The organism is Sporosarcina obsidiansis, assembly GCF_009651005.1.
In the GTDB taxonomy this organism is placed as follows: domain Bacteria; phylum Bacillota; class Bacilli; order Bacillales_A; family Planococcaceae; genus Sporosarcina; species Sporosarcina obsidiansis.
Genome location: NZ_WHVW01000022.1, coordinates 1 through 52,163, shown reverse-complemented (window position 1 = coordinate 52,163; position 52,163 = coordinate 1). Strand labels below are relative to the sequence as shown.

The 52,163-nt window shown below is 41.7% G+C and carries 55 protein-coding genes and 1 pseudogene; 11 read left to right on the top strand and 45 right to left on the bottom strand.

The window, feature by feature from the left end; translation table 11 throughout:
- Positions 1 to 107 precede the first annotated feature (107 nt).
- The 11 genes from GD002_RS15020 to GD002_RS14970 all read right to left on the bottom strand — a co-directional run bounded on the left by GD002_RS15020 (position 108) and on the right by GD002_RS14970 (position 13,747).
- Positions 108 to 1,400, bottom strand: a complete 1,293-nt coding sequence (locus GD002_RS15020; RefSeq protein ID WP_153733178.1) for an MFS transporter — start codon at positions 1,398 to 1,400, stop codon at positions 108 to 110.
- 80 nt (positions 1,401 to 1,480) lie between these two features.
- Positions 1,481 to 2,920 carry an aldehyde dehydrogenase family protein gene (locus GD002_RS15015; protein WP_153733177.1) on the bottom strand — a complete coding sequence of 480 codons (1,440 nt, stop codon included), beginning with the start codon at positions 2,918 to 2,920 and terminating at the stop codon, positions 1,481 to 1,483.
- 21 nt (positions 2,921 to 2,941) lie between these two features.
- Positions 2,942 to 3,703: an SDR family NAD(P)-dependent oxidoreductase gene (locus tag GD002_RS15010; protein ID WP_153733176.1), complete on the bottom strand. Its 762-nt coding sequence runs from the start codon at positions 3,701 to 3,703 to the stop codon at positions 2,942 to 2,944.
- A 300-nt stretch (positions 3,704 to 4,003) separates the two neighbouring features.
- Positions 4,004 to 4,555: a PadR family transcriptional regulator gene (locus GD002_RS15005; protein ID WP_153733175.1), complete on the bottom strand. Its 552-nt coding sequence runs from the start codon at positions 4,553 to 4,555 to the stop codon at positions 4,004 to 4,006.
- A 517-nt stretch (positions 4,556 to 5,072) separates the two neighbouring features.
- Positions 5,073 to 6,269 (bottom strand): acetyl-CoA C-acetyltransferase, encoded by a 1,197-nt coding sequence (locus GD002_RS15000; protein ID WP_153733174.1) that lies wholly within the window; start codon positions 6,267 to 6,269, stop codon positions 5,073 to 5,075.
- A 680-nt stretch (positions 6,270 to 6,949) separates the two neighbouring features.
- Positions 6,950 to 7,555 carry a PepSY domain-containing protein gene (locus GD002_RS14995; RefSeq protein WP_153733173.1) on the bottom strand — a complete coding sequence of 202 codons (606 nt, stop codon included), beginning with the start codon at positions 7,553 to 7,555 and terminating at the stop codon, positions 6,950 to 6,952.
- Between the two features lie 117 nt (positions 7,556 to 7,672).
- On the bottom strand, positions 7,673 to 8,374 hold the full coding sequence (locus GD002_RS14990; protein WP_194841630.1) for a PepSY domain-containing protein: 702 nt from the start codon (positions 8,372 to 8,374) through the stop codon (positions 7,673 to 7,675).
- A 55-nt stretch (positions 8,375 to 8,429) separates the two neighbouring features.
- Entirely contained in the window at positions 8,430 to 9,764 is a 1,335-nt protein-coding gene (locus tag GD002_RS14985) for a HAMP domain-containing sensor histidine kinase (RefSeq protein ID WP_153733171.1), read from the bottom strand.
- The gene (locus GD002_RS14980; RefSeq protein WP_153733170.1) at positions 9,754 to 10,455 is read right to left on the bottom strand and encodes a response regulator transcription factor; all 702 of its coding nucleotides are present in this window, start codon (positions 10,453 to 10,455) and stop codon (positions 9,754 to 9,756) included. The genes GD002_RS14985 and GD002_RS14980 overlap by 11 nt, the downstream gene beginning before the upstream one ends.
- A 146-nt stretch (positions 10,456 to 10,601) precedes the next feature.
- Positions 10,602 to 11,507, bottom strand: coding sequence for a chemotaxis protein (locus tag GD002_RS14975; protein ID WP_153733169.1), 906 nt, complete (start codon positions 11,505 to 11,507; stop codon positions 10,602 to 10,604).
- 170 nt (positions 11,508 to 11,677) lie between these two features.
- A complete protein-coding gene (locus GD002_RS14970) occupies positions 11,678 to 13,747 on the bottom strand; it encodes a putative bifunctional diguanylate cyclase/phosphodiesterase (RefSeq protein ID WP_153733168.1) in 2,070 nt (689 codons plus the stop codon).
- 249 nt (positions 13,748 to 13,996) lie between these two features.
- Here GD002_RS14970 and GD002_RS14965 point away from each other — a divergent pair, with 249 nt between their 5' ends.
- Together GD002_RS14965 and GD002_RS14960 are read left to right on the top strand one after the other, a co-directional pair.
- Positions 13,997 to 14,164, top strand: coding sequence for a hypothetical protein (locus tag GD002_RS14965; protein ID WP_153733167.1), 168 nt, complete (start codon positions 13,997 to 13,999; stop codon positions 14,162 to 14,164).
- A 76-nt stretch (positions 14,165 to 14,240) separates the two neighbouring features.
- Positions 14,241 to 14,711 (top strand): hypothetical protein, encoded by a 471-nt coding sequence (locus GD002_RS14960; RefSeq protein ID WP_153733166.1) that lies wholly within the window; start codon positions 14,241 to 14,243, stop codon positions 14,709 to 14,711.
- 1,000 nt (positions 14,712 to 15,711) lie between these two features.
- On the opposite strand, the gene GD002_RS14955 is transcribed toward GD002_RS14960, so the two are convergent.
- The 7 genes from GD002_RS14955 to GD002_RS14925 form a co-directional block, all read right to left on the bottom strand.
- Positions 15,712 to 16,911, bottom strand: coding sequence for an acyl-CoA dehydrogenase family protein (locus GD002_RS14955; RefSeq protein ID WP_153733165.1), 1,200 nt, complete (start codon positions 16,909 to 16,911; stop codon positions 15,712 to 15,714).
- 77 nt (positions 16,912 to 16,988) lie between these two features.
- A complete protein-coding gene (locus GD002_RS14950; protein ID WP_153733164.1) occupies positions 16,989 to 17,222 on the bottom strand; it encodes a hypothetical protein in 234 nt (77 codons plus the stop codon).
- 17 nt (positions 17,223 to 17,239) lie between these two features.
- A complete protein-coding gene (locus GD002_RS14945; RefSeq protein WP_228548396.1) occupies positions 17,240 to 18,793 on the bottom strand; it encodes an AMP-binding protein in 1,554 nt (517 codons plus the stop codon).
- Positions 18,794 to 18,939: 146 nt separating this feature from the next.
- Positions 18,940 to 20,124 (bottom strand): CaiB/BaiF CoA transferase family protein, encoded by a 1,185-nt coding sequence (locus tag GD002_RS14940; RefSeq protein WP_153733163.1) that lies wholly within the window; start codon positions 20,122 to 20,124, stop codon positions 18,940 to 18,942.
- Positions 20,125 to 20,157: 33 nt separating this feature from the next.
- Positions 20,158 to 20,448 carry an acyl-CoA dehydrogenase family protein gene (locus tag GD002_RS14935; RefSeq protein WP_194841629.1) on the bottom strand — a complete coding sequence of 97 codons (291 nt, stop codon included), beginning with the start codon at positions 20,446 to 20,448 and terminating at the stop codon, positions 20,158 to 20,160.
- Complete coding sequence (locus GD002_RS14930) at positions 20,399 to 20,572, bottom strand: acyl-CoA dehydrogenase middle domain-containing protein (RefSeq protein ID WP_330583389.1); 174 nt, start codon at positions 20,570 to 20,572, stop codon at positions 20,399 to 20,401. Before GD002_RS14930 ends, GD002_RS14935 begins: the two co-directional genes overlap by 50 nt.
- Before the next feature lie 31 nt (positions 20,573 to 20,603).
- Complete coding sequence (locus tag GD002_RS14925; protein ID WP_456242924.1) at positions 20,604 to 20,921, bottom strand: acyl-CoA dehydrogenase family protein; 318 nt, start codon at positions 20,919 to 20,921, stop codon at positions 20,604 to 20,606.
- 570 nt (positions 20,922 to 21,491) lie between these two features.
- Here GD002_RS14925 and GD002_RS18140 point away from each other — a divergent pair.
- Positions 21,492 to 21,635, top strand: a complete 144-nt coding sequence (locus tag GD002_RS18140) for a DNA methyltransferase (protein ID WP_228548395.1) — start codon at positions 21,492 to 21,494, stop codon at positions 21,633 to 21,635.
- Here the strand turns inward: GD002_RS18140 and GD002_RS14915 are convergent.
- The 8 genes from GD002_RS14915 to GD002_RS14880 form a co-directional block, all read right to left on the bottom strand.
- Entirely contained in the window at positions 21,632 to 21,814 is a 183-nt protein-coding gene (locus GD002_RS14915) for a hypothetical protein (RefSeq protein ID WP_153733159.1), read from the bottom strand. The two genes, GD002_RS18140 and GD002_RS14915, sit on opposite strands and share 4 nt — an antisense overlap.
- A 422-nt stretch (positions 21,815 to 22,236) precedes the next feature.
- Positions 22,237 to 23,481: a serine hydrolase domain-containing protein gene (locus GD002_RS14910; RefSeq protein ID WP_153733158.1), complete on the bottom strand. Its 1,245-nt coding sequence runs from the start codon at positions 23,479 to 23,481 to the stop codon at positions 22,237 to 22,239.
- Between the two features lie 21 nt (positions 23,482 to 23,502).
- The gene (locus GD002_RS14905) at positions 23,503 to 24,744 is read right to left on the bottom strand and encodes an MFS transporter (protein ID WP_194841628.1); all 1,242 of its coding nucleotides are present in this window, start codon (positions 24,742 to 24,744) and stop codon (positions 23,503 to 23,505) included.
- Between the two features lie 241 nt (positions 24,745 to 24,985).
- Positions 24,986 to 25,252, bottom strand: a complete 267-nt coding sequence (locus GD002_RS14900; RefSeq protein WP_153733156.1) for an acyl-CoA dehydrogenase family protein — start codon at positions 25,250 to 25,252, stop codon at positions 24,986 to 24,988.
- A gap of 499 nt (positions 25,253 to 25,751) precedes the next feature.
- Positions 25,752 to 26,660, bottom strand: coding sequence for a LysR family transcriptional regulator (locus tag GD002_RS14895; protein ID WP_153733155.1), 909 nt, complete (start codon positions 26,658 to 26,660; stop codon positions 25,752 to 25,754).
- 1,156 nt (positions 26,661 to 27,816) lie between these two features.
- Positions 27,817 to 28,251: a hypothetical protein gene (locus GD002_RS14890; RefSeq protein WP_153733154.1), complete on the bottom strand. Its 435-nt coding sequence runs from the start codon at positions 28,249 to 28,251 to the stop codon at positions 27,817 to 27,819.
- Positions 28,251 to 29,528 (bottom strand): replicative DNA helicase, encoded by a 1,278-nt coding sequence (locus GD002_RS14885; protein ID WP_153733153.1) that lies wholly within the window; start codon positions 29,526 to 29,528, stop codon positions 28,251 to 28,253. Before GD002_RS14885 ends, GD002_RS14890 begins: the two co-directional genes overlap by 1 nt.
- The gene (locus tag GD002_RS14880; protein ID WP_153733152.1) at positions 29,529 to 30,299 is read right to left on the bottom strand and encodes a conserved phage C-terminal domain-containing protein; all 771 of its coding nucleotides are present in this window, start codon (positions 30,297 to 30,299) and stop codon (positions 29,529 to 29,531) included.
- Positions 30,300 to 30,471: 172 nt separating this feature from the next.
- Between GD002_RS14880 and GD002_RS14875 the strand changes: the two genes are divergently transcribed.
- Entirely contained in the window at positions 30,472 to 30,822 is a 351-nt protein-coding gene (locus GD002_RS14875) for a helix-turn-helix transcriptional regulator (RefSeq protein ID WP_194841627.1), read from the top strand.
- 67 nt (positions 30,823 to 30,889) lie between these two features.
- On the opposite strand, the gene GD002_RS14870 is transcribed toward GD002_RS14875, so the two are convergent.
- From GD002_RS14870 to GD002_RS18225, 3 genes are all read right to left on the bottom strand, one after another.
- Positions 30,890 to 31,126, bottom strand: coding sequence for a hypothetical protein (locus GD002_RS14870; protein WP_153733150.1), 237 nt, complete (start codon positions 31,124 to 31,126; stop codon positions 30,890 to 30,892).
- Entirely contained in the window at positions 31,123 to 31,338 is a 216-nt protein-coding gene (locus tag GD002_RS18230; RefSeq protein ID WP_408020100.1) for a topoisomerase DNA-binding C4 zinc finger domain-containing protein, read from the bottom strand. The genes GD002_RS14870 and GD002_RS18230 overlap by 4 nt, the downstream gene beginning before the upstream one ends.
- 200 nt (positions 31,339 to 31,538) lie before the next feature.
- The gene (locus tag GD002_RS18225) at positions 31,539 to 31,850 is read right to left on the bottom strand and encodes a nuclease-related domain-containing protein (RefSeq protein WP_194841626.1); all 312 of its coding nucleotides are present in this window, start codon (positions 31,848 to 31,850) and stop codon (positions 31,539 to 31,541) included.
- Positions 31,851 to 32,467: 617 nt separating this feature from the next.
- Here GD002_RS18225 and GD002_RS14855 point away from each other — a divergent pair.
- From GD002_RS14855 to GD002_RS14840, 4 genes are read left to right on the top strand one after another with little or no spacing between them, the layout of a single operon-like run.
- Entirely contained in the window at positions 32,468 to 33,478 is a 1,011-nt protein-coding gene (locus GD002_RS14855; protein WP_153733148.1) for a TRAP transporter substrate-binding protein, read from the top strand.
- 14 nt (positions 33,479 to 33,492) lie between these two features.
- A complete protein-coding gene (locus GD002_RS14850; RefSeq protein WP_153733147.1) occupies positions 33,493 to 33,990 on the top strand; it encodes a TRAP transporter small permease in 498 nt (165 codons plus the stop codon).
- 33 nt (positions 33,991 to 34,023) lie between these two features.
- Complete coding sequence (locus GD002_RS14845) at positions 34,024 to 35,304, top strand: TRAP transporter large permease (protein WP_153733146.1); 1,281 nt, start codon at positions 34,024 to 34,026, stop codon at positions 35,302 to 35,304.
- A gap of 35 nt (positions 35,305 to 35,339) precedes the next feature.
- Positions 35,340 to 35,720: a RidA family protein gene (locus GD002_RS14840; RefSeq protein WP_153733145.1), complete on the top strand. Its 381-nt coding sequence runs from the start codon at positions 35,340 to 35,342 to the stop codon at positions 35,718 to 35,720.
- 107 nt (positions 35,721 to 35,827) lie between these two features.
- Here the strand turns inward: GD002_RS14840 and GD002_RS14835 are convergent, their stop codons facing one another.
- The 5 genes from GD002_RS14835 to GD002_RS14815 all read right to left on the bottom strand — a co-directional run bounded on the left by GD002_RS14835 (position 35,828) and on the right by GD002_RS14815 (position 39,990).
- Positions 35,828 to 36,469, bottom strand: a complete 642-nt coding sequence (locus GD002_RS14835) for a GntR family transcriptional regulator (protein WP_153733144.1) — start codon at positions 36,467 to 36,469, stop codon at positions 35,828 to 35,830.
- Between the two features lie 185 nt (positions 36,470 to 36,654).
- Positions 36,655 to 37,629: a catechol 2,3-dioxygenase gene (locus GD002_RS14830; protein ID WP_153733143.1), complete on the bottom strand. Its 975-nt coding sequence runs from the start codon at positions 37,627 to 37,629 to the stop codon at positions 36,655 to 36,657.
- A 17-nt stretch (positions 37,630 to 37,646) separates the two neighbouring features.
- Positions 37,647 to 38,540, bottom strand: a complete 894-nt coding sequence (locus GD002_RS14825) for an NAD(P)-dependent oxidoreductase (RefSeq protein ID WP_153733142.1) — start codon at positions 38,538 to 38,540, stop codon at positions 37,647 to 37,649.
- 26 nt (positions 38,541 to 38,566) lie between these two features.
- On the bottom strand, positions 38,567 to 39,265 hold the full coding sequence (locus tag GD002_RS14820) for a 4-carboxy-4-hydroxy-2-oxoadipate aldolase/oxaloacetate decarboxylase (protein ID WP_153733141.1): 699 nt from the start codon (positions 39,263 to 39,265) through the stop codon (positions 38,567 to 38,569).
- Positions 39,265 to 39,990 carry a PIG-L deacetylase family protein gene (locus GD002_RS14815; RefSeq protein ID WP_153733140.1) on the bottom strand — a complete coding sequence of 242 codons (726 nt, stop codon included), beginning with the start codon at positions 39,988 to 39,990 and terminating at the stop codon, positions 39,265 to 39,267. The genes GD002_RS14820 and GD002_RS14815 overlap by 1 nt, the downstream gene beginning before the upstream one ends.
- A 276-nt stretch (positions 39,991 to 40,266) precedes the next feature.
- On the opposite strand from GD002_RS14815, the gene GD002_RS14810 reads away from it, so the two are divergent.
- The gene (locus GD002_RS14810) at positions 40,267 to 42,300 is read left to right on the top strand and encodes a subtype B tannase (protein WP_153733139.1); all 2,034 of its coding nucleotides are present in this window, start codon (positions 40,267 to 40,269) and stop codon (positions 42,298 to 42,300) included.
- 18 nt (positions 42,301 to 42,318) lie between these two features.
- On the opposite strand, the gene GD002_RS18220 is transcribed toward GD002_RS14810, so the two are convergent.
- The 11 genes from GD002_RS18220 to GD002_RS14760 all read right to left on the bottom strand — a co-directional run bounded on the left by GD002_RS18220 (position 42,319) and on the right by GD002_RS14760 (position 50,359).
- Positions 42,319 to 42,621: a transposase gene (locus tag GD002_RS18220; protein ID WP_408020099.1), complete on the bottom strand. Its 303-nt coding sequence runs from the start codon at positions 42,619 to 42,621 to the stop codon at positions 42,319 to 42,321.
- A gap of 88 nt (positions 42,622 to 42,709) precedes the next feature.
- Complete coding sequence (locus tag GD002_RS14800) at positions 42,710 to 42,907, bottom strand: hypothetical protein (protein WP_153733137.1); 198 nt, start codon at positions 42,905 to 42,907, stop codon at positions 42,710 to 42,712.
- Positions 42,908 to 42,962: 55 nt separating this feature from the next.
- The gene (locus GD002_RS14795) at positions 42,963 to 43,145 is read right to left on the bottom strand and encodes a hypothetical protein (RefSeq protein ID WP_153733136.1); all 183 of its coding nucleotides are present in this window, start codon (positions 43,143 to 43,145) and stop codon (positions 42,963 to 42,965) included.
- A 15-nt stretch (positions 43,146 to 43,160) separates the two neighbouring features.
- Positions 43,161 to 43,325: a transposase gene (locus GD002_RS18215; RefSeq protein WP_408020098.1), complete on the bottom strand. Its 165-nt coding sequence runs from the start codon at positions 43,323 to 43,325 to the stop codon at positions 43,161 to 43,163.
- 293 nt (positions 43,326 to 43,618) lie between these two features.
- Positions 43,619 to 44,236 (bottom strand): malonate decarboxylase holo-ACP synthase, encoded by a 618-nt coding sequence (locus GD002_RS14790; RefSeq protein ID WP_153733135.1) that lies wholly within the window; start codon positions 44,234 to 44,236, stop codon positions 43,619 to 43,621.
- Positions 44,227 to 45,912: a biotin-independent malonate decarboxylase subunit beta gene (gene mdcD, locus GD002_RS14785; RefSeq protein WP_153733134.1), complete on the bottom strand. Its 1,686-nt coding sequence runs from the start codon at positions 45,910 to 45,912 to the stop codon at positions 44,227 to 44,229. The genes GD002_RS14790 and mdcD overlap by 10 nt, the downstream gene beginning before the upstream one ends.
- Positions 45,905 to 46,201 carry a malonate decarboxylase subunit delta gene (locus GD002_RS14780; RefSeq protein ID WP_153733133.1) on the bottom strand — a complete coding sequence of 99 codons (297 nt, stop codon included), beginning with the start codon at positions 46,199 to 46,201 and terminating at the stop codon, positions 45,905 to 45,907. Before GD002_RS14780 ends, mdcD begins: the two co-directional genes overlap by 8 nt.
- Before the next feature lie 36 nt (positions 46,202 to 46,237).
- Positions 46,238 to 47,125: a triphosphoribosyl-dephospho-CoA synthase gene (locus GD002_RS14775; RefSeq protein ID WP_330583388.1), complete on the bottom strand. Its 888-nt coding sequence runs from the start codon at positions 47,123 to 47,125 to the stop codon at positions 46,238 to 46,240.
- On the bottom strand, positions 47,085 to 48,737 hold the full coding sequence (gene mdcA, locus GD002_RS14770; protein ID WP_153733132.1) for a malonate decarboxylase subunit alpha: 1,653 nt from the start codon (positions 48,735 to 48,737) through the stop codon (positions 47,085 to 47,087). Before mdcA ends, GD002_RS14775 begins: the two co-directional genes overlap by 41 nt.
- A 13-nt stretch (positions 48,738 to 48,750) precedes the next feature.
- On the bottom strand, positions 48,751 to 49,683 hold the full coding sequence (locus GD002_RS14765) for a malonate decarboxylase subunit epsilon (protein ID WP_153733131.1): 933 nt from the start codon (positions 49,681 to 49,683) through the stop codon (positions 48,751 to 48,753).
- A gap of 25 nt (positions 49,684 to 49,708) precedes the next feature.
- The gene (locus GD002_RS14760; RefSeq protein ID WP_153733179.1) at positions 49,709 to 50,359 is read right to left on the bottom strand and encodes a GntR family transcriptional regulator; all 651 of its coding nucleotides are present in this window, start codon (positions 50,357 to 50,359) and stop codon (positions 49,709 to 49,711) included.
- A gap of 235 nt (positions 50,360 to 50,594) precedes the next feature.
- On the opposite strand from GD002_RS14760, the gene GD002_RS14755 reads away from it, so the two are divergent.
- On the top strand, positions 50,595 to 51,974 hold the full coding sequence (locus GD002_RS14755; protein ID WP_153733130.1) for a M20/M25/M40 family metallo-hydrolase: 1,380 nt from the start codon (positions 50,595 to 50,597) through the stop codon (positions 51,972 to 51,974).
- Positions 51,971 to 52,163 (top strand): annotated as a pseudogene (locus tag GD002_RS14750) (hypothetical protein); the annotation flags it as partial. The gene GD002_RS14755 and the pseudogene GD002_RS14750, both read left to right, overlap by 4 nt.

Genomic DNA, 52,163 nt, shown 5'->3' with positions numbered 1-52,163 from the left:
TCAGCTGTGAATCTTGCCATAGAAAAACTGCACCTCCAATTGTTAGTTGTGTCTAACAATTGGGGTGCAGTTCATTTGCACTGATTCTTCCTGTCAGCTCTTTCACATTACATATTATCTGCAATAGGGGTTTCAGGAGTCACTTTTTCTTGATCACCTATTGTCTCTTTATATTTAGTCACTTGAACTTTTTTCGCACTGAAATAGAGGAATGCGGCAGATAGTACAAACAATCCTACCGAAACAAATACACCATAGTTAAATCCTGCTCTAATATCATTTCCAGCAATATCGACAAGAAAACCTGTCAACAGTGGAGCGATGATGCCTGCTAAGCTACCAAAACCTGTTTTAAATCCTAGGATGGAACCTACTTGACTAGGTTGAACCATAGAACTAACTACACTCGAAGTGAATGGTGCAATACAGTTGTTCATAGTAATTCCAAGTCCTAAAAATAGAATGGCTAAGATTGGCGATGTCACAAACGTGGTAGCCGTAAATGAAATTGCAGCGATCACCATTGCTCCGACAGCAACCGTAATATACGATTTAAATGTACTTTTAGTCTTTGCAAATAAATTATCAGCAAACTTTCCAACAATGATAGAAATAATAGCAGCGGAAATACCTATAGTTGCAAATGCAATCCCCATTCGATCCGGAGTTAAACCGACAATTTTAGTTAAGTATGTCGGTCCCCATACAACAACCCACGAAATGATCCACATTACCGAGAAAAATGAGATTAAAATTGAGATGAAATATGGAGTGACCATGATCTTCAGTAACTCGCCAAACGATACTTTCGGTTGTTCTTCTGAAGTTGCCACGTTGCTTTCCAATTTGACTTTTGGCTCTTCTTTAAAAAACACGAAAATAATTAGCCATGCCAAACTTCCGACTCCTAATGCCGCGAATGTATGTTGCCATCCAAGACTTGATAGCATTTTAACAAGAATCGGCGCAGTCAGATACGCACCAAATGTAGCCCCCGACAATAAAATCGCATTTGCTGTACCTCTAGCACCCGCAATAAACCATTTAGCAATATGCGCCATACATAAGGCTAATGTTCCACCTTCAAAGAAACCTAATAAAACACGAATAACAATCAATCCCGTCAAACTATTGACAAAGTAAGCTGATAGTAAAGATACTGTCCAACCTCCAGCTATAAAAATAATTAACCGCTTTGTGCCAAATTTCAAGGAAAGACTAGCAATTAAAATACTACCTACTGCATAAAACCAGTAGAAGCTGCTCCCAGCAATGCCAAACTGTTCAAAACTCAAGTTTAAATCACTAATTACATGATCAGCCGCTAACCCAAGGACAGACTTATCCGCGAAATTGAGAACATAAAGAATAAAAAGCATACCAAGAACTAACCATTTCATAAAAACACTCCCTTTAATTGATTATTCTGAAAAATAAAGTGGTATTAATGTATTGTTACTAAAAGGAAGGAGATATCAGGTTATACCTGATACCACCATGGACTTTCTTCGTTCGTATTTTTTTTAATAATTAATTGATGCCGTATAAATCTACGTAAACCGGTCTGGCCGAACCGCGACTCGCCTAATCCCGAACAGTTAAATGCGGAGTATTCAGGTGCTTCTGTAATGACAAATGGAAGAACTCCAGCATCATTTATACTGACGCCTCCCGCATGCAATTGTTGAGCTACCTCATATGCTTCATGTTCATCTCCTGAAAACACAGAGGAACTTAATCCATACAATGTATCATTTGCTAATCTCACGGCTTCCTCAATTGACTTAAAAGACATAACTGGCATTACAGGACCAAATGTTTCATCTCTCATAATCGACATTGAGTGGTTAACATTCGTAATAACAGTAGGACGCATCCATAAGCTATTGCCACGTTCTTCAATCTCCCCACCACATTGTACAGATGCATTTTTTTCAATTGCGTCATGTAATTGATCTTTAATGATACTTGCTTGTTTATCAAAAATTATTGGTCCAAGATGACCTTCTCCCAACTTATAGGCAAGTTCAATTTTATTTGCTTTTTCCACCAATCGCTTTACAAACACATCGTGTATTTTTTCATCCACATAAATCCGTTCTGTCGAAAAGCATTGATGTCCTACACCGCAAATAGATCCAAAAAGTATTCCATTTACCGCGCTGTCAATATCTGCAGACGCCAAGACAATTGCAGGATCTTTCCCACCCAGTTCTAGGAATGCAGGAATCAAGTTTTGTCCTGCTTGTGCAGCTACTTTACGTCCCGTTTTTTCACTTCCTGTGAATACAATTAAGTCTACTTCGTCAATCAACTGAGCCCCTACATCTCCAGCACCTGTTACATAACGCAAAACTGACGCCAGTTCAGGAACAGCATCAATCGATTTCTGAATCGGTTCTATAAATCGCGGCGTGACTTCACTTGGTTTCACAATAACCGCACAGCCCGCTAATAATGCTGGAATCATGTCCATGGCCGACAGCGACATAGGAAAATTCCAAGGGCTGATTACGCCTACCAACTCATACGGCACATTTTCTTGTGTCATTTCCAAAATGGGTGTATATTCCGACGGCTTGGCCGCTTGCGGAGCTATGACGTCTTCGGCAATAGTAGCCCATCGACCAATCCATTTACTGATATTGTCAAACTCACGATTCGATTCATTCAAGCGACCCGTATCTGAAATAAGCGCTTCCATAATCTCATCTTTATAATTTTGTAAAGACTTCTCCCATTTACGAAGCACTTCAATACGTCCTTGTAACCCTAGCTTTCTCCACTTTACTTGCCCTTCGCGAAGGCGGTTACAATGCATTTCCAACTCGTCAACCGGTGTCGGTGTAAAGCTATAGTCTATTTCTCCCGTTCGTGGATTTCGAACTTTGATTAATTGATTCTCTTGCACTTCTAACATTTTCTCTCACCTCGCTAGTAATTATGAAACGCGTCGTCCACCGCTTACCTCAATGATTTCACCATTAATATAATTTGCATGATTCGATGCTAAGAACATAACAGCACCCGCAATATCCTCAGGTTGACCAGCCTTTTTCATGGGGATACGGCTAATAATCCAGTCGTAGCTGTCCAAAGGTGCGTCTGATTTATGGAATGGCGTATCAATCAGCCCTGGAGCAACTGCATTCACCTGAATATCGTATTGGATCAGCTGTTTTGCCAATGCACGTGTAATGGCACTGACTCCTCCCTTAGCTGCCGTGTAAGCCAAATCTTTCATCGTACCACCTGTACGTTCTACCGCGCTTGTAATATTAATGACTCGTGTATTTTCTCCACTTGCTTTTAGTAAAGGAAGAGCAAACTTGGTCACCAGATAGACAGATTTTAAATTGACATCTATGACTTTATCCCAGACATCCTCTTCAAGCTCTTCAATTGTACTTGTTGTAATTGAAGCCCCTACATTATTAACCAAGACATCTAATTTACCGTATTTTTCTTCAATTTGTTTGGTAATGTTTTGAACATCCTCCTTGCTGGATACATCTCCATCTACTAAAAGTGCATTTGAACCAAGTGCTTTTAGTTGTGCAAGTATTTTTTCTCCATTTTCTATATCGTTAAAGCCATGGACAATTACATCTGCACCTCTTTCGGCAAACCCGAGTGCAGTCATTTTCCCGATACCAGTCGTACTTCCCGTAATCCAAACTACTTTTTTATCAAATGTATACATAAATCAACTTCCTCCTCTGGTATAATTCTTTATGGTTTCTCACCTTAAAAACATTTCATATTGTCAAATAAAACTGCCGATAAGTAAACGTTTTCAATCATCCGCTCACTTTATTGATAATTGTGTATTTTATTTGACAATTCTCAGTATATTTTCATTAGTCTATTATGTCAATACTTATCTATAAAAAAATTTATATATACTAATATTTTCACATTGCTTGGCGACCTTAAAATGCCTTATTTTTTTAAAAAAAATAAAAAGTATTATCCAAAACTCCTTGGATAATACCTTTTATTGTTATTTATTTACCGACAATCCCGAAAACAAAGTAACTATTTCTTCACACCAATCAAGCTCAAATTGCAAGATTTGAATCTTTCTTTTTAATAATAGGTACCTACTGAAATGAGGTTGGCTCATATCCATATGGTTAATGTTAGGATCATTCTTTAACTCTGTTACTTCCTTTTGAAAATGATGTAGTTTTTTTAAGTAACTATTTTTTCTGCTATGTAATAGATGAATAGCGATTTCCGGATTTGCTAACCATATCGAATAGAATTTTATAATAAATTCATCACGGATCACCGGTTCAGCTGGAGCTTCTTCTATCCATTCTTTTAACATGTCAGTACCTTTTTCAGTAATATAATACGTTTTTTTATTCGGTTTTCCCACTTGTTCGACCAACTCAAATTCTACTATTTCTAACTTTTCTAATTTAGATAGAATAGGATAAATTTGACTCAAATTAGCAGCCCAAAGCAATTCAAGTTGTTTCCCCAGTTCATAACCGGACATCGGTTTTCTCGATAAAATACCCAAAATAGCATAAGCTAGTGAATTCACTTTGACACCCCCCTTGAAATTCAACTAATAAATTATTCAAAAAAATCTTTCTTCCTTAGATCAAAGATTAAACGAGATGGAGTTATCAAAAAAATCCAGTTAAGAAATATTTAACCTGCATACTCTTTCGCCCTAAACAAGCGGTTGTAATATTAATTTCAGGATTGATCATAATGTTTAAACAACAACTTAAATAGGATTCTTCTACTGGCTACTTTATAGTAAAATACCTTATATTTCAATCATCAGATTAAATGATTATGCAACAGATACTTTATACTAATATCCCACTAAAGACACATAGCTTAAAAATACAAAATGTTTATAGTAAAATCGCCCGTTGGTTGGAAAAATTTCAAGTTCATTTCTATTCTACTTATAAATTTATATAATACAACCCTCATTTTCACCAGCCAGACCTTCAACAATACAAAAAGAATCCATTTCTGTTTTTTAACAGAAAGGATTCTTTTTGTATTTTCATCTTACTAATCGCAGTGATAATTGCTTAGCAGAATCACTTCAACTTTTTATTTTCAACCAAACTTGCTACACCTTGTCCTCCACCTATACAGAGAGCAGCAATTCCAATTTTCTGATTTCGGCGGATAAGTTCATAAATTAAGGTTACCAAGATTCTCGTTCCGCTTGCACCAATAGGGTGACCGAGCGCAATCGCGCCTCCATTTACATTTACTCGTTCAAGATTCAACGAGAGTTCTTTAATAACAGATAGCGACTGGGCAGCAAAGGCTTCGTTTAATTCCAATAAATCCACCTCATCCAGTGTAAGCTCTGTTTTACTTAGCAGCTTTCGAATAGCTGGAACAGGTCCGATACCCATAATCGACGGTTCAACTCCAACTGATGCATTCGCCTTAATCGAGACAAGAGGTTGTACACTAAGTTCTTTTGCCTTTTGCCCACTCATGAGAACTACAGCAGCCGCCCCATCATTTATACCTGAAGAATTTCCTGCCGTCACTGTTCCTTTTTTATCAAATGCAGGCATTAAACGACCCAGAGCTTCTTTTGTTGTTCCAAAACGTGGAAATTCATCTTGCTCAAAAACAATTGGGTCTCCTTTTCGGGATGGCAATGAAATCGGAACTATCTCTTCTTGAAACGCCCCTTCCAAAATCGCTCTCTCTGCTCGTTGTTGACTATTCGAAGCAAATTCGTCTTGCGATTCTCTCGTAATCCCATCTTTAGTTGCTAGGTTTTCTGCCGTAACTCCCATATGGTAGTCATTCAGCGCACACCATAACCCATCTGAAATTAAACTGTCCACGAGCGGCTGATTGCCCATCTTTAATCCTTCACGAGCACCTTTCAACAAGTATGGAGCTTGGCTCATATTTTCCATTCCGCCTGCTACAACTACTTCAGATTCACCTGAAAGAATCGACTGCATAGCAAGGTGAACTGCTTTCAATCCCGACCCACAGACCTGATTGATAGTTGTTGATGGTACATTTTCTGGAAGACCCGCCAAAATGGCTGCTTGACGAGCAGGGTTCTGCCCGCTTCCTGCTTGTAAAACATTTCCCATTATCACTTCATCTACATTTCTAAAATCTATTGAACTTCTTTGCAGGGCTTCTTTAATGACAACAGATCCTAGCTGTGTTGCCGAAATCTCTTTTAAGCTTCCATTAAACTTGCCTATAGGAGTACGGACTGCACTTACAATTACTATCTCTTTTTCACTCAAATAATTCCTCTCCTCAGTTAGACAGAACTCGATGAATTTCCAGCGTAATTTAGTCTTCATTTTATATCAATAGTTACTTGATACGTGGCCCTATATTGGTATAGAGTTTGAACTACAATTATTGAAGAAACACGTTTTTCCTCCTCTCCAGAATTTATATGTTATATATACAAAGAAAAGGCCAACCTCTCCGATACAATCGACCAGTCTTCCACACTATATCTAACGGAAATAATATGTGAAGAATAAATTCATCATGACAACTATTCTATTAGAAATTAAAAGTAAGTTGTTCGCTTTGAATAATATAGTTCATACTTTTTTATGATTGCACATTATTCTTCATCATATAAAAGCTATCACTTTTCACGAAGTAAGTAACAAAAAATATATATGAATATATGTTTAATTAAAACTATTTATATATAAATATTTACCTATTAATTATACTAACATTTCACTTTTTTGTTGTCAATATTTTTTCATAATTCTCTCTACTAATTATTCACAGGAGTGTGATGTGTCATTATATATTTCATACTGTGTGACAATACTTTAGCGTTGTTCATCAACCTACGAAAAAGCCTCCTTGAAGTCATTTCCCGACCTCAAGGACAGCTTTATGTGTTTTATGTGTATGCTTTTAAAAATAGAACCGTTGACAAGTAGTTTGTGTGTAGTCAGTCTTTTTCAAATGAAACGATGTTGCCCGTTGTCGCTTCCATCATGATTTCATATTCAAATTGTTCATCTTCCATTTCAATTTCATAGAAAACGATACCGTCTTCCTTTTCTTTCTCAATGTCCACATCCGTCACTGTACCAACTGCGTGTTGTTTAGCAATCTCGACGGCCTCTTTCTTCGTAAGCAATGACTGGTTCGGCTTTCCTTCCGATGGGGAAACGACGGTTAGCGTATGATTGGATATGGCAGTTGGCTCTGTTTGTTTGACAGAACTCACCGTCTGCTGTTCTGAATTTTGTAGATCCACTTCTACCGCTTCTTGCTTCATCGTTAGTACATCTCCTGTCGTTGCATCCAACTCCAAGTCCGTCTCGATGGTCTGCTCTTGTAGTTCGATGTCGTAGACTACCCGTCCGTGCTCATGCTCTAGTTCCACGTCCGTTATCGTACCCGGTGCGTGTCGCTGTGCAATAGTGCTGATTTCCTCTTGGCTCAATATATTCTCCGGCAGTTGCTTACCTGTTGTATCGCTCTTCGCAGCCGCTACACCGCCAATCGTCAATACGCCTGCCAACGCTGGAATCACCATCCATTTATTCATCGAGCTTTCCTCCTTTCTTCTCTATCCTCACTGTACCCAGCCATTCTGAGAAAAAAAGGAGAAGTTCATTAGAATTTGATGAGAATTCGTAGCAAACGACTTAGCACCCTATGCCAATCAATCCCAACTCTCCGATATTACCTTTCCAGAAATCGCATGAATTTGATACACAACCTCATCTAAATCTGCATCCGTATCTAATTCGAGTTCAACCAAATAATATCCACCTTGTGTCGTCTCCACAAAATCGATATCATCCACTTCCACCGGTACTTTCGCATTGAGTCGGTTAAGCGCGATATTAGCAGCTTGCCGTTCTGTCAGTATGATGGACTTTTTTTGTGTGGGTGCCGGCTTCTCGACTGGCTTTTGTGCTGTTGCAGGTGGTGAAGTAGGCTTCTCAGTAGGGATCGTTTCCTGCTTGTCCTGCGGTTTTGGCACGGGGTCAGACTCCACACGTGCCGGTTTATTCTCGACAACCGGAGTTTCGCTGGCCTTCTCCTCTTCATCCTCAGTAGGAATCACCGCTACTTCAGGTTGCGCCTCCTTCAACAAAGTAAGTGCTCTAACCTTCCCCGTCTTATGATCCACAGTAGCACGATACAATGCTCCGTTGCGAAGAATTTCCGCCTCGTATCCTGCACCAACTTCTGTTATCTGCTCGACACTTCCCTGATACATTGTCTCAAGTCTCGTCTTCACTACTTCTTTAGGTACCGTATCCTCCTGCATAAGCTGTTTAATATACCAGTTACTCCCTGCCACAATCACGATCGTCAATAAAATCGGGAGTACCCATGGCCTCTTCCACCATTTCATGGCCATTCACCTCTTTTTAACAGTGTACTCATCTATCATTACATTTCCCTGAGAATCATAAAGGCAGTATAATACGCATAGTCGTACCTTCCCCTCGCACACTATCCACATGCAGTTCTGCCTGAATACCCTCCGCTAAATCTTTCGCGATGGCCAAACCGAGACCCGTACCGCCTGTTTTCCTCGCACGGTCTTCTTGCACTCGATAAAATCGATCGAATAAATGCGGCAAATGTTCACCATCGATTCCCTCGCCATCGTCTTGGACTTCTAGCACAACGGATTGTTGCTGTTTCATCATTCGAACCACGATTTCTCCGTCACTATATTTTCGAGCATTATCCAACAAAATGAATAGTAATTGCTTCAGGCGCTTTTCATCCGTTGTAATTAGCACGGGCTTCGTCTCTGCAAATAAAATGGTTCTTCCTGAAGCCACTCGAAGCGGCTCGACTGCTTCATTAATCAGTTTCGTTACATCCGTCTCTGCAAAGGTGAACGCTAATGGATCTTTACTTTTTGCCATCTGCAGCATTTGCTCAATTAATTCCTTCATTCGGCTCGTTTCTTTCAGAATAGCTGTAACGGCTTCATCTGCCACTTGACGATTTTCGTAGCCTTGTCGCTTCAAAAGACGTGCATAACTTTCCATAATCGTCAGTGGCGTTTTCAACTCATGCGAAGCATTCGAAACGAATTGCTCCTGCTTGTAATAATTTTGCTCTAACTGTTCCATCATCTCATTGAACGTCTGGCTCATTTCGGCCAGCTCATCCTTTCCTTCAGATGCCGCCAATTTCTCATATTTCCCAGAACGTTGGCTTGCGGCCATGGTGGCGATCAGCTTCTGAATCGGCTGCGTCAATACTTTTCCAAGCGTTATACTGGATAACGTGATCGGAATCATCGCAAGCAACGTCACACCAAGCAAAATGAATTTCAGTAAATGTAAACTTCGGGTTGAATCACGTAATAACTGCGCAATTTCAACATACACGACTTGATCATCTAACCAAATCACAGGCACTCGTGTTGTCATCACAGCGGAACCGTCCATATAACTGATCGTATAGTCGTCATCATCAAAAGTCAGCTTGAAGTCCTTCAGTTCGTTAGTAGACTGAGTCTTCTTAATGGGCTTGCCATCCTGATCCACAATCCGTAACACACTATCCGGATTAAGGTACGTCCTTAGCACATCGCCCACTTCCTCTTCATCCTCCAGACGACTCAAACCTTCCGTTAACTCCTTCGATCGATGGATCAATTGATTATACTCCGTTGTATAGGCCAGTTGCTTAAAGATCACATAAATCCCACTGTTACTGAGCCCCAAAATGAACAACATCAGTACTGTCGAAAATAAATGGATTTTCGTCTTAAGCTTCATGCACCGGCTCCTTCAGCACATAGCCGACCCCTCGAACCGTGTGGATCAACGGCACTTCTCCAACGTCAATCTTCTTACGGACATAACGAATATACACATCCACCACATTCGTATCCCCGAAATAATCATAGCCCCACACGGCATCTAGTAACTGCTCCCGCGTCAGCACTTGATTTGGATGCTTCAATAAATGATGTAGCAAATCAAATTCCCGCGGCGTTAAATCAATCGAATGCTCCGCGCGATATACTTCCCTTGATAATTGATGTAATGACAAATCAGCATACGTCAATAATTCGGGGTCCTCCTGCTCCGTCTTCTCGTGTCCCGCAATTCGAAGCGCTGTGCGAATTCGTGCGAGTAATTCTTCTATTTCAAACGGCTTGGTAATATAATCATTGGCCCCTAAATCCAAACCTTTTACTTTATCTTCGACATCATTTTTGGCGGTCAATAAAAGGACCGGTGTATACGCATCATGCGAACGAATCCTACGCAATACATCGAGCCCATTCAAACCTGGTAACATCAAGTCAAGAAGCACCAAATCCCATTCTTGTTCCCGAAACAAGATCAAGCCATCCGTTCCTGTATGTGCAATGCCCGTTTCATATTTTTCAAATTCCAATTCTAGTTGCAATACGCGCGCAATGCTCTCTTCATCTTCTACAATTAATATCCGCTCTGCCATGAAAATTCACCTGTCTATGTTAGTTTTACCTATCATTTTAGCAGATTGACAGAGTTGAACGTCTCACTACCACCAACTCTGCGTAGAAAACGGTACTTTCTACGCAGAAAAGAAGACTCCCATTACAAAATGGAAGTCTTCGAGTCTTATAATATATATTTATCTATTTTCAGCACAAGTTCAGCAATTTCTGGCTTACTCACTTGATCGTCTGCACCCACACTTAGGCCTTTATGCTTTAGATCGTCCGTAATAAGTGAGGAGAAAATAATGATTGGCAATCCTTTGAGTTTCGGATTCTCGCGGATTCGTTTCGTAAAATGGTGACCGTCCATCTGCGGCATTTCAATATCCGTGATGACGAGTTGGACTTCCTGTTTTACATCGATCCCTTGTTCCGCGACACTTTCCAAATAATCATACGCGTCTTTACCGTTCTCATAAAAATCCAAATTCGCATAGCCTGCTTCCTGCAATGTGTCATTCAGCAACTTACGCAATAAAGGAGAATCTTCTGCAATCAATAAACGCTTATCGGACCGCTCACGCTTGCCTAGTTTTTTCACCTGGTCCACATTAATTCCAGCTTCTGGATTAATATCAAGGACGATTTTCTCAAAGTCTAGTAATAATAACATCTCGCCATCTAGTTTGATAACTCCAATGACCTGTGAGTTTTCGGCTGCATAAATGCCTGAAGGTTTCTCAATCTGATTCCATGAAATCCGATGAATCTGCGTCACATTATGCACGTGGAAAACAACTGTCTGTTTATTGAACGAAGCGACAATATACTTTTCATCCTGTGGATTGCTTGAAGGCGCCATTCCTAAAATCTTTTCCATACTGACGACTGGCAATACCTCGCCACGCAATTGGACAATACCCTCCACCGCAAAGTGCGCATGTGGAATCGGTGTGATCGGTAGCGGCATAATTATCTCTTTTACTTTGATGACGTTGATGCCGTACCGATTGCCTCCCATTTCAAATCCGACAATCTCTAGCTCATTCGTTCCGCTTTCTAATAAAATCCCTGAATCGTTCGCCAACTTGCTCCACCCTCTCAGACGATTTGGTCTATCTATCTATCAAAAATTCATAGTATCAAAAATAATTTGGTGCCATGGAACTACTATACCATACAGATAACAAATCAATCTATGACAATACAAAGAAATATATCCGACGGTATACCTGAATGATAGATAGTATTTGCTATTTAGTATTCCCTTGTTCCTTGCGGATGCAGATGGCTAACTTGTGATAATTCCTGATGAACTTTTGATTCGTTCAGCCACTTTACTAATTGATCAACACCCATAGGTTTAGCAAAGTAATAACCTTGGAAGATCAAGTCTGGTTGAAGATTCAGCAAGAAGTCCACTTGCTCTTCACTCTCCACACCTTCAATGACAATTTGCAACTCCATGGATCGGCCTATTGATAGGATCGCATTGAGTACAGCACATTCCTTTGGCGACGCAGGCACAATATCGGTGAACGACTTGTCGATCTTCAACGTCGTGATGGGCAATTGTTGCAAATAAGAGAGCGAAGAGACGCCTGTCCCGAAATCATCCAGTGCTACAGCAAACCCATATCGCTTGAATCTCTTCAACGCAGCCGTAGCCAATGTAATGGATTTTGCCGTACTCGTTTCGGTAATCTCCAACTCAATTCGACTCGGATCAATACCAAATAAATTAGTCTCTTTCCATAATACATCTAATAAATGTGGCTCCGTCACATATTCGCCAGGAATATTGATCGCTACTTGCGGAATACGGATGCCCTGGTTATCCCAGTGTCTGATTTGTCGACAAACCTCATGGACAATCCAATCCGTCACTTCCCCCATCCGACCGTCCTGTTCCAATACCGGAACGAAAACAGCTGGTGAAATCGGACCGAGTTCAGGATGATCCCAGCGTAACAATGCTTCTACTCCAATGAACTCTTTCGTGCTCCCCTTCACTTTCGGTTGATACGCGAGATATAGGTTTTCTTCTTCCATCGCTTTGGAAATGTCCCGTAATACTTCCTGTTCATAAGACATGCCATGGATAGCCGGATCAAACGTAAATAATCCCCACTCTCGCTTGACAGCCGCTTGCTCGACGACCATTAATGCTTCTTTATACAATTGTTTCTTCGTTTTCCGCTGATCAGCTTTAGCAATTGCGCATGTGTAACGCATATCCTGTCTTTTCACAGGCAGTAACTGATCGATTTCTTTCTGCATGATCACCAAGTTTTTATACAAGTCTGCCGAACGCCCTGTTTGATTGACACAGAATAAGTAACGGTTTCCGCTCACCCGATACAATTGAGCAAACTTCGGCTTCCATTTGGAAAAGAGTTCACCGATTTGTTGTAAGATCTTATCACCCGCTTCATAACCATACAGCTGATTCACACGTTGGAGATCAGGAAAGTTCCAGATCGCTACATCTCCGGCCGCCACTTCATCCGTCAGTCCCTTTTCCCAATTCCGCCGATTCGGCAATTTCGTCAATACATCAAAATACTTCAACCAATAATCCACATATCCGTCAATATACGTTGTTAGCAACATGCCGATCAATAATAAACCAACGCCAGCACCGATGACGGAGTTTAGAAAGTTCATATGACTGACAGCTTGATCTACGAGTGGTTGGCCAATTTCTATATAATAATGTGTTCCAAACAAGCTCAGATAGTGCATCGTTGCTGGAGCAAACGTCAATAATAAAGTAGCTAGCCATTTGCGTCCGTATAAACGGTTGGGCGTACTGAAAATCCTTAGAGCAATATAGGCGCATAAGCCGCCAATGATATTTGCGACAAGTAGAAGTTGCCAATCGTACCGAATCAATGCATTCATTTCCATAGATTCCATTCCGATTATGTGCATGGCCGTAACACCTTCTGCAATAAGCACCGCGGCAATTGAATGCCGCCAGCAAGACTTCATCGGCCCTTGAATGAGATGAAAAGCGAGCAGCGCAGCAAGAATAGCTGGTATCATAGATAGGAAACTAAACGTATAATTAACGTGCATTTCAAGCGGAATCAAAAGAGAATTCATCGATACAAAATGCGTTGCCCAAACGCCAAAGCCAAAAGCTAATGATGCTAAGACTAGCCAGACTTCCCGTTTAAAGAAACTTGGGTTCTGCATCCGGTCATAGAGTGCAAGAGTGGTATAGGAAGCAAAAGCGATGATTAGTAGAGATAATAAGACAATGCCTATTGAATATGTACCGATTACTTCAGTGTACTGTTGGTGATCTGGTGACGAAAACATACCGATCCACCTCCTCAACCCATGACAAAAGGGAATATTATACTTTATAGTAATTCTAAATGCTTATATCTATTAAATGATAAAAAGAGTTTATTAGTATTCATTATTTACTATTTTTATATATGAGTCAATGGTTTCTAGGTGATTTTGCTTGTCGGTAGAAGATTTTTTAATAGTTTTATAGTGTATTTCGACTCCATTAAGATATGGTAAAATGTGGGGAAACAGAGATGCTAGGAGGAAGATAGAATGACGATCTATAACAAATTGGTGCGTGATTTCATACCACTTATTATCGAGCAGGATGCTAAGACTTGCGAAACACGTATATTAGATGCAGCTTCCTATATAAAAGAAGTGAATAACAAGATGCATGAGGAGTTAGGCCGCCGTTCAACGTATTTAGAATATCACTAGAAAGCAAACGAAGACGCTTCTTCCATACTACAGAAATTTAAACCGTATCTTAATTCTTCTACAACATGCGGGGGAATTGGGCACATTAGAACTAGAAGTGCTCAATCAGCATAAGGACTGGCTCATTGAGGTGAATCGCACAGCGATTACGAAAAGTTATAAGATGGTTGTTTTACAGTATATGCTGTCGAGAGGCTCTGCTAATTGGCATAAGCCTGTCACGCCAGTCGAAGTCGCACCGTATTTTCATGGGTATTTGATGGAGAAGGCTTATCGGAGAGATGTGGATTTGGCAGATAAACGCGGGAAGACTTTACATATATATAATGAAGCGAAAACTGCGAATTTGATTGCTGATATGCCGATGACGAAGTGGAGCGGGTCTTCTAAGGGAAGATTTTTGTTCGAAGATGGGGTGTTTGTTCCGCAGTTAGATGTGGCGAATGAACATAAGGAGGTTTTGTTTAAGTGGGTGAAGGAGATTTGTGAGTATCGGTTGCAGTGGTATTTTGGGAGGAAGATAGTTAAAAAGACAACTGACAAATAATTTTGCATCAAAGCTTAACGGGTAATGAATTCTCAATTAACTCTATTGTTTCGCCCCTTTTATAAAAGGTCGTCGGCTGATAAAATACGCCGGATATTTTCCTTTATATATATTTGAAAACGGCGAGAGACGAATCTACCAACTCGAAGTGTTATTATATCAAGATTTGCGGGGCAATTGTTTTTTCGACTATGTTTTGACTACGTTTGATGAAAAATATAGTGAGAGGCACTCTTTTTCAAATACTTCTATTCAAAAAATGATCGTCTACGAAAAGAAAGTATTTTTACCTAACGAGTTAACAAATAAAGACCATCTCGGTATTCTTTAAAGAAGCTTCTTCCTCCAATTACTCTGATGTTATTCTACATATGTATCTAGTGCAGGCAGACACCGAGGGAATCTCCCCCCTTTAAATGAGCTGGAAAAATTTCAATTCAGTGATGCACGAGACGCAAGGAGTTTTGCCCAACAGTAGCCACAGATGTCGGCTCTTGATTATGTATTACTCATAAATGGTGTCAGCGAGAGTCGCAGCTTTCACATTAAAAAGCCTTCCATACTAAATCGATAGAAAGGCCAGAACACATTTTCCTGAAAAATGTACTGGTCTTTCTTTTTCTCTATTATCTTAATTTCCAATATATACAAAAAGTTGCTTTTATTCCATAATTTTTAAGATCCTACTGTTTCACCGTCGTCTCAAATTCTTTTTAAAACATAGAAAGCTGCACCGGCATGGGAAGAGTTTGATTGTTAATCCTTCTAATCATTTTCCAATTTCAGAAAAAATAAGAAGCCGACCCCTTATCATACAGGTAGTCGGCTAATTTGTCTCTGAAATGTGTCTGAACGTACAATTTTCCCAGAATGATACGGTGACCCATGCTCGATCATATGCAGCAACAACTCAACCGCACGCCTTCCAGCGGGCGCGGCCAATTGCTTATCAAAGAAGAATTGTTCATCGTCATGTCGGGTTGGTTGAAGTCAGAGGTGGTCAGGGTGCCTTAGTCTTAAGCAGGCTCTTGGCAATGGTGTTTCGCTGAATTTCCGATGAGCCATTGGCGATGCGGAATACGCGCGAGGAACGGTACAGCCATTCGATAAAATGTCCGCGCACCGTGCCTTCGCCGCCATGTATTTGTAAGGCTCTGTCGGCCACACGCCAGGCAGTTTCCGAGGTCATCAGCTTGCACATGCAGGCTTCGGCGCGAATATCGCCGCCGGCATCGCGCCGGGCGGCAGTGGCGTACATCATCGCGCGCACCGCGTAGATCTCGCTCGCCATATCGGCCAGCATGTGCTGGATCGCCTGGAATCCTCCGATCGGGGCACCGAACTGTTTGCGAGTGCGGCAGCGTTCGCTCGCCATGTCCAGTGCCAGCAGCGACAAGCCCATCGCACTCGGACAGTGCAGCAGCCGGTTGAGCGTGATGCGCGACAAGCCGAGTTTCAGCCCTTCTCCCTCGGCGCCGATGAGGTTTTCCACTGGCACCTGCACGTTGTCGAATTCCAGATCCGCGGTGCCGTGGCCGCCGAGCAACGTTTCATAATGGTCGAAGATCTTCGCACCGGGCGCATGCAGATCAACGAAGAACGCCGAGATGCCTTTCGCGCCGGCACCGGGATCGGTGACCGCAACTACGATGGCGTAATCAGCATATGGGGCCCCGGAGATGAAGCGCTTGGAGCCGCTTAGGACGTAATGGTCGCCGCGTCGTTCGGCGCGCGTTTTCACGCCGGCGGCGTCCGATCCGGCGCTCTCCTCGGTGAGGGCAAAGCAGATTCCCTTATCGCCGTTCACCACCGGGTCGAGGAAAGTCTGTTTCTGATATGCCGAAACGTGACCGAGCAGGTACCCGACGCGCGGCGGCCCGTTCCATTCGCCGAGAACGTGCGGGCTCAACGCCGCGCCGGTGCGGCTTACAGCTTCCTTGATCGCGCACAGTTCGACGGTCGTCAAGCCCGGCCCGCCGTGCTCCGGAGGGAGCATCAGGTGAAAAAATCCGCGTTCGCGTGCGGCCTTCCATACCTGGCGCAGCACAGGCAGATCGGTCGCCCCGTCGCGCGTGATGCCCTCGCGCTTTTCCAGTGGAATCACCGTGCCAGCGATGAACTCCTCCAGCTCTCTGATGATTCGGTGTGCTCGTTCGCTCACAGCGGCGAGTAATGGGTCAGTGGTGTGGGTGTAGTACATGTTATCTCCTCCATCGATTAAGTGTGTAACGCTAGGCCTGCAGAATTTCACAGACAACGGTGTTGCGCTGAATTTCGCTAGTTCCTGACAGGATGCACATGCTGGGACAACAGCGAACCGGTTTCGGCAATCTCTGCCTTCAGTAGCTCGAGCTCATGCGAGCGTTTCCAGATTGGGTTTAGCAAGTCGCGTGGCCACGTATCCTCCGGCCCGAGACCCGTTTCCTTTTCGAGAGGAATCAACTCTTCATGAATGTATTTCAATGCGAGGTCGCGGATAGCCGTGTAGAAATCGCTTGTCATGTTTTTCATTGCGTTCCTCTCCAGTTTCAATTCACCATGCGCTGCTGTCCAACCCAGTACGACTGGCGAACCTCCTTGCGCGCCAGCTTGCCGTTGGCATTCTTGGGCAGCACAGCGACGAAATCGACGCTGCGCGGAGCCTTGTAGTTGGCAAGCAGTGTGCGGCAGTGCGCGATCAGCTCTTGCTCGTTCAACGTATGGCCATCGCGTGTGACGACTACCGCCTTGACCGCCTCACCCCAGCGCTCGTCCGGCACGCCGATCACGCAGGCTTCATATACCGCCGGATGCCGGTACAGCGCCGCCTCGACCTCGGTCGGATAGACGTTGAATCCGCCCGATACCACCATGTCCTTCTTGCGGTCGACGATGTAGATGAAGCCCTGTTCATCGACTCGGGCCAGGTCGCCCGTATGTAGCCAGCCTTCGACCAGCACCTCATCCGTCAGCTCAGGCTCTCCCCAATAGCCGACGAAAACATCGTCTCCGCTGATGATGATCTCGCCAACCTCGTCGCCGTTCACATCCTCGCCGCGCTCGTTGACGACCCGAACCTGGGATTCGGCATAAGCCCGCCCGCAAGAGGCCAGGCGGTGCGGTGCGTCGCGTAGCGCTTCGGCATGATCCTGCACGGTCAAGAGCGTGACGCCCGAGGTGGATTCGCTCGCCCCATAACCCTGCGTCAGAATCGGCCCGATGCGCTGCCACGCCTCCTCGATACGGGCGGGAGCCATCGGCGCGGCGCCGTAAAAGATCATTCGCAGACTCGACAGGTCGCGCGTGGCCAGTGTCGGTTCCTGCAGCAGCATGTGAATCATGGTTGGAACCATGAATGCGTGCGTGATCCGGTGTTGCTCGACCGCAGCCAGGAATTCAGCCGAATCGAACTTCTCCAAAATGTACAGCGTCGCACCGGCAAACAGATAAGGCTGCATGAACATGCCGCTCGCGTGCGTGATGGGGCCGACTAGACAAAGCCGGTCGCCCGGACGCGGTGCGACTTCGTTGTTGAACAGCATCTTGCGGATGCAAGCCATCCGGTTGCGGAACGTTTGCATCGCCGCCTTGATCTTCCCGGTCGAGCCGGAAGAGAAGTGCAAGGCGGCTAGATCGGACTCGCTGACCTGGACCTGCGGCGCATCGGAATCGGCGGCAGCGAGCAGGGATTCATAGTCGAGCATGTCGTCGCCCTGGCCGTTCATGCTGATGAAATGGCGCACCGACCCGAACCCTGCAGTCTCGCGGTTGTAATGGGTAAAGCCGGGGCCGACGATCATCACCACCGGCTTGGCATTCGAAATCACGTCGCTCACTTCGGCGGCTGTGAAGCGCGCATTCAGCGCCGCCTTGACTAGGCCGGCTTTCAGCAATGCGGTCTCTAGTTCCACCAACTGCGTGCAGTTGCGCGCCTGCACCGCGACCCGGTCGCCCTTGCGCAGGCCTAGCCCCAGCAAGGCGTTAGCAAGCCGGTTGCTGCGCTCGTTGAGCTGGGCAAACGTCAGACTGCGTGGGCCGCAGACCACCGCCAGCCGATCGGGCCAGTAGCGGGCACCTCGATAAATATGCATACAAATATCCAATTTTCGTTCCTCCTCAAATGTGATAAAAGTTTCTAGCAGGCAGATGCGTGCTAGACGATCACGTACAGTCCGCGACATCCGGCTAGGCGGCTATTCACGGGAATGACTGAAATGTAGTCTGTTGCATATACACTCTATCCTTCCTTTTAAGATTGGTTACCTACGGCCTTAATTTGTCGTAGTTTTTCGATATCTAAAGGCTGGTAATGAAGACCCTGCAATATTTCTTCCGTATTTTGCCCTAATGCTGGGGCCAAGGTATGGTTTTCATGCAATGGGGTAGAGAAGAGAACTGGGAATCTCACATGCCGTTCCTTCTCGCCTGTTTCCGGATTATTCCATTCTTGAAAAATCTGACGTGCCATCAAATGTGGATCTTCCATGACTTCAACCGCGTTATTAACAGGAGCCCATGGGATATCCTGAGAGGAAAAAACTTCTTCCCAATAGCTATTTGGTTTGGAAAGAATAATACCCTTTATCAAATGATGAAGTTCCACCTTTTTGCGTATTCTTTCTGCCGGTTTTTTCCATTGTTCTAAGCCGAGGACTGGAAATTCTTCCTGCAGACAATTAAGAAAGTTAATCCAAAATTTATCTTCATTCAAACCGAGAGACAGCCATTTTCCTTCTTTTGTTTCAAACATATCATTACCGGGCATAACTATCAGAGACTCCTTTGATGAAAGCGCTTTCCCATCTTTCACTAGTACAGGCATAACTAATCCCACCCAAGTAGCTAAAATGTCTGTCATGGCCACGTCAACATACTGCCCTTCCTTCGTATATTGTGTCTCCATTAAAGCAGCAAGAATAGAGAAAGCGGCCACCAGCCCACCAGCCAAATCAGCTACTCTGGAGGCAGGGCGTGTAGTTGGCAAATCCATATGGGATGGAATACCGACCATGCCAGACAAAGCTAAAAAGTTTAAATCATGGCCAGCCCGATCCTTATAAGGACCTGTTTGCCCAAATCCTGACAGGGAACAATAAACGATCTGCGGATTGATTTCTTTTACCTGTTCATATCCAAAACCCAAACGGTCAATGACGCCAGGACGAAAACCTTCAATAAAAACATCCGCCTCCGCCACCAAGCGGCGCAGAATCTCTCTGCCTGCTTCCTGCTTCAAATCAAGGGCAATTGACTTTTTATTTCGATTTACCATGTTGAAGATCGGTCGTGAATTTACTCTTGTGTCATCTCCACGCCTGGTATCTTCAACTTTAATGATTTCCATTCCCAAATCGCCCAGCAGCATAGTACAATATGGTCCAGGTAGCAATAGGGATAAGTCAATGACCTTTAACTGTTTAAAGTAGTTAAACATAATGAATCCTTCCTCCTCTTTTCAGCAAAGTAATTATAGTGCTTTTTCTTTAAACAATTCCTTGGCAATGGTATTCTTTTGGATTTCTGAGGTACCGCTAAGAATTCGGAACATACGCGAACTTCTGTACATTTTTTCCACGGGATGCCCTTTTTCCAACCCCTGCGAACCGAAAATTTGGATGGCCTTGTCCGCTACACGATTAGTTACCTCTGCAGCAAACAATTTAGCCATAGAAGCGCCTGCACGATCTTCTTCTCTCCGGTCAATTTTTTCAATCACATCGTAGACCATGCATCTCGCGGCATAGATTTCCGTAGCCATTTCTGCCCGCATATGCTGGATCGCTTAATGCTGTAATTCTCTCATTTCCTTCCACCGTCAACTCCTTGGCAATCACAATGGCATAAGGGGCCGCACTGATAAAATGCTTCTTTCCGTTTAGCACATAATCAGCTCCATCTCTAACCGCCGTCGTTTCAATAGCAAATGCATCGGAGCCGGCATGTGGTTCGGGTAAGCGCAAAACAAAAGCTAGCCTCTCCGGTAACTACCGGAATAACGTATTTTTCTTTTTGCTCCTGTGTAAAGCTCCCCGGCATTTGCCCTATCCGTAGCGGGCCGCCTATTTCTCCAATCATCTGGCCCCATAAAACAGCTCCAGAGCGAACCAATTCTTCTTTTAATATGCATAGTCCTTTTAAGCTAAGAGCCTGCGCACCAAGTTCTTTAGGCAGGGTAATTCCATAAAAGCCAAGTTCCCTTGATCGCTTTCTTACCCATTTAATCGCTTCCATTGAAACATCGTCCTCGGCATTTAACTGATGCTCCTGTTCGTAAGGGAACAACTCATTTTAGATAAAAATCCCGTAATATAAGGCGAAGTACCTTTAAATCCTCTTTTAACGTCAAAAGCAAAGATTTCCCCTCCTTCTTCTTTATTTAGATCAAATTCACAAATGATCTAAATATTAAATTAATTGTAACCATAAATATTATTGAAGTAAATTAAACGTTCATTATAATAACTTAAGTAAAATTGATATCTAATTTATAGATGATCTTGATTCAAATCCTTCTGGAGTTGAATATTCTCCCCCACCAGGACGATGTTGGAAAAACATTGAAACGAAATATAAGTAACTGAGAGAAGAAGGAAGAATGTGGTTTGGTAAAAATGGTGATGCAATGCTGAGAAGAAAAATTTATTTAGCAGAATCACTAGGAAGAGCAGCTTGAACATGGTGGCCTAATAAGGAAGTTGGTCATAATCAGGAAGCTAAGAAGGAAGCTATCGCTCTTTTTGGAGAGAATCAGCCTTTTTCAACACCGAAACCAGAAAGATTATTGCATCGTATTATTTCTTTGTGTACTGTATTTTTTTAGATTTCTTTGCTGGTAGCGGAACGACCACAGAAGTAGCTCATAAAATGAACCGTCGATATATAGGTATTGAGCAGATAACTTACGAAGTTGATTATATGCCTGAAAGGTTAAATCAACAATTTTAGGAAACTTTATTGAAGATACCACCTCTTTGAATGGTAGCATTTTCAATCAAATTGCCCAAAGCAATCATTTCAACAACGTCTCCGAATTGTTCTAAGGTTACATCATAATCTTTAAATGAAGGATCATTTCCTTTATCAAATTCCTTCAAGATGCTATAAAACAATTTTATTTTATTCAACTTTCCCACCTCCTTTTACCTCTTTTTCACCATACTATACAACGGAAAGAGATTCTTATTACAAGGGTGACTTCCATCAATGACTCTCTCGCTTTTACATGATATCTATCAAAGGAACCGAAGAGAGTATTCTGTGTTTGGAGATTACACTTCCAAGATTAGTAATTTATTTCAGTTTCAAGGAATTTTCAAGGTTGGTATCGACAAAGTTGTGGATAAATCGGTCTTTCTCCATGTGATTTTCTTTCGATTTACGGAACCATTTTTTTATAAGCCGTTTCTCATCTGGCTCCAGTTGCCATAAGGCCTCAGCTTCTTCCCTACACCCATGCTGGGCACACAAAAAAAGCAGGAATATTCCTGCTTCCTGTAGGGAACTAAATGTAAATAGAGGATTTTTAAGCTGATATTGCCATAGAACGTTAGTTGAAATGATCGGCAATATCACTAAAAGCCTTATCAAACAGTTTGAATGAATCGTTATATTTTTGACGATCGGAATAGCTTGAAAACTGTACAATCACCATTTCCGCTTCAGGAGCAATATGGATACGCTGACCAAATATTCCGTGAGCTTCAAATGCCCCATATTTGTTTCCATGATTTACCCACCATTGATTATGATAGGAATATCTCGGCTTATACTTTACAGATTCGCTGGCTGTATATAGTTTTAAATTGCCTCCCTTTCGTATCTCACTTATTACCTCTTTGGGGACAATCTGCTGTTTGTTGTAGAAACCATCATTACGTAGCATTTCAGCAAAGCGGGCCGTGTCACGAAGAGTAGCATACAAACCACCTGAAGCTTGTTCCGTAAAAACCTTATCTATCGTGAAATAAGCATCCTCCTCACTCCCTAACTTTGACCAAATTTGTTCACTTAGCAATTCTGCAAGAGTTTTCCCACTAATTCGCCGAAGAATCCACCCTAATGTTTCTGTTGGCCCATTACTGTAAAGAAATTTAGTGCCATGATCGACTGCTTTGCTCGTACAAGAGAGAAACTCATAGATTGTCTTTGGACCAATATAGTTGTTCTCTGCCATCTGGGCGCCAACAGCAATTAACAATATCTGCAGTTGATTATCAATATAACTAGCTTGAGGAAATAGCTGAGGGTATTGACAAACTACTTGCATATCCAAAAGCTGTTGGATCGTTGCGTCTGCAAAAGCACTGCCAGAGAGCTCCGGAATATATTTTTCAACTGTGTCATCTAATTGGATATTTCCATTATGCAGCTGCATTGCTGTTAGAATGCCTACAAATGACTTGGTCACAGAAGCTAAACCATGCGGATAATATGATTGTATCCCAGCAAAATACTTTTCATAAACAACCTTACCCTGATGCATCACAAGAAATGCATCTGTATCTGTTTGCTTAAGTATGTCCACAAGCGAAGTAATCTGCCCATCCATGCCACTAACTGAAAGATCGTCTAAGTCGTGTAATTCATGTATGAGTGGCGTAGGTGCACTGTCTCCTCTCCAAACATTTACGCTAGGTCTCAGTTGACGAGTATGATGAAGAGTCCATCGTAGATTTTCTTCTTTCATCCAATCATTAAGATTAACACTTTCTTCCTTATAATAAGAATTATTACTTGTTGTTTCAGCAAGATTACTAGACGGTTCTTTTGGTCTCTTAAAGCTATTCTTCATTTTTCACAACCTCTTTCCTATTTAGATATGTGTTTTACTTATAGAATATTCAGGTGAAGATGTATCATTTTTTTCATTCTTTATTGTAAGACTACTAATAGCAGCAAGTATGGCAGAAGCGACCAAGAACCAGAATGCTGCATCATAAGAGCCATTAAATAGACTTATAATCAAACCGATCACCACCGGAGAAACCGCTCCGGCGATTTGACCGGAAAATGTAACAAGACCCGTGACAGAACCAATAAGTTCTTTTGGTCCATATTTCAAAACAATGGTAAAAAGTCCTGTTCCAATAAAAGATATAGATATAGAGGCAAATGTAAAGAATGTGATAAAGAGAGTTACAGAATCAGCTATCGACATACAATAAAGAAAGACTGCTGCGAGAAGTGAGCCAATACCAATCAAATATTTCTCACGTCTTACCATAACCTTATCAAGAAGCCAACCGCTCAAATTCATGATGAGAAAGCTAGAGATATAAGGAATAGCCATTAATCCTCCTGCGGAGACAAGGTCAATTCCCCTTTCTTTTACCAAGTATATCGGCATCCAAGAAACTAATCCCCAACTAACGACATTTGAAAAAAATTTAGCGAAAATAATTTTCCATATATTATCTATCTTGAATATGAGGCGTAAGGGAACCTTTTTTTTATGTTGGATACTTGTACTAGTTGCTTGGGCATCACTTGGCTTCAAAACGATCCAAAAAATAAGAGCAACAAAAACGCCAACGACCCCCAGGCTAACAAACATTCCTCTCCATCCAAGTGCAACTACCATTGCTGCAGCTGCTACACTCCCTAAAACACCGCCAATACCTTGTGCAGACAAAAAGAAAGAGTTCGCCCTCCCTCTTTCTTTTTCAGGAAAGTTTTCATGTATGGATGCTACTGCTGCCGAATGAAAAGGTCCTTCTCCTATACCGAATAAAAAGCGAATAAACAACAATGAAGCAAAAGACCATGCCAAACCGGTCATAGCCGTAAATATCGACCAACTTGCAAGGGAGATTACGATTAATATCCTAGGGCCATATTTATCTGTCAGCCATCCACCAAGCGGTTGCATAAGTGAATAACTAATGAAAAAAGCGCTTATTAATAAACCTACCTGTGAGGGATTGAGCCCAAATTCTTTTTCAATCGGAATAGCTGCTACATTAATAGCCAATCGGTCAAAGAAACTTATAATCATTCCCACAAACAGGAGAATCATAATCACTACTTTTCGTTTTCTACCTGTTAAACTCACCATCATTTTCACTCCTTTTTTAGAAAGCGCTTACAAAATAAGAGAGCTTACAGACAGGAATAAGATAAAAATCCCCGGCTCTCTTTAACTAATCTCTATTGATTCTTATGAATACATGTTCTTTAATTCTTTTTTATCAATTTTTCTAAGGGCAATAAATGGAAACGCTTCTCGCAAATAAACGGCTTTAGGCACCATATAATTGGATGTTTTTTGACGACAAAAGTTTATGATTTCTTCTTTGCTACAACTGGCTCCCTCTTTTAGCATTCCAATCACGCCGCTTCTCCCCTTTAAGGCTGAGGTTTTGTCCTCCAAGCTCTCTAGGGAGGTTTACCCCATAAAAACCTAACTCACGAGAACGCTCTCTTACCCATCTAATGGCTTCCATCGGGATTTCCTCTTCAGAATTCAAGTTGTGTTCGCCTTCATAAGGCAGCAATTCATCTTGAATAAATTTACATAATTTAGCGTAAATCACTTCAACATCTTCTCCAACTGCTGTGATCATAGTTTCTCCTTCTTTCTAAAAGTTTTCTCTTTAGATGTTATTCTGTGCTTACTTACATACGATCGTTGTTACTCAAAAAATGTATATATACTTTTATAGCTATAAAGCATTAAAATACCCCGCCAAATATTTTAATGTTCTGTTAATTATAAATATAAATTTTATTGATGTAAATTAACCTTTGTTTATGTTTACTTAATTAAAATTTATAACCATTTGAAGTTTCAAGACTACAAATATAAAATCTGTCAGAAGAGCTGTTTTTTGCTCATCATTTAATTTTTTCTAACAAGTCATAATGACTTGACAGAACAGACTTCATTATGAGCTTTTTAGCGAAAAGAAAGTCCCACAAGAAAGCCTATCTGAATGCTTTTATGTGAGATTTTATATTGGTTGGGGAATGATCTAATCTTTATATATAACAGACCTTTTCAAATTCGGAGATGGAAACGTTCTTAATTTCATTCCAAGGAGGCTTTTGAAGAAAATGAGCGAACTAATTTTTGTAGGGAGATGTAAGAAGTTCCAGACACTTAATAAACTCTTTCGTAGCTTTCGAGAGACGGTGTTTACTTGACCGTATCCATCCCAGTTCTAAAGTATCATGTTTTAAATTGAGTAGAGGAACGGACACAAGTTCACCGCTTAGATAGTAAGGATCATGATTGATTCCAAAATCATAAGAAAAGGCAATAGCCAGATCTTCAGCAACCGTCTTTTTCATGATTTCTGTATTATTTGTAGAGAAGAGAACATTCATTTTTCCGTAATGCTGAAAAAGGTATTTTATAAAATATTGCATGTCTGGTCCGTTATATACGACGAGATCTTGATCAATCACTTCTTCTAAACTGATACTTTTACGACTGGCTAGTGGAGAATACTTACTTACAGTGATAGCAATCTTAGTTTGCAGCAATGTACGAAACTCTAACTCCTGTTCCATAGGCTTTTTTTTCGGAATTTGCATCAAACCTAAATCGACTTTATTGTTTTTAACATCATCAATGACACAATGGCCCCTTTTTTCTTCAATAATTATGTTCACATCTGGATACTTTTGCTTAAACAAAGCTAACGCTTTCGGCAAAATTGATAGAAATAAGCCTTGTGTAGCGGAAAGACTTAATTCCTTTTCCATTATATCTACATGTGTTTGGGCTTTTTCCCTTATTTCTTGCAGTTTATTCACAACTTCATAGGCCGTTTTAATAATCTCTCTTCCTTCTTCCGTTGGCACCGTACCTGTTCGTGAACGTTTGAATATTTTAATACCCAATTCTTTTTCAAGGCTTGTAATAGCCATACTAATGCCCGCCTGTGATACGTGAAGACTTTCTGATGAATTAGAAATAGAGCGTGTCTCAGCTACTTTAATAATATACTCCAGTTGCTCAATATTCATCCTCTGTTTCCCCCTCGTTTCTTTTATAAGTAATGATACCCTTGGATGAAACCTCTTTCAAGAACGGAAAACAGCTTGATTTTGATTTAATAAGATTTAATTGTAAGTTATTACTATAAAAAAAATATTTCATACTCTTCTAACGGCTTGAAGTGATCAGAGTATCTATATCATAACGAATTAAACTACTGAGTAATTTACTTTTTTCTAGAAACATTATGCATATTATTAAATAAAATATCCTTTTTTTGTAACACGGAATTTATTAAGGGTATCGTTGTTCACGAGATGCCTAAGTTGCAATAGGAGGCGAAACAGAATATTGAAATTTTTCTTGTATGTAGTGACGTCTACGCTCGCTTTTAACGGTGTTTTTTTCTCTTACACCCTAACTTTAAAAGTTTTCTGGAATGAATCGTAGGGCGGTGACATCGCGGTTTTATCCTGGGCAGGTCTGGGGTTCTTCGCTATCGCATTCCCTATGTAATTCTGAATTGGAATTCGTTCAATATACCATGCGAATGCGTTCACCATCATCGTGCTGTAACTCAACTTGGTCGGTGCGCCTAGTGGGGATTTCTTGTTGATTTCGGAAAAATAGCGTCCAGAGGACAGTATTTCTTCATTTTTTTGGGGCCCGGTTACCAAGCACTGGTGGTTATTAAGTCAGGTTCAACAAATTCTATCACAAATTTAAGTGTAAGGAAAATATATATATATTTGGAACTTATTTGGTTTGTATAAACTTTCATTTAACTTAATAGTATTACTAAATTTAAGAAACAACATGTCAACTAAATTGTATTAAACCTATAATTGATTCAATTGTAATTTCAAATCTTATTCTATATATTCCAGTATTACATTTTAATTGTTTTACAGTTTTTTCAGATTATGATGATTAATTTTGACTTGGTGATCTTCCCGCGTATAACAAAGAATTCCATCGGAAATACTTTAGGAAATGAAGTGTATATACGGAGAGGGAAGGAAAAGATGATCTTTTTTGAAAAATGGACATCAAACGCCCTAAAAGAATCTTTTTAAAAAAACTCAATCCCACAACAAGCTCAGTCCGAGATACCGCTACATAAAAGTCTTCAAGAAAATATCAAACAAATTAAAACAGCCCTTGGAAATAGTACAGACATTGTGATTAGAGAAGTGAGTATTGGAAAATCGGGAAATATATCAGTTTCTTCCGTTCGAACATGAACTCTTCTTTCCCGTTTTCAGCAGAAGCCATCACTTTCGACGCGAGACGGTTGGCGTTTAAGATATCCACTTCGTACTCCCCAAATTTCTCTTCATGTAGTCGGAAGACATCTAACGAATGTTCAGCGAAGTAGAAGGCGAACCAGTCTTTTGTCTTGGTCTTGATTGCAAAAAGCTTAATTCGTCCAATACCTAATACATTAGCTTTATGCAAGTGGAGGACCGCCTCCTCGTCGGATTTCACCTTCTTCAGTTTTTCCACACCGTCATTCACTCCGATTTTGCCGTTTAAGAGCGCCCAGTAAATGTTGTGCGATACAAGACTCATGTCCATTTCAACCGTGAATTCGAAAAATTCCCCGACTGTGATTTCCATTACGCTCCACTCCCTATACATTTTGTCTGTTCGATATCGCTCAGCATTCCCATCTCTTTGACGTACGAAACAGTCACTCTGTCGGTCGGACCGTTCCTGTGCTTGGCAATTTCGATTTCGAGCTTATCTGACGGAACTGATCTCTTTTGGTAATAATCTTCTCTATAGAGGAACGCCACAACGTCTGCATCCTGCTCGATATTCCCGGAGTCACGCAGATCACTCATGAGTGGACGCTTTTCCTGCCGCTGTTCGACCGCCCTCGACAGTTGCGACAGTACGACAACCGGGCAATTGAATTCCTTAGCCATATTCTTCAGGTCGACACTGATCTGGCCAATGATCTGCGTTTGGTTGCTTGGATTCCCTTTCGGCCGGATAATCTGCAAATAGTCAATGAAAATAATTGGGTGTTTATCCGAATTCTCTTTGATGATTTTCCTTGCTTTCGCTTTAATCTGGCTCACTTCCAAGGCGCTTCTGTCATCGATATGGATATTTGAGTCATCCAGCCGGTTCATTGCGGTGCCCCAATATTCTTTTTGCTTGTCAGTAAAATGCCGGTAAGGATTCCGCATACGCAGCCGGCTGTAACCTGCTGTTGCAGCGATTAGTCGGTCAATCATCGATTTCCTGCTCATCTCGAGCGAGAAGATGATCGGCAGATGACCGGCCCAGCCTGCATTCAATGCGAAATGGTTCAGTGTATCCGTCTTCCCCATCGATGGTCTCGCCGCTACGACGATGAATTCACTGTCTTGAAATCCATTCAGTATCTGATCCAAGGCAGCAAGCCCCGTCGTCGTGCCGATATTTTCATCCAATGGCTCGAATGGTCTTTCATATTGCTTGATCAATTCGTTCTTCAAGGACGTTTCCAAACTTTCTGTATTCTTATCCTGCAGAGAATCGAATGACTGTTGGATTTCCGCAATGGACCAGTTATCTGTCTGCGCCAGTTGCAGCAATCTGGCTTTCTCTGCCACTTTCCATTTGCTGATGATAATTTCCTTGTATTCATCGAAGCGGGCAGGATGGGCAAAGTTCTTGAGTTCCGCCAAATAATTCGCTCCCCCTAGTCTTGCGGGTTCCCGGATAGTCAGGAGGGTGATGTAGTCGGCCACTTTATTCATGCCGGCAAGTTCGCACATGGCACTGAATATTATGCGATGGATATGGGATTGGAAATACTCCGCCTGAATACCGCTATCCAAGATAAAATGATTCTCCTTCAACATGCTTCCAAGTAGACTTTTCTCAGCCAGTTCACTGCTCATCTATTTCTCCCCTTTCGTGAAATCCAGCTCGAACGGTAGCAAGGACTGCGTCTCGTTTTGTATTGGCGCATCTTCGTTCACGTAGTTCTCAAAGTTTTTTGCATTGAATAAAGTGGAAGGCCTCAGGTAGTTACGGAATTTCTCATCTTGCAGCCATTGGGTTGTTTTCAAATCGATGACTCGTTTGAAGTCTTCCACTGAATACCCTTCGTTCAGCCGAGCATTCAGGAGTTTCTTGGTGGATGCCGCGTTCGCCTTGAACTGTTTAGCGGTCTTCAGGTTGAGGTATTCGATGATCATCATGATCTCGTCGTGGTGAAGCCCGACGATATCTTTTTTAACCTTCTTACGTTCTTTATATAATGAACTGCCCGATTTAGTCAGTTCCAGCTGCTCACCATAGACAGCTACAGTTGCCCGTTCCGGAAACTCGTCCCCGTCTTGAGCGGAGGAATTTTCGACAGCGGCATAATTGACACGGTACCATTTCGTTTGGTCCGCTTTTATCCGATTGTGTTCGGATGTGGAAATCAAATACCCTTTCGCCTCCAAGTTGCCTATCATACGCCGGATCGTATTGCGCGACCAGAACGGGAACTCATTGCCCCGGTCTTCATAGGTTTTATACACCCATTTTTCCCCTTCAAAGATACGCTGCGAAATAAGTGACCGGAAATGTAATTGCTGCAAAAAGACCGCTTCGTTCAATCCTACTTGCTTTACTAGCGACGGCAAGATAAGCAATGGTGATTCATTGATTAGTAAATTCATTGTGGTGAACCTCCCTATTCTGTTTGATGTAAGGGGCTGTTTGTGCCTCTTGCACGCTATATAGTGGGATTTTGCGAAAAGGATACAGATGGGGTCAAAAAAAATCAGTACCTTGTCATCTGTGTATCCTTTTCCGGCCCTCCGGCTATATAGAGAGAAAAGGAGTGACAATATGACAAATCATTTAGCAGGCCATACAACATTCACCAACGGGAACGAGCTGGATCTGGCTGTCCGACAGCATTTGGAGAGGAACTGGAGGAAGACGAACAGGACAGACCGGGCAGTATTCGAATTGATTCAATCGCATTCCGGTCCATTCTTGGTGGCACATTTGACGCAGCGGGAGATGGAGGAGGAATTGGGCGTATCGAATTCCACGATTCGGCGGGTAATCAGAAAGCTGATTAAGCTAGAGATGATTAGGCGAATTCCGTATACCGAGCCGGATACGCAGGGGCCCGGGGCTAATATTTATGTAATTTTGCCGGTAGGAACACTTCATGATGCCGATGCAGGATAAGCTAAAAAATGAGCTGAATGGACGGTTAGGTCCTTCCGGCTCGTTTTGTGTTTGTCTTCTCTATTTTCTAGGTTTGCCAAACTAATTCATTTAACAGATCATAAAGATGTATTCTATCAATCATCCCCCGCTCAAACAGCTGTTCATGACTGCTGAATTCCTGGCTGTATGAATCCTCGGATCTGGTCAAGTACGATTTGCCTGGCGTATGACTGATCCAGTATTCATCACCTCGGTAATAGAAGTTCAGTTCCTCGCCCATTCCAATCAGCTTCTGGAACTCTTCGTATTCATTCACTGTCATGTTTCATCCATCTTCTCTTTGGCGGATACAGACATTTTGACTGTATATCGGCAAGACGGGAATGTTTTGCAACCGATGAACGAACCGTATTTCCCTTTTCTTTGAATTAGGCTACCGCCACATTTCGGGCATTCCCGACCGCTTGATACCTGAACTGCTGCCGGAGCACTTTCTACAGCTGCTTTTTTGGATTTTCGGACGGAAGGGGCCAGCTGTTTTGCTTTTACTTGTTTTACCTGTTCCTTTTGTATCTGCCTGGTCTCCTTTTTATCGAGTGTGATGATTTGAGTTTAGCAAAGATGTATCATATTAAGAACACCTGCGACTAACACTTGGTGGTCATATCCTTTAAGTGTCAGCAGCACTTGCTTGAAATGGACGAATTTTAGGGTACGGAAAGATTCCTTGAATTTTAATTCGGTGCTGTCTGAAAAGGCGATGATGGAATGGACCGGCAAGCATGCTTCATGCAAATATGCTTTGATTTCCTGGATAGGCTCATAGTCTTGTCTGATCTGATCATACACGCACTGCTTTTTCTTATAGACGACCTGCGTCCAGCATTTCTGCTTTTCATTCCGAAGATCCAGCCGCTGTAATGCTTCGTTTCAATCACGAACGATCTGTGTAGCGAGACGACAAGTTGGTCGATCTGCATCACACCGTACTCCTCATTTGGTACGTAAAGATCATGGAATACGATATACTCATCCCCGGGACCCACCAATCTTTTTCTAACGGAACTCTCGTCCTACACTCCTCTCCAAACGGGCATGCAGCGCTAGGACCAAACGCTGATAATTAGAATCAGCAGCAACAGCCAGAGTACTGGTGTATTGACGAATGTCCGTATCATTTCTGTTAAAGGTAACAATATCTCCACGATTTTCTCTGCTTATTTTTTTGATTTTATGCATCCATCACTGATCTTCAATATGTAAAATTCCGTAAAATATTGAGACCGATAGACAAGTTGCGCAAAACAGAAAAATCTTAAAAACTGTATTCAACTACTTGCTCTTCTAATGATCAGTTATTAGATCTTCCTGTTATTGATTGTTAAACAACATGATTCAAGCACAATATTAAATTAGTAAATGTTTTCACACAAGAAATGTATAGATGCCTGTTTGCAAGAAAATTATACAAGAAAGGAATCTAAAACAATAGAAACATATTTCAGAAAATACTCTTGACTTACTATGATTTTTCTCATATCATAATAAACAAATACAATATTGTTAAACAATATTGATATCAAAAGGAGGATTATGATAATAATTTATTTTTCTTTAATAATTCATTTGTAAACGCTACCAATTTAATTAAAGGGGGATTTTCATGAAGAAGATATTCGTATCCATGATGTTACTTTTGTCCATTTCTCTACTTGCAGCTTGCGGAGATGATTCTACCGAAGCGGAGGGTTCCGTAAAAGATGAAGGAAAAACCTACACATTCAAATTAGGTCATGAAACACAAGAGACACATGTCAAACACTTGACTGCTGAAAAATTTAAAGAAGAACTTGAAGAACGCAGTGACGGCCGAATGAAGGTTGATCTCTTCCCTGCCACTCAACTGGGCAGCGAAAAGGATATGGTGCAACAATTGGAAACAGGAACTCTTGATTTTGCTTTTATAAGTAATGGATATATGAGCAGCCGTTCCGAATCGATGAATGGATGGTTCATGCCTTTTCTTTTCGAAAATCTCAACGAAGCCGGTGAAGCCAGAAAGAGCGATGCAGCGAGAGAAATGTTGGATGACTTAGACGAACAAGGATTGAAAGGCTTTGATGTTTTTTTTGCTGGCGGTCGTCACATCTTGCTTAAGTCGGGTTCCGTAGATTCAGCAGGAGATTTAAAAGGGAAAAAACTTCGTATTCCCGGAAGTCCAGTGTTCGAAGATTTTTGGAAGAAAGTCGGAGCAGGCCCAACGCCTATGCCACTACCTGAAGTATATACTTCGCTACAGACAGGGGTAATCGATGGTATTGATGTAGATTTGGATGCACTTCTTGCTCAAAAATATTATGAAATCGCAGAAAGCCTGACACTTTCCAACCATATTGTTTTTCCAGAAGTAGCTCTGGGTAGTAAATCTGTCTTTGAGCAATTGAGTAAAGAAGATCAAAAAATCGTCACTGAAGCTATGGAAGCAGCTGTAGAGTGGGGGGTCCAAAAGGGCATCGAACTTGAAGATGAACGTGTTGAAGAGGCAAAAGAGACTGGGCTAGAAGTTAATGTATTGAAAAATGCTGATGAACTCATATCAATTGCTGATGAAATCTATAAAGAATATTCCGCCAAGAACACTATTATCAAGTCATTCATCGAGGAAAATCAGTAATAGGAGTGTAAGCCATGAATGTTATAAAAAAGCTGAGCGACACGGTATATAAATTCGAAAGCTTTCTTGCCATCATTCTTATGACGGTCATGCTGATATCCATTACAGCCGGAGTTACTTTCCGCTATTTTTTCAATAGCCCACTATCCTGGCCAGAAGAGCTGGCCATTATTACTCTAGTCTGGGTGACCTTTGTAGGAGGAAGTATGAGTATTAAACGGCAGCAGGCTGCTGCCGTTTCTCTGCTTTTAGATCGTTTAAGCGATACCTTGCGGAAAATTTTGTTGGCAATTGGATTTATGCTAATTATCATTTTTAGTGTGTACGTATTTTACCAGGCATTCCAATGGATATCTGTACCTTCTGTATTCTTGCAGAAACTTCCTGCCCTTGGGATTGCAATGTTCTATCCGTATTTGGCAATACCATTAGGCTTTGCAGGGATGGTCATTCACACTCTCTCATTGTTTCTTGATCTATTCACAACGAAAAAAGACCCTTTAGAAGCATAAGAGAGGAACTTTCCAAGAAAGGTTGATGTTGTAATGGGCTTCGCATTAGTTGCTTTTATAATTATGCTCGCAATTGGGATACCAATTTCTTTAATCCTAGGATTGACCACTATTATTTACATTTTAGTTACTTCACAATTAGGGCTGTTTAGCAATGTCCCCCAGCGTCTCTATTCCGGGGTTGAAAGTTTCAGTTTATTAGCGATTCCTTTGTTCATGCTAGCCGGTGAATTAATGAACCAATCGGGAATCACAGTTCGTCTTATTGAATTCTCAAAGAAGCTCGTTGGACATTTTCGAGGTGGATTGGCTTATGTCAATATCATCTCAAATACATTCCTAGCCTCTATCATCGGTTCGGCAACCGCACAAACGGCTATGATGAGCAGGGTTATGGTACCGCAAATGGAAAAGGAAGGGTATGACCGATCCTTTTCTGCAGCAACAACTGCGGCTGCGGCACTTCTCGGGCCTATCATTCCGCCAAGTATGCTGTTCATTATCTACGCAGTAGGCGCAGGTGTTTCAATAAATAAAATGTTTATTGCAGGCGTGTTGCCAGGAATCCTAATCGCAGTATCACTTTTTCTGACAGTTGCCTTATTAGGTCTCAAACATAACTATCCCAAGGCTAAACGCGCACCATTTTCTGAAGTAATGATTAGTTTCCTGAAGATTATTCCAGCTTTGTTTGTCCCCTTAACTATAATAGGAGGAACTATTTCAGGTGTCTTTACTGCTACAGAGTCTGCAGCCATCGCTTGTGTACTTGCCATCATTTTTGGAAAGTTCATCTATAAAAACTTAAAGCTTTCGGCATTCCCGAAAATCTTTATTGATGCGACAGTTTCTACCGCTGTAGTAACGTTGCTTATGTCAATGGCCGGTCTCTTTGGTTGGGTGCTTGCGTTCGAACAAATCCCGCAAAAAATCGTTGAAATGATTGCCGGACTTACATCAAATCCTCTTGTATTCTTGTTGCTGATTAATTTGTTCCTGTTAATTACTGGAACATTTTTGGATGAATTAGCTGTAATGGTTATCCTTCTTCCAATCTTTATGCCTCTTGTGCATGCTTATGGCATCGATCCCATACACTTTGGAGTTATTCTTTGTCTGAATGCCACTATTGGTTTGCTGACCCCTCCAGTGGGTGCCAATTTATTTATCGCTTCAACAGTAGCTGATGTAAAACTAGAGCGGCTAATCAAAGCAATTATCCCGTTTACTATTGTAGCAATCTTAGATTTGCTGTTACTGACCTACCTGCCTCAAATATCATTGTGGCTGCCTAATTTGTTGATGGGTAAGTAACTAAAATTTGAATGCAAAGAAAGGAGTATATAGATATGGCTAAAAGAGAAGTACTACGAATTAGAGGATCAGAACATCAAAATCCAATTCCAACTGCTGTAAAAGTTGGTAATATGGTTTATACATCCGCCTTGATCGGCTCAAATCCTGAAACAGGGGAAATGCCAGATTCAGTCGAGGAAGAAATCTCCAATCTTTTTCATTACATGCATGAAATCATGAAGCTTGCAGGAGGCTCTGTTGACGACATCGCTCATCTGAGTGTATCAGTTACCAACCGTGAATATAAAAAGCTGGTCAATGTAGAATGGCTAAATATGTTTCCCCATGAAGATAACCGTCCTGCCCGTCATACATCCGTGAAAGACCTGCGAGAAGGGCTGAGAGTTCAAATTGAACTAACTGCAGTGCTATAATACTATCTATATAAAAACCACGCATGTGACGACGGAATCGTTATCACATGCGTGGTTTTCACTTGTCAAAGAGTGTAGTTGTAACAACACTGAAAACTCTGTGTCCTTTATGTCAGCAGGGGGAAATTGTCACGAATAGTATTACTTACTTTAGAAATATGATGCGTTACCGCCTTTTCTGCAGCTGCTGAATCGCCGGCTTGTAAAGAAGACAATATTTGCTTATGCTCCTCGTAAGAACTTTCATTTCTTCCTGGTATCAAGATAGTTCTAAAATGATATCTGGCTAGTTGTGTTTTGATCGCCTCGATTATTTCTACAGCCTGTGGATTACCCGAAGCTTCGTATATTATTTTATGGAATTGCTTATTTAAGACAGAGTACTCGTCAAAACGATGTTCTTCCAAAGAAACATGCATCTGATCTAGTACTTTCTTTAACTTTTCCAGCGCCCCTTTATCAATTTGTTTAGCGGCAGTCCGGGCAACCAATCCTTCGAGTGCCTCACGAATCTCCAAGTAATTGATAATCTCCTCCAAAGTAAACGATTTTACGAACGCACCTTTATTCTTTTGGATTTCTACTAGGTTCTCTTTTTCTAATGCCAATAAGGCTTTCTTAATCGTATTTCTGCTGGCACCAATCAGCTCTGAGAGCTCTAATTCAATCAGACGTTGGGACGGTCGAAAACTACCATCTAATATTTTATCTTTTATAAATTTATAAGCAAGATCCATAGGCCTGGTCATAGGCACTCCTCCTAAACATGACTCTTTCTTAAATTATAGCAATATTATCGGACTATCACTACTCTATATCTTTCTGTACAGCCAGCCGTACATAATAAGCCGATAAATCGTTTAACCTTCTAGAATACTTAAAAGCACAAAAAGTCCCGGACTTAAGTGGTTCTTCGTCCAGGACCTGAATCTTTTTAAGATTTACTTGCAAGTTCCCCTGCGATTACAGGCGTTCCGTATGTGTGGAATGTCGGGACAGTTTTGTTTCCCCAAGCCTGACCTTTCGCCCTGTCGGCTTCTGTCCATGTAATCGGCTCACGATCCGGATCATTAATAAAGTATCCGCCTGTAATAATTTCCACACGATTGCCTCCGGGTTCATAAACATACGTTGCAAATGTTTGTTGGATGGCATGTTTACTCGGTGAAAATTCTATGAAAACATCATTATCTAAAAAGATGTCCGCTGCACGAAGTACAGACTCACGATCTTCTACATTCAGAGCAATATGATGCAATCTTCCCTTAGCTCCCATATTATCTTTAGTGAACGCAATTTCGTATGCTTTATTGGACATGTGATGCCATGCGCCGCCCTGTTCGCCGGAATCCAACATAATTTGCTCACTCATCCGGATACCAAGCACTTCACACATGAACGTGCTAGTAGGATTAATATGGGATGTCAGAAGATTGATATGGTCAAGCTGCTTTACTGCAACACCACGTGAAGAACGTTTCTGAGGTTGATTCTTTAACGATGGTTTTAAATGATCCGGAGCTTCATATTTTTTTGTTTCAAAATAAATCTTCATTGGATGTCCGTCTGGATCCGTGAATCGATAACTCTTTCCATAACCAAGATCTCCATCTACCCATCCTTGTCCATAACCTGAAGCTTCAATCTTTCCCACCCGCCGATTCAACGCTTCTTCGCTCTGTGTCCGCATTGCTAGGCACCCAAGACCTGCTTGTTCTGACTCTGTCAAAACCAAACTATATAACTCATAATCATTCCAAGCTCTTAAATAGATAGAACGATTTTTCTGACCTACTTCTTCCATTCCCAGTATTTCTTTAAAGAAGTGAACGCTTTCATTGAGCTTAGGAGTAAATATTTCTATGTGTCCAATATGTGCAAGATCACGAGATTGTTCATTCTTTCCCATTATAATCCCCCCGTTAATTAGCTATCAAATTGTTTTGCTAAGTGGATTGCTTTAATAACTTCTTGAAAATCGACAGGCATTTGATTCAGGAAGTGATCTTTCAATCCAATCCTTACGAGCATTTCAAGTTTTGTCTTTGTTGCCTCAGACATAGTAACGTCTACACGCCGATCTTCCAGTGTGCTAATAACTTCCTTCATTTCGGAAACTCGACGCTCCGCATGTATTGCAGTTCTTGTAATTAAGCCATTAGAAGTTTCATAGATGTGGTTTCCACGCAACGAACGATCAATTGACTCTAAAATTTCATCTGTTACCGCATACTGCTCACTTACGCTTAGAGTTTCAATTAAAAGCATCGTAAACCCTTTCATAAATACGCTGCGTATCATTTTTATTGCAGATGCACTGCCGGGTTCTTCATCAATTACTGTAATATCCATTTTATTATGACTACCGAATTGTGCGAATTCCTTTGCTCCTTCGCCGCTGGCCAGTAAAGGAACTCGGTGTTGAAATTTAGGTACGGATTCCATGACTGCAACGTCTACAAATTTAGCTAAACCAGCAATTATTGTGTTAATTTCTTTTTTGACTTGTGGTGAAGCTGCATTTAAGTCCACAAACAAATGATTTTCTGTCAAAAACGGCTTGATTTCTTTCGCTACAGATATTGCATACTTAGCACTAGTAGCACTAATCAAGATGTCACTTTCCAAAGCCAGATTGTGTAGAGAGTCTTTCAGAACAACTTGTAAATCATTAGCTTTTCCCCTTATTGCCGGACCGAATTTCTGATCATCCTGATTGGCATCATAAGCGCAGATTTCTGCTACTCCTTCGGCCAGAAGCCCCTCAGATATTTGAGATGCCGCTTCACCAAATCCGATAAAACCGATTCTCTTCTTCAATACATCACCTTCTTCATTTGAAAAGCTTATTTTTTCAAATCATTTGTAGTATCGAGATAGACTACGCCCTCTTCTTCCAAGACCTCTCTCAGGCCATAAAAGTCCAGACTAAACTGTCCATCTGCAATTCGCGCTTTTGTTCCTTCTTCCTTTTTCATTCGCTTTTCAGAAGCTGTAAGTGATTCATCGATATCTTTCCGCTTAATTACTACTACCCCGTCATCATCAGCTAGAATCAAATCTCCGGGTCTGACAATCACACCACCACAAACAGCATCCGAGTTTACACGGCCGCCTCGTTGCTTAGTCGTCCCTCTAGAATTCACAGCACGGCTCCAGACAGGGAAACCCATCTCTCGTAATTGTGCAACATCGCGAACTCCTGCGTCAATAATCATTCCAACTACTCCTTGACGCATCAATGCCGAAACAATCAATTCACCAATCATGCCTGCATCTGACTCACCAATTGTCGTTATTACCAAAACATCGCCCGGCTTGCAGACCTCGATTGCTGCATGGATCATTAAATTATCGCCTGCTGGGCAAACGACTGTCACAGCAGGACCTACAAGGAAATTACCATCTCGTATAGTGCGAATCCTACGATCCATCAGCCCGATTTTCCCTTGAGCTTCATAAACAGTTGATACATCATATTTTTCCGCTTTTTTGATTTGTTCTTCACTTGGGCGGTCAATATTTTTTATAACATACTTATTCATTATACAAACTCGCCCCCAACATAAGGGAATCGGCGGGTGAATGATTCTGCGTAGCGGTAGTCCTGGTTACCCGAACATCTGCGTGCGTGATTACCACGCATGAATGCACGATCACTATAATATTGAATTAAGTGTTTCTGGGCCTGGAAGCATTCCATTGCCTGTCGTTTTAAATCGTATGTTTCTGTAATATCGATGATCACTTCAGGTGCAAAGCTGCTGATTTCTGTTTGATGAGGTTCAAAACCGAAAATCCTTTGTTGTTTTGTATGCGGCAATCCTTCTATTTGAACACCTGCTGAATTAGCAAGAACACTCGCTTCAAAAACCTTTCTCGATACTAATTCATGATCAGCGTTGAACGCATCACCTTCTGCGTGTGTCAAAATATGATCCGGCCGTATTTCTCTGATTTTTCGGACCATTCGGTCTAGGCGATTATCATCAATATACATATGATAGTCATCCCAATCCCATTGTTCAAGATTCTTCACCCCTAAAATACTGGCGGCTTTTTCCATCTCTGCTTTACGCGCTTCTCTGACTCCATCTTTAGTCTGTCCCTCGATTTTCCAGAGATCGTTTGACTCCCCACGGATTCCATAGCTCATGACAACTAAATGTACATCTGCTCCATTCTTAATATATTTCGCAATTGTTCCGCCACCCCGCCATACAAAGTCTCCTGCATGTGCACTGAATACAAGTAATGTAGTATTTTTCATACTATACCTCCTATTTAATAGATCAATATTGTTGATCAATATTGATTACATAATATCTTTCTGATAAGCTGATGTCAAGAAATTTATATGAATTATTTGAATTGAATTGAAAAATTTTTAGATTCTGATTAACTGTTGACAGTTTCCCATTAAGTTTATATACTAGTTTAAATTGTTCAACAATTATGATATTTTTATTGTTGATCTAAAATTCAATAAGGGGGGAGATTTTGTTGTTTGTTGGTAATGATATTTAATATACTAGGGAGGAAAACTATGAAAAAAAATCAACTCATTGGTACTTCATTAGCTATATTTCTAACAAGTTCTTCTTTATTTTCACTTTCAGTAGATGCAAACTATGTTCAATCACAGCAATTGAAGTTAAAGGAGGTTGTAGACTTGAATTTCGATTCTACAAACTATACGTTACGAACTGTAACAGTTGGAGGCAAGACAATTGCCTATCGCGCATATGAGAATGTTGTGTATGTTGCAAATCCTGTAAACCCTGAATTCCAATCGATGAACATCTATATTCCGGAGGAGTATTTCAGCGGAAACTCTATTAATGGATATACTGCAGATTCAGCACCTATCTTTCTTCCTAATATAGTTGGCGGTTATAATCAGGCCAAGCCGGCAGATGAGAAAAAAGACTCTGTCACTCAGGCATTAATTCAAGGTTATGTAGTTGCTTCTCCAGGCGCAAGAGGTCGTACTACTGAAGATGAAAATGGAAAGTATATCGGTAAAGCTCCTGCAGCTATCGTAGATTTAAAAGCTGCCGTCAGGTATCTTCGTCACAATAATGAAAACATGCCGGGTGATACAGAAAAAATTATTGCCAATGGAACCAGTGCTGGCGGGGCACTCACTTCCCTGCTAGGCGCGTCTGGTAATCACAAAGACTTTGAGCCTTATTTAAAAGAAATAGGTGCAGCCAATAATCGAGACGATATTTTCGCTGTTTCCAGCTACTGTCCAATCACCAATTTAGAGCACGCAGACATGGCATATGAGTGGCTATTTAATGGAATTAATGATTGGAAATGGGGAGAGAGGACAGGTACTCTATCAAAAGAAGATAGGAAAGTTTCCAGCGAACTTAAATCTATGTTTCCCGAGTATGTCAATAGTTTAGAATTACATGCATCAGGACAAGGTACTTTCCTAATTCTTAACTCTGATGGGAACGGTTCGTTCAAAGAATATGTAAAATCCTTTATTATAGAATCTGCGCAAAAGGCTATCGGTAGAGGAACAGACTTGACAGCTTATGAATGGCTCACTATAAATGATGGACAGGTAACTGATCTGGATATAGATGCATTTATATCCTATGCAACCCGGATGAAAACTCCACCTGCATTTGATGGGTTAGATGCGTCAAGCTGGGAGAATACTTTATTTGGGACATCTAAACTAAATGAACAACATTTCACCTTTTATAGTTATTCAAACAGTACTAATGCAAACTCGTTAGCAGACCCACAGCAAGTAAAGATGATGAATCCGATGGAATATATTGAAGATAGCACTGCAAACACTTCATCATTTTGGCGTATCCGTCACGGTGCCATAGACCGGGATACTTCTTTAGCTATACCGATTATTTTAGCAACTAAGCTACAAAATGAAGGTTATGAAGTTGACTTCAGTCTGCCATGGGATGTTGGACATAGCGGTGACTATGATTTAGACGAGCTATTCTCCTGGATTGACGGTATCGCAAAGAAATCAACTTCATATAGCGATTTGACAAAAGAAAATACTCATATTGAAAACATTTTAACTGCCACTACTTTAGGCTTCTTAAATGGTTACCCAGATGGCACATTCCGAGCTGATCAGCAACTAACTCGAGGACACGTAATAAAAGCGCTCGCAAAGTATGAATTGAAAAGAACCGAACAAACGATTTCAAGCTACGATATTACAGGAGTTAGTCCGTTTCATGATATTCCTGCTACATATCCAGACCAAGAATTATACATTTCTTCTTTAATCGTTAAAAAAGCACGATTTTTTGATGGTGACCATGAGGGCAATGCCACCCCATCAAGCTTAATAAACAGACAACAAATGGCCAAAATACTTGTGCATACTTTCCAATTACAACAGACCGATAATTCTACCAAGCAGCCTGATGACTTAGAGATTGCAGCATCCCAATATAAGAATTACATTAAGATTCTTGCAAGTCATGAAGTAACCACATCTAATAATTTCAATCCGCATGACTCTGTCACCCGCGGTCAATTCGCAACCTTCCTTGTACGTGCAAACAAAGCAGGTAAATCAAATTAATATCTCTTCAAGTTATTTTTAACAAACGCACTTCAAAAAAGTAGGGCCTGTCCAATAAGTCCCTAAAATAAAACAAGTGAGGAAAACCAATTGGTTTTCCTCACTTGTTTTTCTTTGTTTCGGCTTTTTTAAGAGAAGTAGCGAACGGATCCCCGCTACTTTCAAGAGATTGTGGGCTAATGCCACAATCACGAATTCCACAAGAACCTTATCAAGTCCCCACAAGAGATATCTGCGAAAAACCCGATTACCCTTGATATGACTGAACGCACTTTCTATCTCGTTTTTATCATTTCTAGTAGATCGTTTGATTCGCTTCACATTCAAGGGCTGTTTCGGCCTTCGCTTTCATTTCTTCGAAGTTGGGATTAAAGTGTACTTGGCGATTCACAAAGATGTCATGATGCGCTTAATATTTCTCCAGACGTGGAATGAAATCAGTTCGAATCTGCTTAACAGGTTTCTTGTGTGCACTTCTGCGTACACGCAGCGCTTTTCGTGTCAGCATATCTGATGTAGAATCTAATTCTTCAGTCAGTGTGTCGACTTTGTCTTCTAAACGCTCGGCTATATCGAGGAGCTGGGTAGGCGTTGCTTCTTCGGCCACTTCACCTAATTCAATCTTCTTCCTGTGTCAGAGCATGAATGTGATGAAGGGTTTCTTAGAATTTCTCTTTCAATTTCTTTTCAAAACGAAGCATAGATTTCTTCCATACAAATGAATACCCATTGGAATTCACTTCCATTTCAGTCCTGTTCCAGAAATAATTCTTCATCGAAATATAGTTGTCTTCGATGAGTTTTAGAATCACGGGTTCAAATAATTCATCTATCACGTCTTTCAAGCGTGTCCCACGAAACTAGTTATTGTGATGGAAATCTGGTTTCTGTTGAGCGGCCAACCACATAGCTGGAAGACTTTTATTTAGCTGTTTCTCGATCCCTCGACACGAATAGCTTTTTGTGAGTAAGCTTAGAGGATCTACCTTCAACATTATTTTAGGTTGGTAAGAACTCCGGACCAAATAGTTCAGGGGAATGAATTCCTACAGATCAAAAACGACGAAACTCTGGTGGTTATTATACGATTTAAACGTGGGAGCTACTTGCCGTTTACGTGTTGAACCGATTTCTTTTGTCTATAAAAAAATGTGATTTGGGTGGTATGCTTATTAGAAGTAATCTTCGGATTGCACATAAAATCGCCCTTTTAAAATGGTGGTTTGGTTACTTTCATTTTACTAGATGCGACGATTTTTTGTATCTCATTTTTAGTAAATAAAAAGGGTCTGCCGCAGAAAGTCATTTTCCATTCACCTTATTTAAGTTCTAAATAAATCCGTCTCAGCATCGGACCATTCATCGTTCGAAGTACAATTTTTTCTTCCTGCGTCGTTACAATTTCATGTAATGAAAAAGCACCTTCCGGAAGTTCCACCTGCACATCGATCGCTATAGGGACTTTTTTCAAATCGTAATTTATAGTTCGGCAAAAATCTTGCGTAAATCTTCCATCAGCACGAATGAGTAGATCCAAATCACTCATTTCTGTAACCGTTTCTTTCCGACTCGCCAATTCAAATCCCACACTACCCGTCGGACCCCAAGTGAGGGAATGCTTTTTCATCAAAAGACTGACTTCATCCATATGACGAAAAAGCTCTTTTGCAGACCCTTTCCAGTTCTCACTGGCCGCCAACTGTTCAGGTGTAATTTGTTTTTGGATTTGTTTGATAGGAAGGAAAGCGGCAAATCGCTCATTTCGTTTTTCCCCGCGGATCCCAACAGAAACTAGTCCTTCTTCCGCACGGGCGCGCCTCACAACTACGAAAGGAGCCTGGTTGAGTGAGGATTCCACCCAATCCGGCAACGGTGAATAGCTGATCAAATCACTAATGCATTTGATTTCCAGCAGATCATGTGGATTCAGGTCCATTGTGCATAAAGCTCTTCCCGTACGGAAATCGCTGCAGCGCGTCCACCGGCTTTTGCAAGTGCAGACGTTAATCGTACGCTTAGATCATTTGATTTGCTACTCTGCACATCTTCAATCGCCCTGTTGATTTCCACATATATACGATCCCGATCATTCACTTGTGGCGTATCGGCTTCTACATCTCCGACCAATGAATAGAGAGCACCTAGCTGTTCAAATGAATCCACATCATAGGCCATAGCGGGAACTTTTTTCGCTGCTACTTCCAATTCTTCCAAACTTCTTTGCGTAATACGTGCTGCGGACTGCTTGGACATAACGTGTACATTAACGCCTGGGTCGTTCAATGCAATGATACGGCTGGACTGCATCCCATGAGATAAAAAGGCCCCTGAAATCGCATTCCCTGGAATGAATGAAATGACAGGGTGACCCGCCAAACGCGCAGACGCATAGGCATCCACTGCTGCCGCACATGCCTGATGAATTCCAAGCAGTTCCTCGTGGTACCCGTAAGCTTGACTAGGCATATCGACAATTACAACGATCGCCTGTTTGTCACCATTCCGATCCGCTGTAATTACTTCCCTAACATGTTCCGCAATCGACCAACCTTCTAGCAAACCTAACTCTCCATTTCGAGCACGTGGAAAATAATTTTCCGCATCTGGCACAACCGCAATATAACGAACTCTATTCTCTCCAATAATACCGTCGGCAACTCTGACAGAAGGTAGATCGCCTACTTCCTTGGCATCACCCCGTAATAAATCAAACCATGTCTGACCTCTGCCATTAGATTTAGTTACGTTCGAACGATGTCTTTCTACAGTGGACGTTTCTCCTGATTGATTCCACAATGTGCGTACCTCTTCAAATGAAATACGGTGCTTTGGATCTACTGACGTTAAAAAATTTTTATACCGATTAACTTGTTCAGTTCTTTGTAAAAATGAGATCTCACCAGTGATGACGGAAGTAATAGTTTCTTTTACCGCATCTGTATCGTCTGCAATCAACAGATCCGCAAAGCCAGCAGCCGTACGCTGGTCTCCGCCAATGGTTCCCCAGATCAACTGCCGATCACTCGAATCAAATTCTCGTATCCCCGCTTCCTGCTCGATGACTTCCGGTCCGTTTAGTCCAAGACGCCCCTCTTTTGTCATGAGTAGGGTACTGCACAATCCCGCTGTGATGGACATACCACCAAATGCACCGATTTTCCCTGGAATGACACCAATCACAGGGACATGACGACGGAGGGCAACCATAGCAGCGCTAATTTCCGCTATCGACAACAAGCCATAATTTGCTTCTTGTAGCCTTACACCACCTGTATCATAAATCAGAACGGGGATGGTCTTCTTACCTGCTACACAATCCTTCAGCACCAGTTCCAATGTGCCGGCAATTTTCGCACCTGATACTTCGCCAATTCCTCCGCCTTGAAACTTTCCTTCTATTGAAATAATAACCGCTCGATGACCATTTATTGTGCCTTTCGCTACAATCACTCCATCGTCACTTTGTGGAATGATGCCTTGCTTTTCTAAATGGGGTGACTCAAATCCATCAAAGGGGCCAAGCAACTCTCTATACTGTTCGGCATCCAGTAATTCAACCGTGCGTTCACGCCCACTACATTCGGTGAAACTAGTTTTTAAGGTTTTAATCATAACAACACACCTCCATTGCTTGAGCCAGACGCACAGCGACCATTCCTGGTGTCGCTCCAAAATCATTAATTTTTACTTTCGCTGCTAAATCATGTTGTTTAAAAAAACGTTGTATCACCGCTTCCCATGAAGCTTGGTGTCCCGTGACACCCGTCCGAATCGTTATTTCTGCTACTGCCTGATCATTTGGTTCTAAAATGATCTCCAAATCTCCCGAGCCGACAACACCAACATGCGCTTGCCGACGAATCTTTATTGTAGCAGGAAGAGTAAATAAGAAACTCTCCAAATGAAGCACCTCCTAGTTTTATCTACTCATGAGATTTCATTCTCTACTGACTGGTTTATAGGATCTGATTTTATCCAAGAACAGAGTGGCAGCGAGTAAATCTGCACTGCCCCCCGGAGAAATATTTCGCTTGATAAATTCCTGATCAAGAGCCGTTATCAGATCAAAATTGCCATCTGTCAATATGGAAGCCGCCTCTTCTTTCGCAAAAGACAATGCTTCTAATCCACCACGATGCAATATACAGGTATCATCCAAATGGGCAATTAATGAAAGAAGTGCAGACAGCCTAGCCTCTTCTTCACTCATCCCCTTTCCTCTGGCTTTCCGTAAGGCAGGAAAGGAATAATGCGAAACATGAGGAAAACCTAGTTGTGCTTCTCCTCTTGCTCCACTCACATTATATTTCGCAATAACTTTTCTGCCATTCGATAAGGAGCCTGGGCAATATCGGTCTGAATAACGAGCGATTACTCCTGCAATTTCAAGTATTTTCTCCAGAGTATACATACCTTTTCCCATAGAGGTTGCAGAAACAAGAAGACCGAGTGCCCAAATAGCACCTTTATGCGTATTCACACCACCAGTCGCTTCGAACATTCTTTGTTCTCCGACACGCCCAATCGCTGCAATTTCTTCCCGTATCTTTTGCGATGGGTGGTGTCCATAGCTGACCACAGCAATTTCTTCAAATGTCTCTTCTAAGGATTCAGCAGACTTCCGCATCAATTGAAGGGTTAAATCTTGATGTGCTCCCGTATTTTCGCTGTCTACCAGTCCAGGTTTGGGTGTCAATTCCACTTCTTCTATCAATGAACGACAAGCTATATTCGCGATAAAGCGGCTATACATATGCTTTTCTTGAATCATACCAATCACCCACTCACCAGCTTCTGAATTTTGCAGGAGGTTCATATAATCCATCTGACCACTCCACCAATTCTTCCACACTTTTCGCGGCTAATAACGAACGCTTTGCATCTGATCGACGAATCTGTAAATCTTCAGGAAGTGCAATCAACCCCTCTTGCCGTAGTTGGTCTAATTTGTTTGACGTTAGTGTCTGTCCAATCGTTGTGACGCCAGCAATCGCCGCAATCGCTTCTCGTCGTTTTTCCATGCTATCTGCTTTATACAAGTATGCAATGCCTTCTTCTGTCACAACATGTGTAACATCGTCGCCATAAATCATGACAGGTGCGATCGCCAACCCTGTATCTTTTTTCACTTCAATCGCATCCAGTGATTCGACAAAGACTGGTTTATTGCCAGTTTGGAATGTTTCCACCACTTGCACAACTAGCTTTTTACCACGTGCCAACGAATCTTCCGATGTCATGATATTTAACCAAGCAGGTGTTGAATGGCGTCTGCCTCCAGGATCATGTCCCATATTTGGAGCTCCTCCATATCCAGCTAGCCTTCCGCGCGTCACGGTAGAGGAATTTCCTGCTCCGTCCATTTGCAGCGTTGACCCAATGAATAAATCCACCGCATACTGCCCTGCCATTTGGGATAATGTCCGATTGGAACGCATACTGCCATCAGCACCTGTAAAGAACACATCACGTCTTGCTTCTACGTATTTTTCCATACCAACTTCCCCGCCAAAACAATGCATGCTTTCCACCCACCCGCTTTCTATCGCAGGAATCATCGTCGGGTGGGGATTCAACGCCCAATGTTTGCAGATCTTCCCTTTAAGCCCTAATGATTCCGCATACGTCGGTAACAGTAACTCGACCGCGGCCGTATTGTACCCAATACCATGATTCAAAGATTGCACTTCATGTTTCTGGTAAATTCCACGGATAATCATCATCGCCTGCAAAATTTGAATATCGGTAATATGTCTGGGATCCCGAGTGAATAAAGGTTCCAATTCATATGGCTCATCCGCAACGACAACATAATCGACCCACGAACCTGGAATGTCGACGCGCGGGAGCTCATCCGTCAATTCGTTTACTTGAACAATTACGATGCCATCACGGAATGCAGCTGCCTCAACGAGTGTCGGAGTTTCTTCGGTATTCGGCCCTGTATACAAATTGCCGAATCGATCCGCTTTATCTGCAGCGACCAGGGCCACGGATGGAATGAGATCAATGAAAAGACGACCATATAATTCGATGTAAGTATGAATTTCCCCTATCGACAACTTTCGATCTTCCACCATTTGTGCCATTCGTAAACTTTGAGGACCCGCATACGCAAAATCCACTTTATTGGCAATGCCTCGTTCGAACAGATCCAAATGTTCTGGTCTTGAGATACTGGACATGATCATATGTAAATCAAATAGATGCTTTGGATTAACCTGCGCAAGTGCTTCTGATAAAAAAGAAGCTTGCTTTTGATTATTTCCTTCCAGTACGACTCGATCACCAGGTCGGATGAGTTTTTCCATCACCTCCACGATGCGGTCTGTTGGTATCACCAGCCCATCTACGAGATTGCGGACAATGGATTTTCGCTTTTCTTTTGCATCAAGTCTAGTAGTCCACACTCTTTTAAGATTTTCTGTATGCATCATAACGTTTCCCCCTTCACTTTTTTCGTCGATTTTTTTCCAAAATATATAAGCAATCGTCAAATCCATTTTCCGTTACGGACAGGACTTTCGCATCCGGAAAAGCTCGATTCGCCAGACGTGTAAGCACATTTCCAGGAGGCATTTCAATAAACAGCCGAACACCATTCTCATATAGCACCGTTGAAGCGTCATGCCATTGAACAGCGGTAGACACACTATCCGCCAAATCTTGGCGAATATCATCGGGATGGAACAGCAAACGTGCCCTACGATTGCCGACAAACGGAACAACTGGCTTACTAAGTGAAATTTTATGAAGAGCTTCCGTAAGTTCGTTTGAAACAGAAGACAAAAGAGGACAATGCGAGGGAGTACTAACTTTTAACATGGAGGTACAGCGTGCTCCATGTTTCTGTACTTCATCCAATATATTTTGCACACCTTGCAAAGTACCCGATATTGTTAGCTGATCGGGAGCATTTTGATTAGACATGAAAACTGGTTGCTTTTCATCCATGAATTTTGTAATGATTGACTGAAGACGGTGTGCTTCTAACCCAAGGACAACCCCCATGCCGTAACCTTCCGGGTATGCCTGTTCCATTAATCCGCCACGTAACTCCACTAACTTTAATGCATCTTTAAATTCAAGCACACCTGCTGCCACTGCTGCACCGAATGCACCAACTGAATGCCCTGCAACAAAGTCTGGCTTGTTTCCATCTATCTCAAATGCTTTATATGCTGCCACTCCGGAAGTCAAAAGAGCAATCTGGACAGCTTTTGTCGAACCCAACATCTCTTCTGAATGAAAATTGTATACACTTTCATTCAGAAGATCACTTGCTTCTTCTAGTATCTCCTCCACTGCTTCACACTTCGGAAGTTCATGTAGAAGCCCTGGTCTTTGGGAACCCTGTCCGGGAAATAGATAAGCTAATCTCATGACGTCCCCCCTCGCACGTTCTCCCTTACTCTGTTTTCGAATGAAACTTCTCTTGGATGCTGGAAATCACATCTTCATTGTGTTGTTTCAAAACAGCCGATAATTCCGCCATATTTTTTTCTACTAACAACTTAAGAATAATTTCATGTTCTTTAACGGACTTCTCAATATTTCCTTCTTTTCCGAAAGACAAGCTTTGAATTCTTAGCAATGGCGTTCCAAGACGTAAATACATATCTTTGATTGTTTCACTCTTACTCATCTTGATAAGGCACATATGAAACGAGTGATTCAATTGGGTATACGATCGGACATCGGAACCCGTTTTCATCTTGTCATGCAGCTGTCTCATTTCTTCCAACAACTCTAAATCTGGACCATACTTTTTAATGCGATCCATCGCCATATTCTCAAGCATATTCCGAATTTCAAGTAAGTCATAGATTTCATTAGCTGTATACTCTTTGACTACAGCCCCCTTCCTAGGAATTCTTTCGACCAACCCCTCGATATCCAATAAATAAATTGCTTCACGTACAGGTGCACGGCTGGTTCCATACTCTTCTGCGTAAATATGTTCCACTAACTTTTCACCTGGCTGGAGTTCACCGGTAATAATTTGCTCTGTTATGTATTTCGCAATTGTATTTGATAATGCATTGTTCGCAAATTTCATCGATCCCACGATATCTCTCCTCCCAAAATTTAATTATAGTCGACTGTCGATTATAATTATATATTCTATTAACTCTCATTTCAACATTTTTAGAATATTTTAAAATTATGTTGCATTTTCAATTCTCATGTTTTATTATATGACTCAGAATATAGTCGACTGTATTCTTTATCGCAAATCTCACTTTGGTAAGCGATTACATTACATTATTCACTGTAGAAAGTAGGGCATTTCCATGACGCTAGACAAAATTCAAAAAGAACTGAGTAACAGAAAAGAAGAATATCTCGAACAATTATTTACTCTTTTACGACAAAAAAGCATTAGTACACAAAACGTGGGGATTACGGAATGTGCACAATTGCTAAAGGAAATGATGGAGGAAATCGGTATTGAAACCCAAATCATGCAGACTGACGGGCATCCTGTTGTATATGGTGAACTGGTGAAAGACGAAAAGTACTTCACTCTTCTAATTTACGGACATTATGATGTACAACCCCCAGAACCAATAGACGATTGGCTATCCCCTCCTTTTGAACCTACTATCCGGAATGGTCGAATCTATTGTCGGGGGGCTGGAGATAACAAAGGACAACTTATAGCTCAATTACTTGGACTAAAAACATATATGAAGGTCTATGGAGATTTACCGATAAATATTAAATTTATATTCGAAGGCGAAGAAGAAATAGGGAGTCCAAATCTTTCTTCTTTTGTCAGAGAACATAAAGGACTTCTAAAAGCCGATCTTGTTTATACATCTGATGGTTCTTCACACAATAGTGGGGCGCCCCTCATTTTGTTAGGTACGAGAGGTTGTCTTGATCTGGAATTAAAAGCAAAAGGCGCAGATCGAGAAAATCATTCAGGTAACACAGGAAACATTCTTCCAAATCCAGCTTGGAAGCTCATCAATTTGTTGCAAACTATGTGTGCTCAAGATGGACGGGTTTTAGTCGAAGGTTTCTACGATCATATTCTTCCACCCTCTAAGCGAGAAAAGGAGCTACTGCAAAAGCTGCCATTCGATGCAGAAGATATTGGGAATAAAGTAGGGTATCCGTATTTAGATATGAATGGCGAGACCTATTATCACAAGCTCACAATGGAACCGACATTTAATATTAATGGAATACAAAGTGGTTACACAGGCGATGGAATACAAACGATTATCCCCTCCACCGCCATAGTGAAGATGGATGTGCGTCTCGTAGTCGATCAGGATCCCATGGATATTTTCCACAAAATTCAGAGGCATGTAAAAGCGCACGACCCGGATATTGAAATCGAATTCATCTCCGCTATGGAGCCATCCAGAACCTCTTCTGATCTTGAGATTGTGAAAGTGGTAACGAAAGCTGTTCAAAATGTGTATCAACAGGAACCCCTCGTCCAGCCGAGCCTAGGCAGTTCACTGCCGGACTATGTATGGACGAAAATTTTGGGCGTGCCATCCATTATTATGCCATATGCGAATTTTGACCAGGGAAATCATTCGCCCAATGAAAATTTAGATATCGAGTACTTTTTAAATGGCATTCAATGCACATGTCATGTCATTCATGCACTTGGTGAACATGCCAAACATCGTAACGGGGAGGTTTTAAATTGAAAGTTGAAACGATAGCAGACAAGAAGCAAAAGAACAAAACCGTGGGCTCTAATTTCAAAGTACCTCATGTATTTGCACTGATCTTTATCATCATTCTGGCCACGGTAGCCCTAACATACATCGTGCCTGCTGGTGAATTTGACCGAGTGGAAGACTCTGAGAGCGGGCGAATCCTTGTTCAAGATGGTA

What these genes read in the sequence shown, in the direction of transcription:
- GD002_RS15020 (WP_153733178.1), bottom strand. Translation starts at nt 1,400, where the DNA reads ATGAAATGGTTAGTTCTTGGTATGCTTTTTATTCTTTATGTTCTCAAT.
- GD002_RS15015 (WP_153733177.1), bottom strand. Translation starts at nt 2,920, where the DNA reads ATGTTAGAAGTGCAAGAGAATCAATTAATCAAAGTTCGAAATCCACGA.
- GD002_RS15010 (WP_153733176.1), bottom strand. Translation starts at nt 3,703, where the DNA reads ATGTATACATTTGATAAAAAAGTAGTTTGGATTACGGGAAGTACGACT.
- GD002_RS14995 (WP_153733173.1), bottom strand. Translation starts at nt 7,555, where the DNA reads ATGAATAAATGGATGGTGATTCCAGCGTTGGCAGGCGTATTGACGATT.
- GD002_RS14990 (WP_194841630.1), bottom strand. Translation starts at nt 8,374, where the DNA reads ATGAAATGGTGGAAGAGGCCATGGGTACTCCCGATTTTATTGACGATC.
- GD002_RS14985 (WP_153733171.1), bottom strand. Translation starts at nt 9,764, where the DNA reads ATGAAGCTTAAGACGAAAATCCATTTATTTTCGACAGTACTGATGTTG.
- GD002_RS14980 (WP_153733170.1), bottom strand. Translation starts at nt 10,455, where the DNA reads ATGGCAGAGCGGATATTAATTGTAGAAGATGAAGAGAGCATTGCGCGC.
- GD002_RS14970 (WP_153733168.1), bottom strand. Translation starts at nt 13,747, where the DNA reads ATGTTTTCGTCACCAGATCACCAACAGTACACTGAAGTAATCGGTACA.
- GD002_RS14965 (WP_153733167.1), top strand. Translation starts at nt 13,997, where the DNA reads ATGACGATCTATAACAAATTGGTGCGTGATTTCATACCACTTATTATC.
- GD002_RS14955 (WP_153733165.1), bottom strand. Translation starts at nt 16,911, where the DNA reads ATGTACTACACCCACACCACTGACCCATTACTCGCCGCTGTGAGCGAA.
- GD002_RS14950 (WP_153733164.1), bottom strand. Translation starts at nt 17,222, where the DNA reads ATGAAAAACATGACAAGCGATTTCTACACGGCTATCCGCGACCTCGCA.
- GD002_RS14940 (WP_153733163.1), bottom strand. Translation starts at nt 20,124, where the DNA reads ATGTTTAACTACTTTAAACAGTTAAAGGTCATTGACTTATCCCTATTG.
- GD002_RS14935 (WP_194841629.1), bottom strand. Translation starts at nt 20,448, where the DNA reads ATGGCTACGGAAATCTATGCCGCGAGATGCATGGTCTACGATGTGATT.
- GD002_RS14925 (WP_456242924.1), bottom strand. Translation starts at nt 20,921, where the DNA reads ATGGAAGCGATTAAATGGGTAAGAAAGCGATCAAGGGAACTTGGCTTT.
- GD002_RS14910 (WP_153733158.1), bottom strand. Translation starts at nt 23,481, where the DNA reads ATGAAGAATAGCTTTAAGAGACCAAAAGAACCGTCTAGTAATCTTGCT.
- GD002_RS14905 (WP_194841628.1), bottom strand. Translation starts at nt 24,744, where the DNA reads ATGGTGAGTTTAACAGGTAGAAAACGAAAAGTAGTGATTATGATTCTC.
- GD002_RS14900 (WP_153733156.1), bottom strand. Translation starts at nt 25,252, where the DNA reads ATGATCACAGCAGTTGGAGAAGATGTTGAAGTGATTTACGCTAAATTA.
- GD002_RS14895 (WP_153733155.1), bottom strand. Translation starts at nt 26,660, where the DNA reads ATGAATATTGAGCAACTGGAGTATATTATTAAAGTAGCTGAGACACGC.
- GD002_RS14890 (WP_153733154.1), bottom strand. Translation starts at nt 28,251, where the DNA reads ATGGAAATCACAGTCGGGGAATTTTTCGAATTCACGGTTGAAATGGAC.
- GD002_RS14885 (WP_153733153.1), bottom strand. Translation starts at nt 29,528, where the DNA reads ATGAGCAGTGAACTGGCTGAGAAAAGTCTACTTGGAAGCATGTTGAAG.
- GD002_RS14880 (WP_153733152.1), bottom strand. Translation starts at nt 30,299, where the DNA reads ATGAATTTACTAATCAATGAATCACCATTGCTTATCTTGCCGTCGCTA.
- GD002_RS14875 (WP_194841627.1), top strand. Translation starts at nt 30,472, where the DNA reads ATGACAAATCATTTAGCAGGCCATACAACATTCACCAACGGGAACGAG.
- GD002_RS14870 (WP_153733150.1), bottom strand. Translation starts at nt 31,126, where the DNA reads ATGACAGTGAATGAATACGAAGAGTTCCAGAAGCTGATTGGAATGGGC.
- GD002_RS14855 (WP_153733148.1), top strand. Translation starts at nt 32,468, where the DNA reads ATGAAGAAGATATTCGTATCCATGATGTTACTTTTGTCCATTTCTCTA.
- GD002_RS14850 (WP_153733147.1), top strand. Translation starts at nt 33,493, where the DNA reads ATGAATGTTATAAAAAAGCTGAGCGACACGGTATATAAATTCGAAAGC.
- GD002_RS14845 (WP_153733146.1), top strand. Translation starts at nt 34,024, where the DNA reads ATGGGCTTCGCATTAGTTGCTTTTATAATTATGCTCGCAATTGGGATA.
- GD002_RS14840 (WP_153733145.1), top strand. Translation starts at nt 35,340, where the DNA reads ATGGCTAAAAGAGAAGTACTACGAATTAGAGGATCAGAACATCAAAAT.
- GD002_RS14835 (WP_153733144.1), bottom strand. Translation starts at nt 36,469, where the DNA reads ATGACCAGGCCTATGGATCTTGCTTATAAATTTATAAAAGATAAAATA.
- GD002_RS14830 (WP_153733143.1), bottom strand. Translation starts at nt 37,629, where the DNA reads ATGGGAAAGAATGAACAATCTCGTGATCTTGCACATATTGGACACATA.
- GD002_RS14820 (WP_153733141.1), bottom strand. Translation starts at nt 39,265, where the DNA reads ATGAATAAGTATGTTATAAAAAATATTGACCGCCCAAGTGAAGAACAA.
- GD002_RS14815 (WP_153733140.1), bottom strand. Translation starts at nt 39,990, where the DNA reads ATGAAAAATACTACATTACTTGTATTCAGTGCACATGCAGGAGACTTT.
- GD002_RS14810 (WP_153733139.1), top strand. Translation starts at nt 40,267, where the DNA reads ATGAAAAAAAATCAACTCATTGGTACTTCATTAGCTATATTTCTAACA.
- GD002_RS14790 (WP_153733135.1), bottom strand. Translation starts at nt 44,236, where the DNA reads ATGGACCTGAATCCACATGATCTGCTGGAAATCAAATGCATTAGTGAT.
- mdcD (WP_153733134.1), bottom strand. Translation starts at nt 45,912, where the DNA reads ATGATTAAAACCTTAAAAACTAGTTTCACCGAATGTAGTGGGCGTGAA.
- GD002_RS14775 (WP_330583388.1), bottom strand. Translation starts at nt 47,125, where the DNA reads ATGGATTATATGAACCTCCTGCAAAATTCAGAAGCTGGTGAGTGGGTG.
- mdcA (WP_153733132.1), bottom strand. Translation starts at nt 48,737, where the DNA reads ATGATGCATACAGAAAATCTTAAAAGAGTGTGGACTACTAGACTTGAT.
- GD002_RS14765 (WP_153733131.1), bottom strand. Translation starts at nt 49,683, where the DNA reads ATGAGATTAGCTTATCTATTTCCCGGACAGGGTTCCCAAAGACCAGGG.
- GD002_RS14760 (WP_153733179.1), bottom strand. Translation starts at nt 50,359, where the DNA reads ATGAAATTTGCGAACAATGCATTATCAAATACAATTGCGAAATACATA.
- GD002_RS14755 (WP_153733130.1), top strand. Translation starts at nt 50,595, where the DNA reads ATGACGCTAGACAAAATTCAAAAAGAACTGAGTAACAGAAAAGAAGAA.